The following is a 57,671-nucleotide window of genomic DNA, read 5'->3' as shown; positions in this document are numbered from 1 at the left end:
TTATGGTCAATGGTACGGATGACGATATTAACCGTGCCGAGAGAATTTTACGAGATAACGGGGTCGAAGAGTACGGCGTATACGATGCTAACGATATAGACGACAATTCTTATAACCGCACCGCTGGCATCGATCGCTCTGGAGTAGTTGAAACTAATGCCGCTATGAGCAATACTATGGGTGGTTCTACAGTAGCTGGAGAACCTCTAATAACTTCAAACGATCGCATAGGAATTAACGAACCAGCAATTACCAGCGATCGCCTAGAAGCTACAGAACCAAGAACTACCAGCGATCGCAACGTTACTACAGGTAATAATCCAGATGTAATTGTGATCGAAACGCGAGACAATACATCACGAGACAAGATCTAATCTCAATAATTCTCTCGCGTTTGTTAGCAAAATATTTCTAGTTAGTTGAATTTGCTACCTCAACCAAAAATAACTAGAACTACAGACTGAAAATATAGCAGCAATTGCATTTTATTTAACTGTTATCAAAATAAAATCAACAGTTGCTGCTAGTTACTTGAATCTCTAGCACCGACTTGCTCAATCGAAGCATCAACACATTAAGTTCTGCAACTGAATATCGCTCTCTACGCCGAAAAATCAGTTCCGAAAATTCAATTGGTTTAGCTATTTTACGTTGGACAACTTTCTCGATAATTAAATTCGAGCCAGAAAAAAGCCTGGTCATAGCAAATTTACAAGTAATACTAAACACACTTCTACCACACCTTTAAAACTAAAATAATTATGAAAGCTGTATGTTGGCATAGCGCACACGATGTCCGAGTCGAAACTGTACCAGATCCAAAAATTCTCAATCCCCGTGATGCAATTATTAAAATAACCTCTACTGCTATTTGCGGTTCGGATTTGCACCTATATGAAGGCAATATCCCCACCATGGAATCAGGAGACATTTTAGGTCACGAATTTATGGGGGAAGTAGTCGAAACTGGCAAGGAAGTAAAAAATATCAAAAAAGGCGATCGCGTAGTTGTTCCCTTTACAATTGCCTGCGGTGGCTGTTTCTTTTGTCAAAAAGATTTGTGGTCACTATGCGACAACTCTAATCCTAATGCTTGGATGGCAGAAAAATTATACGGACACTCTCCCTCTGGTCTTTTTGGCTATTCTCATCTACTTGGAGGTTATGCAGGTGGACAGGCGGAATATGCCCGTGTCCCCTATGCTGATGTCGGTCCGTTAAAAATACCTGATGGTTTAGAAGACGACAAGGTTTTATTTCTAACTGACATTTTTCCCACTGGCTATATGGCAGCCGAAAATGCCGATATCGAACCAGGAGATACTGTCGCAGTCTGGGGATGTGGTCCTGTCGGTCAGTTTGCGATTAGAAGTGCTTATATGTTGGGTGCAGCCAGAGTAATTGCGATCGATCGCTTCCCCGAAAGGTTAAAGATGGCAAAAGAACAGGGAAACGCCGAAGTGATCAACTACGAAGAAATAGATCCAGGAGAAGCCCTAAAAGAAATGACGGGGGGAAGAGGGCCAGATCGCTGTATTGATGCGGTAGGTATGGAAGCCCACGGCACAGACGCGATGGCAGTCTACGACCAGGTAAAACAGGGATTAAAGCTAGAAACAGGAAAACCTACAGTTTTAAGACAGGCAATTGTCGCTTGTCGTAAAGGAGGAACAGTCTCTATTCCTGGGGTGTATGGCGGCTTTGTCGATAAAATACCTTTGGGGGCAGTTGTTAATAAAGCTCTAACCTTGCGCTCGGGACAAACCCATGTTCAGAAGTATCTCCAGCCTCTACTTGAGCGCATCCAACTGGGAGAAATCGATCCTTCTTTTGTTATTTCCCATCATATGAGTATCGACGATGCACCCAAAGGCTACAAAATGTTTCGCAACAAAGAAGATAACTGCACCAAAGTAGTTCTTAAACCTTAAATAAGTAGGGAGGCAGAGACACTATCAATCTAAACTTGCGAAAAAATACCTCAAAAGTCTGAGGCTAGATCTAACTGTTAGCCGAGACATTAATTTAAGCGATTTGCCAAGCTAAGAACACAGGCTAATAAATCCCCAAATTAATCTAAGGAGAATTGCAATGGGAATAGATGATATGTTCAGAGGTGTTAAACGCGATTTAGAAAGAAGAGTTCGTGGCGATCGCGACTACGATGAACGCCGTGACCGCGATCGCGACTACGATAATGAGCGCCGTAGTTATCGCGATGACGATGATGAGCGCCGTAGTTACCGCGATGACGATGATGAGCGCCGTAGTTACCGCGATGACGATGATGAGCGCCGTAGTTACCGCGATGACGATGATGAGCGCCGTAGTTACCGCGATGACGATGATGAGCGCCGTAGTTATCGCGATGACGATGATGATGAGCGCCGTAGTTACCGCGATGGCGATTACAATGATGAGCGCCGTAGTTATCGCGATGACGATGATGAATAAAAGCTGGAATAAATCTTCTTGAAGCGGTTTAATGGCGTTAGTTTAATCGCCAACGCCATTACCTCAAAATTCTTAATTTATCAGCGCCGTTTTTGCTCAACTGAATCGCGATCGCGATCGATTAGTAATTAGTCAACCATCATATTTAATTAGAGCCAACTCAATTTTAGTTAACTATCCTTTTTAGTTTGGCAAGAGCAGCATCTGATCAATGTTCAATGTAAAAAGTGTTTTTCTTGCCAAACTTGGGAGGATAGCAGTCTGGACAACCACTATCTCCTACCCAAGCTAACTCGCGCGTTCACGGTTCAACCGCACCAAGGCCTTTGCGCCGTCGCAAGGCGCAGGGTCGCTCGTCAAGATACTCAATCTCACAAGAATTATATGTTTTATCACAAAAAAAGGCTACAGTATTTCACCAAACCAGAAAAATCCGATCCAATTTTGGCAAAAAAAATGCAGGAATTAATCGGTGGTCCTTTTGGAGAAATGACTGTTATGATGCAGTATTTCTTCCAAGGCTGGAACTGTCGTGGTCCTGCTAAATACAAAGACATGATGCTCGATATTGCTACCGAAGAAATCGGACATATCGAAATGTTAGCAACTACCATGGCTTACTTGTTAGAAAAAGCGCCTGTCGAACAAAAAGATGCAGCAGTCAAAGATCCAATCATGCAGGGTGTTATGGGGGGAATGAAAGCCGAAGATATTATTATGTCTAGCATGAATCCCCAACACGCTACCGTTACAGGTGGTGGTGCGCTACCTGCCGATAGTGTGGGCTATCCTTGGAATGGTCGTTATGTCATTGCTTCGGGTAACCTAATGGCTGATTTCTTTTCTAACGTTCAGGCAGAAGCCCAAGGACGATTACAGGCAGTCAGAATATACGAAATGACAAACGATCCTGGAGTAAAAGATACTTTGTCATATATGATTGCCCGCGATACCATGCACCAAAATCAATGGTTAGCAGCGATCGAAGAGTTGAAAGCTGATGGATTAGAAGATTTGCCTATTCCTAGTTCTTTTCCTCAAGAGCAAGAAAAACAAGACGCTTCTTACCAATTCTGGAACTTATCTGAAGGAACAGAAAGTAAGGAAGGACGCTGGGCAAAAGGAAGAGCTCCCGATGGTAAAGGCGAGTTTGAATATCTGGAAAATCCGCAAGGCGAGTCAGAAATGCCCGATCCTCCAGCACCCGATCCCAGATTTCACAGTACAGGAAAACAGTAAAAAAGCTTTTAGTTTTTAGCTAATAGCTTTGCTGAATCGATCATTGGGGCGACTTGACTAATCCAAGAAAGTCGCTGACCAATTGAAAATCAAACAAACAAATTAACAACAAATACAAAAGAGGTATACATTATGCAACGTAATTGCGCTTTAGCTTTAGGGGTTATTTTTCTCCTTTTAGGCATAGCTGGCTTTGTTCCAGGCTTTATTTCTCTGCCACCTGAAGGCTTTGATGCTGGTGGTGTTAGTTTGAATGCAGATAGCTTTTATGCCAAAGGATTTGGCTTTCTATTCGGCGCATTTCCAACTAATTTGATGCACAATATCGTTCATCTTTTGGTGGGGATTTTGGGGATTGTCGCAGCCAGCACTGGCAGTGCAAAGCTTTATAATCGTGGCTTTGCTATTAGCTATGTTTTAATCGCTGTTATGGGTTTAATACCATTAGCTCAAACCACTTTTGGCTTGATGCCCATCTTTGGTAACAACGTTTGGTTTAATGGTTTATCAGCTGCGATCGCAGGTTACTATGGCTTTCTTACCGATAAACCAGCAACTTCAACAGATAAAATTAATGCCTAAGAACAGTAATTAGTAATTTAGTAATCAGTAATTATTAAAAATAATTACTGATTATTGCTGTTAGCGCGATCGCCTTTGTTGGTTTTTAACTCTTTAGACAGAAGCAATAACACAACCTATACAGGGACAATTCAATTAGCTTCAATTATCAAATAAGGAGAAGGGATTATTACTAGCCAGCTTTTACCCGTAGTAGCATCAACTCAGAGATCACCAGAAGCGATCGCGAAGTTAGTCGAAGGCATTGCGCTTGAGACACATAAAATTGCTGATTTTGCAACAGCCAATGCCTCATCACTCGATCGACAGGGAATTTTTCCCGTCGAAGAATTTCAACAGATTGCTGCTGCTGGTTTATTAACTGCACCCTTAAGTCGCCATCTAGGCGGATTGGGTTTGGGTTTTGAAACGGGTCACACTGAAAAGTTATTAATGCTTCTCCAAGAAATTGGACGTGGCAATTTAGTTGTTGGGCGTATTTATGAAGGTCACGTCAATGCTTTGCAACTGATACAAACCTTTGGTACACCAGAACAAATAGAAACCTATGCTGCCGATGCTAGACAGCATAAAATATTTGGGGTTTGGAATGCCGAAGCAGAAGACGGAGTAAAGATTATTCCTCATGCTGGCAAGTATCGATTAGAAGGTAGTAAAACTTTTTGTACTGGCTGTGGTTATGTAGAACGCCCTTTTGTTAACGGTAAGTTACCCGATGGCGGTTGGCAAATGTGTATTGTGCCGATGGATCGAGTTGAAACAGTAGTACACTCGGACTGGTGGCAACCATCGGGAATGCGGGCTACAGTTAGCTATAAGGTAGATTTTACCGGGGTAGAAGTAGAACCGAACTCTTTACTTGCTCAAGCTGGAGACTATTTTCGTCAGCCTTGGTTGAGCGGTGGCGTAATTCGCTTTGCTGCGGTACAGCTTGGCGGTGCTGAAGCTCTGTTTAACGCTACTCGCCAATATTTACAGAAGCTAAACCGCTGCGAACATTTACATCAACAAGAACGTTTGGGCAAAATGGCGATCGCCATCGAAAATGGTAGGCTTTGGCTAAAAGGCGCAGCACAAGTAGTCGATAATTACGCTCCCGTATTTGGTGGTTATCCTGAAGCTAGTCAGGAACAAGCTGCTAATTTGGTAGCATACGCCAATATGGTGCGAACGGCGATCGAACAAATATGTTTGGATACAATTCAGTTAAGTCAACGCTCTATTGGTACTTTAGGCTTATTACCACCCGAACCAATGGAACGCCTAATTAGAGATTTGAGTTTGTATCTGCGTCAACCCGCTTTTGATGCAGCTATTACTGATGTCGGAAATTATGTTCTTACAGAAACGGCAAATGCTAGTCAACTTTGGTAAGGGTAAGGGCAATTCTCAAACTACCCCTACGAGCGCTTGCTTTTTTAATACTCCAGAGTCTTTAGCACTTTTAGACATTAAAACTTTAGTCACTCGATCTGCCCATCAATCTATTTTAATAGTCGCTCCCCATCCCGATGATGAAACTCTCGGCTGTGGTGGAGCGATCGCTTTATTACGTCAATTAAATGTATCTGTAAAAGTATTAATTGTTAGCGATGGCACGAAATCTCATCCTAACTCTCTCACTTATCCACCTCCAGCACTTAAAGAACTAAGAGAACGAGAAAGTCTGGCTGCTTTAGCTATTTTAGGAGTTGCATCCGAAGCGGTTACTTTTTTAGGTATGCCTGATGGCGCAGTACCGATAGTGGAGACTGACGCGGTGACGGGGGGACACGGTGACGAAAAGAGCGACAAAATAGAAGAATATCAACAAGCGATGCAGCGCGGTCTTGGGGAGGGGCTGTCGCCTGTGGTCTCCCAGGCGTTTAAAAGCCCCGTTGGTCTCCCTCATGAGCGATATCCGAAGGTGTCTGCTAAAGCATATGCGAAGCGGTATCCTAAAGGACTAGCTTCGCGTCGTCCTTTAGGACTGCATCAAGAAGCGATCGCGCTGATCTACCAACACTTGACTTATTTAGCACCGTCAATTATTTTTTTACCTTGGCGTAGAGATCCTCACCCAGATCATCGCGCTAGCCGGCAACTATTTACAGCCGCTATTAAGAACTTAGCTACTTCCCCACGTATGATTGAATATCCAATTTGGGACTGGGATAGTCAGCAAAGAGGTGATTTTGCCGACTCTATTAATGCTTGGCGATTAGATATTAGTAGCGTCTTAGAATTAAAACGACAGGCGATCGCTCAATATCGTTCTCAAATTAGTGATTTGATTAAAGACGATCCTCAAGGATTTCGCCTCACCCCCCAAATGCTGCAAAATTTTACTCAACCTTGGGAAATATATTTAGAAGTTAAATCATGAACCAGCCTAAAGATTCGCTTCAGCCAAGTTATTTTGAAGATATGTATCGAGATAATCCCGATCCTTGGGATTTTGAAACCAGCGAATATGAAGCCCAAAAATACCAAACAACTATTGCTGCTTTACCAAAGCCTAGTTACACTAACGCTTTAGAAATAGGCGGTTCGATTGGGGTACTTACGGCTTTATTAGCACAACGCTGTGATTCTTTGCTGTCGCTCGATGTTTCGGAAACAGCGCAAAAAAAGGCGATCGCTCGTTGTCAAGATTTGCCTCACGTACGCTTTAAAATTGCTCAAGTACCTCAAGCCTATCCTGAGGAAATGTTCGATTTGACTCTATTGTCAGAGGTAGGATATTACTTAAGTTGGTCCGATCTAAAAAAGACTCAACAATTAATTCTCGAACACCTGGAGAAAGGGGGACATCTGCTACTAGTTCACTGGACACTATATGCCAAAGATTATCCCCTAACGGGTGATGAAGTTCACGATTCTTTTTTACAACTCCCCGATACCGAGCTAAAACATTTACAAGGGTTGCGGCACGAGCGATATCGGCTTGATTTGTTTGAACGTACCTAAAGATAAACTTTGAGATTGTTCTAGCATTGAACGATTACCAAGATGAGAAATACGGTTAATCGTGTTGCGTAAGTCGGCATTGGCTTGTTGGATCGTTACTTTCTGACAAGCGAGATCGAGATTGTTATTGTCTTGCTGATATTGTCCAATTTCCTCTACCACTAAGCCAAAAGTAGGCGATCGCCAGAGCGTTTCTGTCAATAAATCGCTGTTTATGTTCAGCTTTTGCGCAATAATTGCCAACTCGATTAGAAAATTACTTTGTGGCATATGTTGCCTATTTTGCCATAGATAGCGTAACCAACGACGCAGACAAAAACGTATTGCAACCAATTCGGCAGATTCAACTAGTATTGACTGGTGTTTTTGAGCCATCACGTTTAACTGAGATAATCGATTAGAAAGTCCTGCTTCAACTCTTCCTATTGCTCTAGCACTGGTAATTACTCTTACCATCGGACTATGGCGAAAACGAGCATCAGCTCGCTTTAACGCATCATAAAGAGCAACATCTTCTGAAGAGCGCAAAGGTGGCAATCCTCCTACTTGAGCGTACATCTGTGCGGTTACAGCCAAGCTAGCAGCGTAATGATGGTGATGCCGAGGAAGTGACTCAAAATCAGGATCTAAATAAGACTCTAGCTGTGAAGTTAAATAGCCATAACGTAAATGGCGTAGATAATATAATCTAGTATTTTTATTTAGCTTGCTTCTTTCTTGATTATTAGTAATAATACGACCACCAACAGCATCTGCACCATTTTTTATTTCAGCTAAAGTAGCAGCAATCCAGGTAGAAGCAACTCGTGTATCTCCATCGGTAGATGCGATTACACCAAAATTGCGTCCGATGGCTTTAAATCTTCTGTAGGCTTCATCCATCAAAATCTTGCGTACCCAACCAATATGAGCGCGATCGTTATTTAAAGTCATCTCGACCACATGAAGCACTAAATTTGGCTGAGTTTGAGCAAAACGTCTGGCAACTTCTGCTGAATTATCTGTACAGTTATTAGCCAAAATAATAATTTCGTAACGATTTTTGTCTAGCTCTTTACCTTCTAGATTGATTTGATTGGTTAAAGCTAAAAGCGTTGCTTCTAAATTGAACGCTTCATTACGCACAGGAACAATTACACAAACTTCACAGCTTGTCAGGGGCAATTGGCTGACTAACGGGTTTAAATGAGCATCATAGTTGATTTGCTTTACTTTTTCCGCAGGTCGATTTACCGAAATAATTGGCAACATTAAATTGTTTGAAAATGTAAATATGTAGTGATAGATCTATATCTTTACCAATTTATCTATGAAATTCTATCTTCACAAAGATGGAATTTAAGATTTTGATTGATGTCAAAACACTATGTAAATAAGTAGATGTTTTTTCAATCTTTTTAGGTGTATTTCTCAAAAGTCAATAAGTCTGATGTCTGTCACGATTTAAACCAATTTATGTTTAATCTTTTATTTTAATTAACGTATCTTAGCGTTAAGTTTTTTAGTCAAAAATAATAAAAAATAATTAAACCAAAGTTACTTTATAGTTATGATAGTTCTTCAATAACGATCGCGATTTGACTATAAGTAATCAGATCCTTTACCATAACTTGAATTATAACTGGCTTCATTAATATTACTCTGCTTAATTAATATAACAGAAACTAATATGTCAACCTCTACAATAAAAAAAACTCAAACCCTTGTCAAATCTGGCCGCGGACGACCTAGAGCGCCTGAAACCAGAGAAAAAATTCTCAAAGCAGCCTATGAAATGCTTAGCGAAGTTGGATTTATGGATTTGACGATCGAAGGAATTGCAGCCAAAGCTAAAGTAGGTAAACCAACTATTTATCGTCGCTGGAAAAGTAAAGCAGCACTAGCGATGGATGCTTTTTTGGCAGTGGTCAACACAGAAATAGTTTTTCCCGACACTGGTACGGCTAAAGAGGATTTTAGAGAGCAAATGCAGAAGATAGTTAAACTGATGAATAGTTCAAAAGGAGAAGTCTTGGCTAGCGTAATGGGCTGTGGGCAGTCTAACGATGAATTAATCGCTGCGTTTCGCGAAAATTGGCTTACTCCTAGAAGAGAAGATGCCAAAAGAATATTTCAACGGGGCGTAGAAAGAGGCGAGTTAAAAGAAGGTATAGATGCTGAAGTTGCGATCGACGCTTTGTACAGCCCATTATTTTATCGTTTATTACTCAAACATCAACTACTGACAGATGAATTTGTTGACGAATTAGTTGATGTTGTTATAAAAGGATTAGAAAAATGACAATGATTGAGTTACCATCAGGCAGAAAAATACCAATACTCGGACAGGGAACATGGCGCATGGGTGAAAAAGCCAGCCAAAAACAGGCAGAAATTGAAGCGTTACGTTTGGGAATAGAATTAGGGATGACGCTAATTGATACTGCCGAGATGTATGGGGAAGGTGGTGCAGAAAAGATAGTTGCAGAGGCTATTTTTGGTCGTCGAGAAGAAATATATTTAGTAAGTAAGTTTTATCCCTACAATGCTAGTTACGATGGCTTGATTGCTGCTTGCGATCGCTCTTTATCCAGACTTAAAACAGATTATCTGGATTTATATTTACTTCACTGGCGCGGATCTGTTCCATTATCGGAAACCTTGTCAGGATTGCAGTATCTCAAACAAGCAGGGAAGATTTTAGATTACGGCGTAAGTAACTTCGACACAGATGATATGGAAGAGGCGGAGTCTTTACCTGGAGGGAAAGAAATAGTTACCAATCAGGTGCTTTATAATTTGCTGCGACGCGGTATTGAATGGGACTTGTTACCCTGGTGTAGACAGCGTAAAATTCCGATTATGGCTTATTCACCCGTAGAACAACAGGCTTTTGTCAATGATTCTAAGTTGGGAGATATTGCAGCTAAATATAATGCGACATCAACACAAATTGCTCTAAGTTGGTTATTGCATCAAGACAGTGTTGTTTCTATTCCCAAAGCTACTAATCCCGATCACGTCAAGGAAAATCGTGCTGCTTTGGAAATTAAACTGGCAAATGAAGATTTACAAGCATTAGATCTTGCCTTTAAACCCCCAAAACGTAAAATGTCTCTGGCGATGAGATAATTTAAACTGCTGACAGTTAATTAAAATATAATGCCCGAAGGCCCTGAAATTAGGATTGCTGCTGATAAAATAGCTAAAGCGATCGCGCTTAAACCAATAACAAAAATTTTCTTCGCTTTTGAGCATCTCAAGCCATACGAGGAGATATTGGCAAAGCAGCTAGTTACGACGGTGGATACTAAAGGGAAAGCGATGTTGATTCGCTTTGATAACGGCTTGAGTATTTACTCTCATAATCAACTTTATGGTAAGTGGATGATTTGTCAGGCTGATAATTATCCTCAAATTAAACGCCAGTTAAGATTAGCAATTCATAATGAACAGAAGTCAGCTTTACTTTATAGTGCTTCGGATATAGAGGTGTTGGATGAAGCTGCGATCGCTATTCATCCTTTTCTGAGTCGTCTTGGCTTGGATATTTTAGATAGCAAAACAACTACGAGGAAAGTTAAAGCCAGGTTACTTAACAAATCTTTTTATCGCCGACGCTTTACTAGTTTGTTTCTGGATCAAGGTTTTTTGGCGGGCTTGGGTAATTATCTTCGTAGCGAAATACTGTTTGTTGCGAGAGTGCATCCGACACTACGTCCTGTTGACTGTAGCCAGGAACAGATATTTGCTTTGGCGCAAGCTACGATTAAAGTTCCTCAGCAATCTTATCAAACAAAAGGCATTACTAACGATTTGCAGTTAGTACAGCGGCTAAAGCAACAGGGATACAGATATCAAGATTATCGTCATTGGGTATTTAATCGAGAGGAACGACCATGTTATGTCTGCAATAATTCTATTATCAAAGAAATTTCGGCAAGTCGCAGATATTATTTTTGTCCTCACTGTCAAAAAATTAGAGATTTAGTCGTGGGCTGATCTGTCTGAGATCTTGCTGTATAAAAGTCTTCTAAAGGATATACCTGCGGATATACCGCTTCGCGTCCTAAAGGATACCGCTTCGCATATCGCAAGTAATGAACGCAGATGATTTATCGATTATGGTTTGTTAGTTTTAGTAAATCCTCGAAGCCGCGCAATTAAATACTTCTGATGTTATCCCCTTGTGGCTTGTCCTCGAATGAGGGGACTTCTGACTTTATGCCCTAAAGGGCGACGCGTAGCGCTACTAGGTTTTTGATTCGGATTCTTAAAATGCGCTAAAAGATACAATTTAGAATAATAAGCTGTTAATTTCCTCTAACGAAAGTCTGGTTTTAAATATTAGATTTTAGGTAAATATCTACGGCTAACTATAGGTGTCTTAATCGGACATTTTGTTCATGATAAACATATGAATAGGGAGCTAGTTACGATTTTTTGCAACTAAAACCTAATCTAAACAACAAATAATAGAGATATTTTATGAGCAAAGTAGCAGAAGAAAAAATCAATCAGCTTCATTCTTTATCAGATGACGATCAATTAGCTGTCTTGTGGTTTTTGTATAAAGATATTGCCAAAGAGCAAATTACACCCGAACCAGAACGAGAAGGAGAAAATTTAGACCAAGCTAATAGTCTAATCAACAGCATTAAAGAAATGTCTAAAGACGATCAGCTACAGGTACAAAAAGATATTTTATCTGGTAGCGCTCGCGAAGAATTTAATACCTATAAATCTTATTCTTCTAACCAAAAGCTATTTTTCTGGTATCAATTGGCAGCCGAAATGGAACAAGGTTCTGTTGTGGAATTTCCTAGCGATTATCAGCTATCTTCTGAAGGAAAAGAGTTGTTAAAATCGTTAGAAACAATTGGTTTTGATCAACAGTTAGCCTTCATGCGAAATGCAGTAGGCTATAGTTCTGATGAGAGTTTGAACTAAGAAATTTAATTTGATTAAATCTGATTAATTTAGCTCGTTCGAGGGGTTTGGCATCGCTAAACTCCAGTGATAATGTGCTAATATTATTTAGCAAATAAAATAAGCTCTTGTTGCCTTTTTTTCACCAATCGCTCCAGTTCGATTAAAATTTCATCTTCAATTCCCGCTGCTAACAAACCCTGTACAGTATGGCTCAAATATTCGGCAGATGAACCTAAGCTGCCTTTAGCAGTAGCCAATGATTCAATAATCTTTTCAGGCGATAAATTATTGACGTACACGGGATGTTGACAGTTAACTGTAAACGCTAAAACTTCAATACTAGAATTACTATTTTTACCAGTAATCCAAGTAGGAAAATAAGAACCAACTACCATTTCTCTGCGCCACAGCAGTAACAATTCCGACTCTAGGTTTTCATCGATCGGTAAACGATAAGCAATTCCCTGGCAACGATCTCCTGGTTCTAAACCTAAAACTAAACCTGGGTTATCAATTGTACCCCTACCAACAGGTGCTAAAAGACAAAATTGTCTTTGCCAGCCTTCAACTACAACCGAACAGCGATCGCTATAATTAAATAATGGATTCCAAATTAGCGAACCATAGGCAAAGATCCACAGTTCTTTGGTCGACTGTTGCTGTAGAGTTGCTTTAATAGATTGCAGTAGTTCTTCGTCACTCCAGATTTTAAGATCTAATTTGGGATGAGCTAACAACTGTTGTAGCAGTTTCGATTCTAAAGCTTGGCGATTTAAGACCATTATCTATTGGTAATTAGATTTTAAATTACTAGTTTAACAATACCTTTCTAGATAGATAGATTCCGAGCAATTTTTAACTAAAATTTTAAAAACACGCAGAGCGTAATCGCAGTAAAATTAGCTACACTACACCATTAATTTAAAATTTATATGTCTCAGTCTCACCCCTCATACTTTTTTCTTACTCGCGTCTTGCTCGATTTTGAAGCTGAAAGAGAAAAAATCATCAGCGACATTTCCGCCGCGGCTTTTAGTCCTGATGGTAGTTTGTGGGTTGGTTCAGACGAAATGATTGGGATTGAAAGGCTTTCCCCTCTTGGCTGTCATCACTACGGCGAACATCAGAGTTTTTTACTGCAAGATTACATTGATTTGTTTAATACTGATGATGAAATGGACATCGAGGGAATGGATTTTTCTGATGGCTATCTCTGGCTTACGGGTTCACACAGTACTAAACGTAAAAAACCAAAAAAAGATGATTTGGCAACGAACCTAGAACGGATGGCAACTATTACAACGGATCTCAATCGCTTTATTTTAGCGAGAATTCCAGTGATTAACGGTAAGTTAATTAAGTCTTTTGTTCCTCAAGAGGGTAACAGCTTGAGTGCAGCCTGTTTGCAAACTACAGCCGAACGAAATATTTTATTTGAGGCTCTAACTGAAGATCCACATCTCAAACCATTTCTTGAAATGGGCATTCCTTCTAAAGATAATGGTTTAGACATTGAAGGATTGGCGGTTAAAGATGGACGTTTATTACTCGGTTTAAGAGGTCCTGTATTACGCGGTTGGGCAATTGTTTTAGAAATTGAACCAATAGAGAAGGAAGCGGGAATATTAGAACTTAAACAGATTGGTGATGATGGAGCAAAATATAAGAAATATTTTTTAAATTTAAACGGTTTGGGGGTGCGTGAGCTATGTTGGCAAGGTGACGATTTGCTGATTCTAGCTGGTCCAACAATGGCTCTTGAAGGAGAAATGCAGGTTTTTCGGTGGCGTAAGGCAGCGCAAAGCGAAGGGGATATGATTCAAGAACAAGATGAGTCTGAACTATTCCCTTTATTTGATTTACCCTTTACTATCGGTTCAGATCACGCCGAAGGTTTAGCTTTGTATTCTTGTTGGGAAGCAGAAGATGGATTGATGATGTTTTATGATTCTCCCAATCAGCTGCGACTTAAAGGAGATAAGCAAATATTTGTTGATGTTTTTCGTATTTAAATCTTCATTTAACGTGAGTTCGACCAAAAATTTTATTGGCAAATAAGCTAATTAATAATTTTGAAGTCTAATTATCTGAATTGGCAATAAAATAACGTATTCGGAGTAAAATGCCTAAAGTAATTTGTTTCATCACCCAATAAAATATTGTTAAAATAATAAAAGTAATGACTATTACTAATAAAGGTTTTTGAGTAGTTAAATCATTTATGGTTGAAGTAAATACAATATTAGGTTGAGTAACTAAATCCCAACTATTAAAGCGACGAAACCTGCCCAAATAAATACCGATCGCCGATAAAGCATGAGTTATCAGTTCGCTAGCTAGAATAAATTTTTTAGCTCCTTGTTGCTTAAGATAACGACTTTGATTGATCAAAGAAATTACATAAGCCTCCCAACCCATCAAAATCGCAAATAGGTGTAGAGGAATAAAGATTAACGTAGTAATCCAAATTGAATAACCCGCACGAATTGCCTCAATTAAATGTATTATGTCGGTTAACAAATAAGGGGCATTGGGTAAAAAGGCAATAAAAACGAGCCAACCTATCCACCAAAGTAGCGATCGCCGTTGCGCAAGTCTTTCGGACTCAGCCATTGGGCGACGTCGCTTTTTAGTACGTCTGGTAAATAACCAAAAGCTGAGAACTAGAGGAATAAAAGCCAAGAATAAATTCCAGACGATCCAACCGCTATATTTATTAAATGAGCTAAAAGCTTGATCTAGTATTGATTCCATTGGTTTACCTTAGTAGAAAAAATAAGATTTCTAAAATTTGTTTAGTCGATCGCTGACCAAACATCTATTTTAAAAAGCAAAGATTTAATTCTACAGACTAAACCTCAAAAGTGACTACAAAATGATTTTTTTTAATTGTTTTTGCGAGCGACTGATTTTTATTCTCATGATGGAGTGGTTTATCGTAATTGCATATAAGAAGTAAGTCACAAGTCCCCTCATTCGAGGACAAGCCACAAGGGGATAACATCAGAAGTCAGGGGAATTTTGGCTATTTTACTCCAAGAGTGCTTCATAAATCTAATAAAAAATCGAAGAAAACAACGAGCGCCATTTTTTTCGCGATCGCTAAATACATTCTTTTTTTACTTAAATCAATCAAAAGTGTAACTACTACATATTCCAATCTCGATCTAAATAAAATCTGTTAGCGACTTCTTCTGTTTTTGCTCTAATTCTATATATTTCTTCTTCGCTAAGTCTATGTTGCCAATTGAAAATATTTGCTTTACTATCTCGTTTTAAATTACCATTAGTAAGCCACAAAAAGGCATTTTCATTTTTAAATGTTTCGCTAGGATTTTGAGGATTACTATATTCTTCAATTGTTTGCTTAATTTCGGCTGAAAAATTTAAGTTTAGATGATTAAAAATTGCTTGAAAACCAGCTAGAGGATTTAAGGAAATATCCTCATGCTTGATAAACATCCAATTTTTATGATGATCGCGATACTTGGCGACGACATGATAAATTAGCTTCCACAATAATGATGCTCGATCCACAGGATCATATTCTTTTATAGTAGATTCTCTTATTTCTTTTTCAAAAAGATATAGGTGTTTCTCCATTAGTAAAGGCTGCTTTAAAAGATGCTCAAAATCAAAGTACCAATTTTTCTTTATATAACTACTAACGAAAGCAGCAGGATGTCTAATTAATACCACCACGTCCATTTCAAATTTTTCTGCCAACCATTCTGTCGAAAATACTGCTATTGGATCTTTAAAAAGAGGTCGAGCATTTGAGATACGATATTGATAAAAATTGCTATAGTCTCTTAAAAGTCGTAATGTATCTTTTAAAGATTTTATTGCTTTAATTTCTTCTTGAAAATTATACAAAAAGTGAATTGTTTTGTCGATATCATCGATAAAATAAGACTCATTTTCCTGTGAAATATATGTAAACCAATGCTCAAATTTAGCACTACAGATACCAGGACGATGCTCTAAATTGAATGGTTCTTTAATATAACCTACCATAGGAGATAGACCAATCATCTTACCCACCCAGGTTGAACCAGAACGATGTGAACCTGTCACAAGTATTGGTTTTCTTGAACTCATAATTATTACTTGATCGACTTTACTAATATTGTTAATTTGTTAAATATTTATATTTTACTTGTTAGCTATTAAAGTAAAATTTAAAGTCTTTTAAAGCAATTATTAGCGCCAGGCTCAGACGATAAGGAATATTTCTCCATCGCTTCAGACGCTCCAAGATAGTTTTAGACTCCATGCTATGGCTTGTGATATGTAGATGCTGACGAATTTTTTTTAATTCTTCTAAGTTTTTGCCACTTCTAACCGTTAATCCAGCCTTAGTAGCAGCCAATCCCATTGAATTTTCTTCAGCATAATGAAGATTTTTTAATTCAAAATATCTGCCAATTTTATCCCAAGTTTTAAAAAACTCAATTTCTTTTCCATCTTCTTTTGATATGGCAAATATGTTTCCTGGAATTAAGTTAGTGACTTTTAAATCAATATTCAGCTTATCTGCTATTTGCTGCGTTATCTCTGCTCTATATTTGTTTCTTTGGTTGACCTTACATTTAAGAATATTATCAATTCTATGTACTGTAATTCCTGGTTGAATAGTCATATTATTATCTATAGGAGCTATAATTTTGCTATCTGCATCAAAAAATATAGCAGCATTAAATATTGACAAAGCCTTTTCGATAACCAATCTTTTGTCATTCATACAGCTATGCACACCTTTTTGATAATGTTTAAAAGCTAAAACATTACTACAGCTTTCAAATTGCCTTGGCTGGTCTGTATATACTATTAGCATTTTTTCGGGAGCATACTTAGCCAAATCCGCCGCCAATTCTTTTGCTAAAAGACAGTATCTATGGCTGATTGCTAGCGTACAAAAGCAAAAATCTTTATTCATATTACTTAGATCTTACTTAATAATTTGCGTCAAAAATATGATTATTTATTTTAATAAAAACAAAATTAAAATTTAGAATTTATAGGAAACTACTAATTTAATCATCAAAGTTATTTTCAGCTTTATTTTTGCTATATTTATTAGTATTTTTCTAAATTTATTTATAAGAAAGTTTTAAGACGAATTATGCTGTTTTTTGCCATTTTTTTGCTCTTGTTGAACCAAAATGTCAGTATAAAGAGACGCATAATTGCGTGCCTGTAATTCCTGAGCAAACTCTTGTTCGGCTTTTTGACGAGCGCGATCGCTTAATTTATGATGCCGTTCTTTGTTTTCTAATACCCAAGCAATTCCTCTAGCTAAATCTTCTACTTCAAAGGGTTGAGCTAGATAACCATTTTGCTGATGCTCGATTATTTCTGGCATCCCGCCAATTTTAAAAGCAGTACAGGGAGTTCCACAGGCGATCGCTTCTACTACCGTGTTAGGCAGGTTATCTTGCAGCGACGGTGCGACAAAGATATCGGCGGCAGCATAAACTTGTGCCAAAGAGATATCATCGCTCAATTTCCCGAGATAATGAGTTTTAAAGCCCAAATCCGTCTGTTTGTCTGACTGTGACGCACCAACAACAACTAACTCTATTTTTTCCCGCCATCCTGACTGACATAAGCTTTGCAAAGCTGCCTGAAGCAAGTGAAATCCCTTACGGCGATCGCTGGTGGCTTTAATCGCTCCAAATAGTACCAGTTGTTTGTCTTGAGGCAGATTGAGTAGCGATCGCACTATTTGACTATTGACTGGCTTATATTTTTTTAGATCGAGACCATTGGGAATCACCTCAACTCTTAGATTTCTAAACAGAGAACTAGAACGAGCGCATTTAGCTAACCACTCACTCGGAGCAACAATAGTCAAGGGAATATTTTGCCAAGCTTGAGATTTTCGCTGCCAAATCCAACGGGACAAATCCCAGTTGCGATCGCTTTTAAGTTGAGGGCAAGCACCACACGACTCAACGTATCGACCACACTCTCGATCGTAATGACATCCTCCAGTAAAAGCCCACATATCGTGGAGAGTCCAAACAATTGGTCGCCCTAACTTAGCCATTGTTTCAATACGCACATGGCTGTTTTTAATCCAATGTAGATTAATCAAATCAGGATCGAGTTGAGTAACTTTAGAACAAATTGCATCAGGCAGCCATTGAGTTGAGAATGAAATTTGAGTATCCCGACGATAAATCCGTGGCGGGATTGTATCTAAAATGCCTCCCAGCGTGGCAATGCTCTTTTCGATAATGGTTTGGGGGGCAATTACTGTTGGATCGTCGCTGACTTTGATTTGTACCAGCATTTGAGAATTAACGTTGAGGCTTTCAAGTCCCTGATGTAATCGATAGGCAGCACGAGCAGCTCCTCCCTCAACATCTTTAGTGCTGATATGTAGTATTTTCATATTGAAGATTCTTTAATTTGTTACCAGTCTTCAAAATTCTCTTTAAGTGAATGGCAGTCGAGCAGGCGGATGATACATATAAAACCCAATATAAAGAGCGATAAGCCAGAAATTCCCCCGCATTATTGGCAATATTGCCCAAAGCCATAAAAATTAACAGCTGAAGCATCCAAAAATACTCTATTTGTCTAGTTAGACCTAACAGCAAGACCACTCTAAACAGTAGAGTCATAAAACTAAGCGTCACTAGCGACACGCCTACCCAACCTAGTTGCAAAAACAAATCGATGTAGGCACTGTGAGCGTGAGCTTTTGTAATACCATCTGCTATAGTTGACATCCACGGTACATTGAGAGCCACCAGTAAAGTCTCCTGGGGATTAGTCCAAAATGCACCATATCCATAACCTAGCCAAGATTTCTCCATCCCTCTTTGGATTAAATAATTCCACAAAGGGATACGTCCAGTTAATTCCACATCTTTGCCCAGAAGCTCGACCGTGATGAACTCTAAATTGAGCAAAGTAGCTACAATCAGAACTAAAGCGATCGCGAAGGCAAAAACACTAAGAAAAGTTCTCAACCGATACTCCTGTTTGGCAAGTTTATAAAGTAACAACAGAGGAAGCAAGGCAATGAATACCGCCAGACCACCTTTTCCCTTAGAAAGCACAATTAAGATAAAGGAAATTCCCGCTCCCAAAGAGACAATCCTTCGATATTTATAGCCATAAAGAGCGAGATCCAAAAAAAGCGTAGCAGCTAAACCCATGGCAGCTGATAAGGCATTTTTATGACCAGCAATTCCTTGCCAAGACAATCCCTCAGTATTAATATCCGTCCCGTAAGATGGCAAAATTAACGAAGCTACTAAACTAAGCAACATATAACTGCCGAACAGCCAAACCATTAAGCGCATTTGCTCTTTTGGCGTGTAGCGCGTTGCCAGATAGATGCCGAACGCAGTCGAAAATGTCAAGGCTCTACTGTGAGCCAAGGTTTCCTCTGGATTGGTAGACCATAGCACCGAAAACACAGCAATTGCTACCGCCAGGATCAGCGGTATATCTCTAGTTGCAACATAAATGAATTTTTTCCATTGCCGAATGATCAAAAGAGGAATGATTAAAAAACTTAGTAGAGCTAAAGCACTAGGAATTGGGTTAGGAAGATCAATTCCAAGGTAAAATGCAGACAAGCACAAAGTAATTCCTAATTCTATATTTTTCGATAAATGCTGGTTCAATGTTTTTTTCTCTTACATTTATTTATCAGCTTGTTGTCAAAAAATGCTTGGTATCTCTAATACTAATACGCTTTCATCTAGCAGATAAATAACTTAGTTAAGCCATATTTTATGACCGCCATAATTGTTTAAAGTTAAAGAGCGAAAATTTACTATACAATCGGTTAAAGCTAAAACTTTATTCAGAATAATCTTCATAGCTTTTTCTACGCATATCCATAGTAATTTCTTCACCTCTTAATTTATTAAAGAAGTAAATTGCATACTGTTTGACATTCCATCCATATACTCTCAAATTGTTTCTTCTGATCAAAATATGAGGATTAGCCGAACGTTTTAACCAAGGGGTTTGAGCATCTAGGCGTTCCAAATGTGAGGGATAAAAGTGAGCTGTAAAAGATTTACGGCTGAATTGAGGATTTTTATTCTGGTAAGCACCATGAATAGTATAAGGATGCCAAAATAAAACATCTCCTTTGTTCAAAGGAAAAGCTTTGTATTCACAGTTCTTTTCTTGAATTAGCTTGATTATTTTTTTCCTCATATCTTCATGATCGGGAATTAGGGCTTTGAGTCCCCCTTTTGTTGACGATGTATTCTCGCGACTGAAGACCTGCGCTTTATGGCTACCTGGAATTACGAAAAAGCAGCCAGAATCTGGATGAATATCTTCTAGGGCATACCAGACACCAATCAGATTTCCTGGAGGATTAGTATCTAAATAATAGTGGTCTTGATGCTCTACAGTTCCTGTTGACTTGTCAAAAAACATATTTTGCCACATTGTATGACTAGAGGAGCCAGATAATATGCCCAGTATCTCAGAAATTGGCTGAGCGATTAAGCACTTTAAGGTAGCTTGCGAAAAACCAGGAAAAAATTTTAAATCTTGAACTCTTTCTATAGACTCTTCAATAAAACCTTCATTAGTAATTTTAGGTCGCAAAGGCAAGTGCAAACTTTGGCTGTAATAAATAAAAAACTTGTTGCGCTTTATTTTTTCGTACTGTTTAATAAAATGCTCTATCTTGGCACGATCTAAAAGTGTTTTGATTACCACATATCCATAAGATTCATAATAGTCTTTAATTCCCGTTACATCATCTATGGCAAATTTCGTTATTGATGCAGTCATTTAATTACCCTCTGAGTGCGAATACAATCAAAAAAAATTAACTATGATCCCAAAATCATTCAGATTAACAAACTTATTAACCAAATAATTATTGGCTATTTAATTTTGCCTGCTGATACTTACTAAGTGCTGGGATAAGCTAAATATTTAGATTTGACAACATTTCTAATCTTTCTTGCTGGTATTCCTGCCCAGACTTCATTGGCTGGAATGCTTTTGGTAACCACACTACCTGCTCCAACCACCGAATTTTTGCCGATCGCACAACCAGGAAGAACAGTTACCCCCGCCCCAATCCAGACATTTTCCTCGATTGAAACTCCCACTTTTGATTCATCCCAAGGTAGATCTCGATAAGGTTTTTCTCCAGAAATTAGATGATTAGATGCAATCAATGATACTTGCTGAGCGAGCATGGAGTTGCCAGCGATCGATATTTCCCCTCCCGCAGCCCGAATATTTGCTCCTGAGCCAATAATTACTTTTTCGCCAATAATTAGACGACCTGGAATACTAGTTAATGGCGAGCTAACTTCGACAACGATCTGAGAAAATGGTTCGATCAGCGTCTGGCTACCAATGCTAATCGCCTCAATATCATCATATTTCCAAACTATAGGAGCAGATAGATTGGCATCGGGGTTGTTGTATTGCACATAAAGATTTCTGAACGAGTGAACTACTGGTTTTCTGACGAGCCAAAATAGTTTTTGCCAGCGTTTTTTTATGGTCATAGGACATTTTTCTAACTGTTTAGGGAAAAACTCGATTTAGATTTTTGAGCATTGCTGAATTGGGATATGAAATTGAAATAATTATTTTAGTAATCTATTAGATTGGATTTAGTAAAAAGCTAAAAGCTACGAATTGTAATATTTTATATTAGCAACGCCGATTTTTGTTAGTGCCTCTTTTAAGTCCTGTTCGTGTTTAATTCTACCAGGGGCATAATCTTGAGCAAAAAATTTACTAGTAATTTTATTGCCAAAACCAATAAAAGAATGAATATTAAACAGTAATTTTAATGATAAACAAGCAGAGCTAAAGGCAAATACTCTAACTTGATTAGTTAACTTTAAATTCTCATCCAAAAAAGCTGCTGTAAAAAAAGCTTCAAAAGGCAGAAAAAAGAAGCTCGTTTCTGAAAGAATAATAATTTGCTCAAAAAGCTCTTTCAGGGTCTTGCTCAACGCTACCATTTTTTGCAGGCTATCTCTCGGATGCGGTTTAATAATTAAAACCGAGCCTTGAGAAACATCAATACTATCGAAAAACTCTCGATAAGCCTCTATTTCTTGTTGTAATGTCATTCTCCCAGCCTCAGAAAAATTTGAGGTCAAAAGAATTGATACGGGCGCATCCCCTATTTGCTGCCGTAATTGGCTGATATAATCGCGATCTAACAGACTTTTTAATTGTTTGAATATTTTGAGCAGACTTGTCTTGTCAGTTATGGTAACTGGCATCGGCGGGTTTTCGCCTAATATGTATGGAAGACAAAAATAGCCTCGGTCGAAGTCGATCGCCCGCAAAACTGGATAACCCAAAATTAATTTAGTGCGATTAATCGACTCGATCAGCAGCTTACTTAATAGTTGTTTGGGTAAACTTTGAGGCAGAAAAAATGCCTTAGAGTCTGACCCAAAGTAAATGCCGATACTATCACCATAGCAAATCTTTTCGGCTAACTGATAGGCATTAGTAAAAAGCTGATTGCCAAATTGCCAGTTTCGGGATAAGTAAATTTCATCAGCAGAATCTGTTTCAACTAGCTCATGCACTCTCTGAAAATAGGTTAAAGAATTGGTTGAGCTACTTTTACTAGCCATTGCCTGCATCTGTTCGGGAAGAATATATACTATTTTTTTCCAGTCACAGATTAGTTGCGCCATTTTTTTGATGAAGGCAGCAAAGGCATCGATTTGTCCTGGAGGAGAATTGAGATCGTAAATAACCAGGTAATTTTCGTATTGGTAGTCTATTTGCTCTTGCTCTCGATAGTTAAGAACTGATAAAGCGGTAACTAGCTGAATACTACCTTGACAAGTAACGATCCTTTTAACGAGCTTGCTACTTTTCATTTTTCAATCAAAAATTTTGCTTTTATGGTGAGAAATTATCTCGTTCCCGCTTGACGAGACTCTGCCGTTAGACAATGAAGATTGTAACTTGCGTTGGTGTACTTGCCATAAAAGATTGCAGATTTCGCGAACGCATCCTTGCCCTCCTTTTAACTCAGTTACATATACGGCATGAGCTTGATTTTCTGGTATGGCATCAGCTACCGTTAAGGGACAACCAACAGACTGTAAAATTGGTAAATCGTTAAGATCGTCACCAACATAAGCGACTTGAGCCAGAGATAAATTTAGTTCGGCACAAATTTGTTGGAGAGTAGCTAACTTGTTGTCAATGCCAACAAAAGCACGCTGAATACCTAGCTTTTTTGCTCGATAAAGGGTTGCAGCAGAATTATTGGCACTAATAATGGCTACTTCAATTCCCGCCTGCATGACCAACTTGATTCCCTGTCCATCTTTGACATTAAATTTTTTTAGCTCTTCTCCGGTATTACTGTAGTAAAGACCACCATCAGTCAAGACACCGTCTACATCTAGTGCCAGTAGCTTAACCTCAGACAAACGAGTCTGTAAAGCGTTTAAATTTCTACTCATGACACGCCTACAGGGATAGTTAGTTCTAAACTATTATTATGGATACTGGCTACCTGTCTAAGAATTTTTTCTAAATTGGCTAAAGGTATCATATTAGGACCATCACTAGGAGCAACATCTGGAGTCTCGTGGACTTCCATAAACAAGGCATCAATACCTACTGCTGCTGCTGCTTTGGCTAAGTAGGGGACAAACTCTCGCTGTCCGCCTGTTTGGTCTCCTTTGCCTCCTGGCATCTGAACGCTGTGGGTCGCATCAAAAACTACTGGATAACCTAGTTCTCGCATCTGCGGTAAAGAACGAAAATCTACCACGAGATTGTTGTAGCCAAAAGAAGTACCCCGCTCAGTCAAAAGAATATTTTTAGCCCCACCGTGTTCTAGTTTTTTGACCACATTTTTCATGTCCCAAGGGGCGAGAAACTGACCTTTCTTGACATTAATCGCTTTTCCCGTAGCAGCAGCAGCCAAGAGCAAATCAGTCTGACGACAAAGGAAGGCAGGAATTTGCAGAACATCTGCTACTTGGGCTACAGTAGCAGCCTGATTGCTTTCGTGAATATCGGTAAGAACGGGTATGCCCAGCCGATCTTTGATTTTTTGTAAGATGTTTAGCCCTCTGTCCAAGGGGTGACCGCGAAAGGAATTAATTGAAGTCCGATTAGCTTTGTCAAAAGAAGATTTAAAAATGAAAGATATGTTTAGGCGATCGCATATCTGGTAAATTTCCTCGGCCATTTTTAACGTGAAATCTTCTGATTCTATGACGCAAGGGCCACCAATTAAAGTTAAAGGTTGGCGATCGCCAATCGAAAGCCTACTTGTGATTTGAGTCTGATGCATAAGTTACAAATTATATTTATTGGTGTGCGACTTTTATTGGTTTTATCATTTCATAACCAAGCTGCTGCATGGTAGAACCATGTATATTCTGCAAAAGTTGTCTTTGCTGGTCAGTGTAATATTCTTCCCAACCTCTAGCTTGACCAGCACGAAAATGTTTGGGATCTTGTTGATTCAACTCTTCAAATGAGGTCATTTTATTAGCTGAATTATATCCAAGTCCAATCGCGGCTGATATTCGCTCGCAGCTTTGCAGAGGATTTAAGAGTGAATCTTCAAAGCGAATACGGATTAATCTGCCGTTCACCAGAGGAATGGCTTTACTCCAAAGCTGATGATAATTACTCCATGAACTTCCCCTAATCTCTTGCGATAAAGAAATTGTCGTATTGCCATTAGCCTTTTTTAAATTAAAATAAGACCAAAGAACCGCCCCAGGATGACGAATGGGCTGGATTACATATTCACCTTCAAAATACTTTTTAAACGGAAGTCGATGAGTTTTAATAAAGAAGTAGCAATCTTCACCTGCTAACTGCTGACGATGTTTTGGAGTCAGCACTCTCGAACAGTCAGGAAGTAGGTAGCGACAGTTTTTCGTATAGGGCGGTACATTTAAGTCGTACCAAGCAATCCACCGATTGAGATTGTTGTTCAAAGTTCGTGCTTGTAATTTATCCCATCGTGATGGCGAATGAGAATTTTCATTTGGCCAACGCCAGTTGGTGATAAAAGATACTGTGCCACTAGCATAGGTCTTGGCTTTTTGGCTTCCTCTACCTCTGCTTCCTCGATCATCTGTAGTTATGGGTCGCTCGAAAAAAGTCTGAATTATTTTCTGAGTTAATGAATTTCCCGAACGTGGATATGAGGCAAGATAAATAATCATGTCTATAAATATTGTGCTGAAAAAGATGAAGAGATGCCCGATAATAATCTTATTGCTCTTGGCTCTTAGCTAAAATGGATTGGCATTTATTAGATTACCTTTATATTTAAATAAAATTTCAGCTGCTGATTTACTAACGCCCTTTTAGTTATAGTTACTTAAAGCTTGTTGGAAACCATAGTAGGCAGGCTTTGGCTCCATATAACCTTCAAATAAAAGAGCAAACTCATCTTCGCGATAATCACCCATTTGTCCATCATTTAATCCCCACAGGTGAATCTGATCGACACCCCCTTCTCTAGCCGCTTTGACCACGTTATAATAATATTGTTTCTGTTTTTTTCTTCCCTGTTTGCTACCGTCATTGCCAACATCCAATTCGGTAATGTAAACCTCTAACCCTAAATCTTTATACCTTCTAATATTGTTTTTCAAGCCCTCCCAATCATAAGTGTCATCTGTGCTTAGATGTGTTTGAAAACCGACGGCATCCAACGGTACTCCTTGATTGAGTAGATGCTTTACCAACTGATAAAACATTTGATATTCATCGTTATCTGGAAATTCAATCCCGTTATCTCGTAACTCTAGCTTGTTGTTGGTATATTTTCGAGCAATTTCCAATGCTTTACGAATGTAGACGGGGTGATGAGTCAGTACTTTGTCCGCTCCTGTCAGTCCCGATCGATCCTCTTCCGTTCCTAATTGATTCCAGATCGTTCCTGTATAAGGAGCTCCGCCTTCGAGCCAAAGAGTTTCATTAACCACATTCCAGATATCAATTTTGCTGCCATTATTGTTGCTGTGCATCACCTCGCGAATATAATCTTCCATAATGTCTTCTAATTGCGCGTTCGTGTAAGACTTATCCAGAAACCATTGAGGATAATATTGATTTGGACCAACTAGTAAATGAGCCATTTGCACGAGTCCGCTATCCTCAAACCAGTTAACTGTAGTATTAAACTGCGAAAAATCATACTGTTTGAAACCTGTCCAAAGGGTTTTGGGATAACACAAGACTGTTCCCGCGCTCATCTCGCGCTTAAATAAAGTTCTATACTTTTGCTGGCTTTTGCCGTCTTCTGGGAAAAGAGTATTATATGTCCCCACACTGCCAATTTTGGTATCAGATGTTGCCAAATCTTTTAATCTACTACCGCTTGGTAATACCTGAGCCGATAATTGGATCACCAAGAAAATTAATAACCCAATTATGATGGCAAGACTGATTATTGTCTGCTTATTTTTGCGGAAATATCGGTAATATCTGGATTTCACTGGTTATTTTCGTTGGTAAAAATTATTTGGTCACAAGTTCAAACTCTTTGGTAACTTGTTTGGTGATTTCTCTGATTTGGTCAATTTCGTGGTCAGTCAAAATTGAACGAGCTTTACCTGCTTCTGCCTTGAGTGATTCACCTCTGCCTTCTTTCATCGCTAAAATTGACCAGATTTTTTCATTTGAATACGAAACGCCCAGCCATTTTAGGGTTGACTCGGCAATACTGGGATCGGCAATTAAATTTTCGTAGACAACCAGCAAACTTGTGGGGCTATTTTTTGCTTTGAAGTCTCTAAAATAAGTATTTTGCTTTCTCCATGCCTCGGCTTCCCTGGCAATTGAAAATTCGCAGTTCTCTTTAAGATTTTTTGCCTGTGAAATTGTTAAGCGATCGCCCAAACCTGATTGTTTTTTCAAGTATTTGAAGAAATATGCTGCAATTACATCTACTGGATCGCGAATTATAAAAATGAACTTGGCATCAGGATATAAATCTGCAAGCATTTCTAAAGTTCGGCAACCTTGACCGTATTTAATTTCTTTAAATCCCCAAGACACATTTTTAGTAACATTAGGGGGCTTAAAAAAGTTTTTGATCAAAGAGCGAAAAATATCTTTGACTTCTTTCTGGCTATACCAGTTACACCATGCTGGCCATAGTTTAGAATTTTTTAGTTGTTGAGCTTTAGCTTGAGGAGTATCAAAAGGGTTATTTCGCAGAGGAATGTTGTGAAGTATTGTTTTATCTTCAAAATTTAAAAAATAAGCCTCGGCAATTTGGCTTAGAAAACCGCCATGTTCACCCCAAATGACTACATTTTCCGCACTATTAATAATTCTTTGCAAAAGTGTAGTGCCACTTCTGCCTGTTCCTAATATAAATACAGGTGGTTGCTGATGGTTGTTGGCTAAGAATTTGTTGAGCATAAGTTTGAATTATCTATTTAGAAATAGCCGTCATTATGATGCGCTGTAGAAAACCGTGTCAATAAAATAGATATGTAGTTGCGTTCAATAAGAGAAATTCTAAGCATAGTCTTCAAATATTGAGCTGCATAATATTTGATATATTTTAAGCAAGCCCAAATAGAGAATCTTGACAGAGTATACAGAGTTTCCAATATGGGGGAATAAAGATCTTTGTTTTACTTAAAAATAAATTCAGTACTTACATACTTGCTAAGGATAACGTCTATTTATGGCAATCCTATGAAGGATGTTATGTTAATAGCTTGATTTTACACATGAAAGCATATTTAGCTATTATTTGTCAATTAACTGCATAATTCGTGGTATCAGAAAACACTAAAAGTCAAACTGGAAACACTTTTAGCCAAAAGCGATCGCTATATTTTCTGGCAGGCGTTACAAAAATAAGTAATGCCTTGAGGTGATAGTCTGTTAACAATTGTTCCACAATAGTTTAAACAGAGATAATGCTGAAATCCTGGCTCGATTACTTGATTTTGCTGGTTATAGATTGCTCAATGCTTGAAAAAATAATTTTCATGTTTAGAGATATTTTTACATGATGTTGAAAAAATATTGAATTTGAGTATACTATTGAATTTGAATATTTAAATACATGACTTGCTCATAGCAATCAGATTTTACAAGAAGTTTATCTATATAAGCTTTATTGGTAAAAGATATATAGCTGCATTAATAATTAGAGACGTAACTGATCAAATCATAAATTAATTCAGTTATAGCTTACAACATCAGGATTTAGTCAATCAAATAGCTTGAAGCAGAAAAAAATAAAAATACTAATTAGTATTTTTATTACGCACCGTTCTTTAGTTTTTTTAACGGTTTTGTATCTTGCTTTAAGAACCAAAATCCGTAGATCCGCAAAGATTTTAGTCAAGACTCAAAAACACTATATAATTAAACTACGATGGATCGAACGTACCCAAAGATATCAATCGTTACACCCTCTTTTAATCAGGGGAAATTTATCGACTCAGCTATCCAAAGCGTACTCCAACAAAATTATTCTAATTTTGAGCATATAATTTTAGACAATTGTTCTACAGATCGAACAGTTGAAATTTTGCAACAGTATCCTCATCTAATTTGGCAGTCTAAACCAGATCGAGGTCAAAGCGATGCGCTAAATCAAGGATTTCGGATGGCAACAGGTGACATAATTGGTTGGCTTAATGCCGACGATTTATATTTACCTGAATGCTTTAACAAGATTGCGGCATCTTTCGCTAGTTTCCCGGAAAGCGATATTGCCTATGGAGACTATCGTTGGATAGATGAACAGGGCAGTATCATCCAATTTAGAAAAGAACTCGACTTTGATTTTTTTATTCTCAAATATCTTCATGTTTTGTACATACCCAGTACATCCACATTTTTTAAGCGCAGGATATTTGAAGAGGAAAACTTTTTGGATAATTCACTCAAATATTCAATGGACTATGAATTCTTTTTACGTCTGGCTCGAAAAAAATATCGGTTCGTTCACATTGCTTCTTATTTGGCGGACTTTAGATGGCATAAAGAAAATAAATCGCTCATTGCTTATGAGGAACAAAACGCAGAGAAAAAAATCGCTTTATTACGACACGATCATTTCTTACAAAAAACTCCGCTGCATATTCAATCAGCTGTCAGAAAGCTACTCGAATTATTGGCGCGGGGAAAACGCTATTTATTAAAAGGTTCTAAAGGCTATTACTTTGAGCAATGGCAGAAGAAATCTAGTTAAACCAAAAGCATTGCTTTGAGTGTTTCAGACTTGCCCTAAAGGATTCACTAAAGTACTAGCTTCGCGTCGCCCGTGCATGGTATATGCGTAGCGGTATGCTAAAGCACTAACTACGTGTCGTCCGTTCAGGGAAACCTTCGGACGATGCCCGTGCATGACTAGCGGCGGCTTTTGGGACAGAATCTTCTGACCCAAAACGCGCCTTAGCTTCGCGTGACGCGAACTTCTAATCCTTTAGGGCTTTAGTATAAGCTTCGCGTCCTCCGCGACACGGTTGCGGCTAGGACAAGCCCCGCCTCGAAAGGCGGGGAAAGCTCCTTACAATTTACCTTCTTGTGAACAAGTAAATACGATGAAAATTTTAATTACGGGAGGCAGAGGGTACGTAGGACGTGCTTTGACTCGGCTTCTGATGCAAGACCATTCAATCTGTGTAGTTGACAATCATCGATATGGATTATCTCGGTTTAATCGAGAAGAGTTGCCCTATTTTCAACTAGAAAATATAGATATTCGCGATCTTGAAAAACTGGCTCAAGTTGTTAATGATTTTCAGCCAGAAATTATAATTCATCTAGCAGCAATTCACTATATCCCAGAATGTGAAATGCATCCTGGTCTTACGATATCGACAAACATTGAAGGAACAGTCAATTTATTGTCTTTGTGTCCACTAAATTGCCGATTTGTATTTGCTAGTAGTGGAGCAATTTACAGTCCTCAGGATCTTCCCCACAGCGAAGCCAATTCTCCCACCGAACCAATGGATATCTATGGCTTTACCAAACTTCAAGGCGAACATTATGTTAAATATTTTGCTAAAAGGCGAGGCTTTGCTGCCATCATTGTTCGTTTATTTAATGTAGTTGGTTCAGGTGAAACTAACCCCCATTTATTACCAGAAATTTTTGCTCAACTAAAGTCATCGCAACGCACGATTAAATTAGGCAATTTATCTCCTAAACGCGATTATATTGACGTTCGCGACGCTGCCAGAGGTTTCTGGGCCGTAGCATCTCGTGGAGAAGTATCAAATAAATCTGTTATTACCGTCAATCTAGGAACTATGAAGCAATATTCGGTCACTGAATTACTTAATAAAATAAGACGTCTTAGCGGAATTGAATTTAAGATTGAACAAGATGTTAAACGCCTGCGTAAAGTAGACCGACCTTATCTTCATGCTGATATTTCCCAAATTGAAGCTTTATTTGGCTGGAAACCAAAATTTAATATTAATGACACCATCCAAGAAATGATTCATGAGCCAGATCTTCCTGCTCATCTAGTTGAAAAATATTCTTTATCGACTGCTACATTCGCCAAGCCTGAGTTGTATGCCAATTGATGACTATCAAATTTTATTTACTGTATTGTGTTGTCGACCTAGTCAAAAATACTCACAAATCTTAGCTGACTATTAATACCTATGAAAATTTTAGCTGCGGTTATTATTCCTCCCCATTTAAGTGCCAGTGGTGCTGCTAATGCAGCCAAGCATTTAAGCGCTTCGTTAGCCGACTATTGCGATATAGATATTGCTATCCTTTCGTTTGAGGAAATAAATAGTAGTTTTGGCAAGGCAAAGTTATTGGCACGAAAATCGTCTAATGTTTTGTCTTTTACCAGAGGATTATTACCCAATAAGTTTCGCACTTTGTTCTACCGATCGGATATTCCCTCTTTAATCCAACATGGAGACTACGATCTGGTTCATCTACATAATGTTATTCCGGCTTTGGAAGCCAAACGTGTAGCTCAAGCTTGCGTAAACCAAAAAATTCCTTATGTTATTTCAACTCATGGTTTTTGTGAAATAACCTCTGGTGGAAAAGCTTATTCACTAAAATATTTACATGAGAAATTGGCTTGGAAGTTCTGTATTGAAAAGCCTATAGATTATATAGTTCAACACGCACAAAGAATATTTGCTCTTTCTCCCCTGGAATATCCGATGTTGGCAGCCCTGGGCATCGAGAAGGAGAAAATACGCATTGTTACTAATGGTGTAGATGAAGCATTCTATTCTAGAAGTTCCCCACAACAAGTCCAGTCAATTACTAATAAATTTAATTTACCGAAATTGTCAGAAAAAAATGTGCCAGTGGGTATCTTTTTAGGAAATCACACTAAAAACAAAGGAGTTGATCTTCTTTTAGAAGCATTTAGCCAAGTTAAAACATCTTTTACTTTAATTGTCTGCGGTCAAAAAAGAACTGGTATTGACTACGATGCGGTTTCTCGCCAACTAGGCGATCGCCAAAAAATTATTTTTACGGACTGGATACCAGATCAAGATGTTATTTCTCTGTTTCAATATGCCGATCTGTTTGTGTACCCAACATTATCAGATACCTTGCCCCTCGTGATTTTGGAAGCAATGGCATCTGGTCTGCCAGTAATTTCAACTAAAGTAGGAGGAATTCCCTATCAGATCGACAAAAATTGTGGCATTTTGGTAGAGCCAGGAAATCCTCAAGCTATACAAGAGGCATTTGAGCAGCTAACTGAAAATAAGCAACGACTGGCGCAGATGGGTCATACTGCTTATCAAACTGTCAAAACTAAATTTAATTGGCGGCGCTCGGCTCAAACAGCTTTTACATCTTATCAAGAAATACTAGTCTCTGAAACCAAAAAGCTTAGTTATCCGTCTGCTGCTGCCAATTTGCTTACTGCCCCTGGAAGTGTCTTTGACAATCCCTAAGATTAGCTTGACTTAACTCTTCAAGCACTGCTGTTTCTGTCAACGACTTTACAGTTTCTCAAGTGGTGAAATTAGCTTCGGCGTTAATTTGGATTTGGCGATCGCCTTTTGACAGCGTTCTAGGATGGGATCCCCTGCTACAATAATTCTGCCTAGTTTATGGGCTGAATCAATCATGTTCTCATCTGGTAGCCAAGGAAAAAGTACTGTGCCGTCTGGTTCGCAAAGCAGTGAAATTAATGTAGAGAGAGATTTTGTTGACCAAGATGACTCTTTTAACAAAAGCAAATTTTCTACTTTATCAACTAACCAATCATGATCCCAATCACTAGAGGTAATCGCTATTGCGAGATCGGCTTCTGGTATATTTTGGTAGAATTGAGGGGACGCAGTGTCACCGTAAAAGAGAAAGTGCTGTTCTCCTAAACTATACCATCCTTGGGAGCGAAGTTCTGGCTCAACCGAGTCGCTCAAATCGTCTGAGTCTTGAGATTGTTCGGCTAATATTTTAATTGCCTTAGTAGCTTGAGGAATAATCGAAATAATTTGCTGTTGAGAAGTAGCCGTTTTTTCTGTGGTAACAGTAGCATTTAAGGCAAGTGACGGTTTTTCTTGCTTGGCAGCTAAACGAATATCTTTACGAGTGATCTTTTCTCCATCTTTTGCTTTTTGGATAAATTCCTCTCGCACTTGTTTGGGAGTAGATGGTGAAGATAATTGATAGAGAGCAGATGCTGCTATACTAACTTGTGCAACAGTTGCACGTTCGGGAAAAGCTTCGTAAACTTTAACAAAATTATACGCTGTGCGGCGACTCCAGCCAAATTCAGCTTTTAACCAGCTGTCGAATTGACCATACGCCAGTTCAGAACGCACTTCAAAAAGTTTTTGACCTATTTCCCATATATCTTGAGCCGAGCGTTTCAAACGCTCTTTAATTTCTTCTGTTCGTTGTTTGACAATCGAACGTTGCTCTAATTCCAAAACATTATAATCAAAGCTGTTGGAAATTTGGTTATTTTTTAGTTTTTTTTTCATTTTTTTAAATAATGTTACATAGAGCTATATGAATGAATTGATATAACTTTTAAAGATCTACTCAACATTTGTAATCCAGTTTACACTATGGCAGAAACCATTTTTCGTCTCAAGCAAAAATTATTGTTTTTTACAAGTCCTAGAGCGCATCCTGTTGTTTCAATAAGAATAGATTTATGATATTTTTGAGAAAATCTAGAAAAATTACATTTAATATAAGCGTAATTTTGCTATCAATAAAAAACCAGAGCAAAATTGCTTAAATTCTTGTTCTTTTAATTGTAAAGTGGAACGTGTCTCAGTATTATTGCTGATATTTTTGACTACAAAATTTAACAAGTACAAGTAATTGCTTGATGCTGCTTTACCTTGAAAAGTGGAGCGTATGCCATCTTAAACAAGCTGATATTAAGCGTGTAATTAATTTGTAATAAACACCATCAATAAGAAATAATCATTGGTATTGTCGAAAATGTAGCCAAAAACAATTGCTGCTGACAACCTTGGTCAAACTCTAGTTTTAGTTTTGGATAATTTTCTTGCTTTATATCGATCAAATCTAAAGTAGAAATTAAAGAAACAGTTTTAGTTAAGGGTTTAAAAGTATTAAGCGTAATTTGGATATTTGTTAGCTTGCTGGTTTTTGACTGAAGTGCCAGCAATCTTTGTTTGATCGCAGAGGCATTATCGAGCAAATTTTCCCAGGTGAGTGATTTAGAAACTATATAACAAGCTGGTTCCTGTAATTCTTGTAAATTTTTACTGGAGAAATTTATTTGTGAGTATGTTTGAATGCTGTTGATTTTTTGTCCATCAGCATTGTCACAACGACGTCTCGATCTAGGTTGCTGGCTGGTTACATAACGTAAAACAAACCCAAACGGAAGAGCTTGATTTCTGCGCCACTGAGTGCGCGTCATAATATCCATATTTGTTTGTGTCGAGTATCTGGTAGCTAGAGCTAAATTCTCTATTCTGATTAGCTCCAGAGCCATGTTTCCCAAAAAAAAGATGTTGGATATAGTTCCTTGTTCTAAATTGCGGTAGGTAAATTCAAAATGGTAGAAATTTAATTCCCGAAAAGCTTCTATTTCCGAGATGGTTTCGACAAAAATTAAAATGCGATCAATTTCGATTTCAAAGCAATTAGCAACTACTAGCTTCTTATATTTAATTTTATTTAGCATAATTCAAGACAATTAATTATGGTGTGCTATAGTTTGAGTTAAATCCAACATTATTTTATTTTCACCTCATTAAATATAGGTAAAGTAATATTTGCTACCAAATTTATCGCTTGATTTTTTTACTATTTAGCTAAGTATCGTAAGTTTACTCTGTATTACACGTTTTTGGATTATTGAGTAAAGTTTATACATAATCAACTTGGATAAAAAAATATAGAATTCTACAACAGTTTCCTCGAGAAAATATATTATTAATTAAACTGCGGTGTAGCCAATGCCACCAAAAAACTTGAAGCCGAGAAAACAGAAAATGTTTTGGCAGACATTATACGGTCAAAAGTTTATCGTTTTGTTAAAGCAATATTTGTCTGTGTCTGCATTTTACGGTTATTTGAGATCTGCACTGAGTAAAATACTCAAGACAGAGCGCTCTTTATTTGTTAGCCCGTTGCTAGATAATGCTTCTGAAATATTAATGGATATTCGCAATCCAACAGTTGTCAAGATTAGCGGCTGGAAAGCCTTATTTTTGCTGCAAATCTTTCCGATCGCTTTGTTTGATGGCATGGCGATCGCCTTTGCCTGGATAATAGCTCAAAAAGTCGGTACTCCTGTTAATAGCTATTTTATTTGGCGACCAAATCAAGAAGAACTTGGTTTTTTGTGGTTGATTGTTCCGATAAATTTATGTATGATGATTGCCTCGGGGATTTATGGAAGCGATCGCAAAAATCGCAGCTATTTAAATCTGTTTAAAGCTATTTGTTTGGCACAAGTTACTGTTTTGTTGGTTATCTTTTTGCTACAGCCTGGATTATGGATATCTCGTTCAGTCTTTGTCTTGGCTTGGGGGTTAACTTTAATCGTAATTAATAGCCAGAGAATATTGTTAAAGATAGCTGTTGTAAGTATTAAAACCAAATTTGATTGTTTTAGACATAAAGTGTTGCTTTTAGGAACTTTGGAGGATACTACAAAAGTTAAGCAATTAATCAACTCCACTAAAACATTTAAAATTCAAGGCGCTGTTGATTTGTCTATTTGTCAAGATCGTCAGAAATGGAAAAGGATTTTGAACCAATCTAGCAAGTATAAATTTGATGAAATTTTCCTTTGTTCGTGGGAGAAAGTCGAAAATCCGATCTTATTATCTTGGGAGTTAAAAACGGCGGGGATTGACTGGAGAATTTTAGCTGTCGATCTCAAGTTGCCCGAACAATGCTCTGAAATGGTAATGCTCGGAGGAATGCCTACGATTCGGTTTTGCTCTGCTGCGATTGTCGGAGTTGATTTTTGGTGTAAACGTATTTTCGATCTGCTAATTTCATCCTTGTTATTAACAGTACTTGCTTTTCCCCTATTGCTCATTGCTACGATGGTTAAGCTCGATTCTCCAGGAGCAATTTTTTATAAACAAAATCGTGTTGGACTTAAAGGTCGCTATTTCAAAGTGTGGAAATTTCGCACGATGGCAGAAAACGCCCATGAATTACAAGCAGAGTTAGAAGCTCAAAACGAAGTAAAAGGAGGAATTTTGTTTAAAATTAAAGAAGATCCGCGCATTACCAGAGTTGGCAGATTACTCCGTCGCTATAGTTTGGACGAACTACCACAATTGATTAATGTTTTGCGAGGAGAAATGAGTTTGGTCGGTCCGCGCCCTTTACCACTCCGCGATGTTGCCAAACTAGCTCCCTATCAGCTTTTGCGTCATGAAGTTTTACCAGGAATTACTGGTCTATGGCAGGTCAGCGGTCGTTCTGATACCGATTCGGAAGAGATTTTTAATTTAGACTTCGTTTACATCCAAAATTGGTCTTTAATTTTAGACTGGCAAATACTGCTGAAAACAATTCAGGTCGTGACCAGCAGTAAAGGAGCGTACTAAACTATTTGATTTGGTTCAAAAATAGTTGAAGAACATTAACAACCAGGTGAAAATATGATTCCAACAGTAGTTTCTAATACCTATGAAGAACAAATTGATTTTCAAAAATATTGGCTAGTTTTAAAGCGTCGTTGGCTACCAGCAACTGCAATTTTTCTCGGTGTAACTAGTGTTTTCTTGCTGTCAGCACTATCAAAACAACCTACTTATCAAGCCGAAGCTCAACTTTTAATTAGGACAGATAAATCCTCGAGGCTAGTCGGATTAGAAGACGAACGAGGACAGGTTGAAGTTCTGGGGAAAGATAGCAATCCAGTTGTAACCGAAGCCGAAATTTTAAAATCCAGACCGATTGTCGAAAAAGCAATTAAACAACTTAATTTAACAAACGACCAGGGTGAGTTTCTCAGCTATCAAGAAGTAGCCAGCAATCTCGAGGTCAAGCCTATTGTCGGCACAGATGTCTTGCAGGTTTTTTACCAAGATTCCGATCCAGCATTAGCAGCATTGATAGTTAACAAAGTAATCGACCTCTATGTACAAGAAGACACTTTGAGTAACCGCTCTGCTGCCGCTTCAGCTCGACAATTTATTAAAGCGCAATTACCTAAGGTCGAATCAACCGTTGCCGAAGCCGAAGCAGATTTACGTCGATTTAAGACTAAAAATAAGATTGCTAATCTATCACAAGAAGCCGCTAGCAATATAGATACAATTAAATCTTTAGAGCGTGAGATTGAGGGAGTAACGACTAACCTCGAAGATATTGATGGTCGATTTGAACAATTGCGTAGCCAACTAAATATTAATTGGCAAGAAGCCGTAGCTATTGGAGCTTTGAGTCAATCGGCTATGCCAGAGTTAATTTCCGAACTGCAAAAAGTAAGAATAGATTTAGTCAATCAGCGCGATCGCTTTTCCGAAAATGCTCCGCAGGTTAGGAGCCTAAAAGAACGCGAGCTAGAGCTGGAAACTCTTTTAGACAAGCAAATCAGACAAATTCAGGGCGATAATCAGGCAAATTTATTAAAAAACAAAATTTTAAGCATTAGTGCTAATAATTCCGACCAAACAATGATTAACGAATTGGCTACTATGGGAGTCGAGCGTCCGGGTTTAGTTAATAAATTGGCAGCACTTAAAAGTAATTTACAAGTTCGGCAACGAAATTTAGAAAATTTGCCTCTATTGGAAGAAGAACAGAGGGAACTAGAACGCCGAGTACAAGCAACACAATCTACTTATCAAACACTTTTAAGTCAATTGCAAGAAACTCAGGTAGCTGAAAATCAAAATGTGGGTAACGTTCGGATCATTGCTAATGCGGTTGAACCAGAAAAGCCAACTGGTTCGTCGAAAAAAAGGTTGGTTGTCGTCGTTGGCAGTGCGATGGGTGCTTTACTTGGCGCAGCATTTGCCTTTTTATTAGACTTTCAAGATCGCTCGATCAAAAATAGTAAAGAAGCAGAGGAAATATTCGGCTATCCCTTGCAGGGAGTAATTCCTGACCTAAATCAATTAAGAGAAGCTAAAGATGACAGCGTAGGTATCTCTGGAGCAAGCGATAATTCTTTAGTTCCCGTTCGAGAACCAGAATTTGCTACTCTAAGAACCAGAGAAGCCTATCAGATGCTACAGGCTAATCTCAAATTTCTCAGCACCGATTGGGACAAACAAGCGATCGCCATCACTAGCTGTGTACCTCAAGAAGGTAAATCTCAAGTAGCTAGCAATTTTGCCAGCTCCATGGCTCAGCTAGGAAAAAAAGTGTTGTTGATTGATGCAGATATGAGAAGACCGAGTCAGCATAAAATTTTAGGGCTGTCCAACACAGTCGGCTTAAGCAATCTTTTACTTCATCAAAGGAAATGGAACGAGGTAGTACAAAAAGTAATGCCGAATCTTGATGTATTAACCGCTGGACCAACGCCAGATAATTCAATATTATTACTGAACTCGCAAAGGATGAAAGTTTTGACTGAAACTCTTTTAGATAGATACGATTGCATTATCTTAGATACTCCCCCTTTAATCGGTATTGCAGATACAGTAATTCTGGGGAATATGGTTGATGGTCTTTTACTGGTAGTTCGTCCTGGAGTGGTAGATTACGAAAGCGCGATCGCTGCGAAAAAGCTGTTGCTCAATACCCAACAGCGTGTGTTTGGCATTGTCGCCAACGGGGTAAATATTAAAAATGAACCCTATACCAAAAGCTATTTAGAGCATTAATCAGCAAAAAACAACTTTACTAAAATTAATTTTGGCAATATGCTTGCATACTTCTCCAAAGTATTGTATGTCTTAGAAGGAAAGAGAAAAGGGCTTTTATTTCTTTTGTTTATATTCGCTTTAACATCTGTGTTAGAAGCCTTAGGTATTGGACTGATCGGACCCTTTCTGAACGTGGCTAGCAGTCCAGAATCCATCCACAAAATTCCCATACTCGATTGGGTTTATCGACAGCTAGAGTTGCAGGATAGCATCCAAGTAGTTCCGATCTTAGGCATTGGAATTGCGATTATATTTTGCCTTAAATCATTATTATACTTTTTGTCCTGGGCCAATATATATCAATATTCTTCTGAACTAAACCAATCACTAATTACTAAGTTATTAAATGCTTATTTGGCAGTTCCATATGCTTTTCATCTCAACCGAAATACTGCTAGCCTGATCAAAAACATTTTGATTGAAACTAGTACGTTTACCGGAGCTTGTATACTGCCACTTTTAAGAGCAACCGTTAATTTTATTGTTTTATTGTTTCTATTTTTACTACTTGCCAAAACCAATCTATTGCTACTAGCGATGATTATGGCAATTTTGCTACCTATATTTATCTTGTTTAATCTGCTGGGGAATAAGTTTAAAAAATGGGGCAGAATCAAGTCTGAATCCAAACAGGAAATGGTTCGGATTCTCAATCATGGTTTAGGCGGCTTAAAAGAGACGCGAGTTATCGGCTGTGAATCTTACTTTGAAAAACAGATGGCACAAAAAGCGCAACAATTTGCCCAAGCGGACAGTTTATTTAGTACCTCGCAGATACTCCCTCGCATTCTCATTGAGACAGCTTTAATTGTCTTTATTATGCTGTTCATATCTCTATCCATAATTTTATTAAAGCAAGATATGCAAGAAATAACTGGTACTATGGGGGTTTTTGCTGTGGCTTCAATGCGTTTGATTCCAGCATCTAGTGAGCTGTTTGGAGCGATCAACCAATTAAGAAACTCCAACTATGCTGTGAATATGCTTTATTTAGATCTTAAAGAGATAGACGCACAAGGAATAAACAAGCTCACTAAACTTAAACCCAGTTCTCAAATAAGTAGTGCGGTCGATTTTAAACGAGATAGAAAAGCGATCGCTTTTGGCAATCAGATTGACCTTGACCATATTACCTATAGCTATAACAATAGTTCCCAGTTGGCAGTTGAAAATGTCTCTTTAAGGATCAAAAAAGGTCAATCGATCGCCTTAATCGGTAAATCTGGCTCGGGAAAGACAACGCTAGTAGATATAATTTTGGGTCTTTTAGAGCCGAAAGCGGGAGATATCCTGATAGATGGTAAATCGGTATACAACAATCTCCGTTCTTGGCAGAATATGATCGGCTACATCCCTCAATCAATTTTTTTAACTGATGAAACGATTGAGAGAAATATTGCTTTTGGAGTTCCCGATCGCTTAATCGATCCTCAAAGAATCAAGAAGGCGATCGAAGCCGCCCAACTTGAGGAACTAATTACTCAATTACCAAAAGGAATTAAAACGGAGGTAGGAGAAAGAGGAATTCGTTTGTCTGGCGGACAAAGGCAACGTATCGGAATCGCCCGGGCGCTATACCATGAAAGACAAATTTTAGTTCTCGATGAGGCTACTTCTGCCCTAGACAATGAAACAGAGCGTTTAGTTAGCGAGGCAATTAAATCTTTAGCTGGAGCAAAAACTCTAATTATTATTGCTCATCGTCTTTCCACGGTAGAGCATTGCGATCGGGTTTACCTGCTAGACAAAGGTCGCATAGTTAAGTCGGGTAGTTACCAGGAAGTGGTTGTCGAAACTATGAATGTTTAGGAGTATAAATGTATACAATTGTCACTATTTCTCTCAAACAGTTTCAAACTAAAATTATTTCCAGCCAAAGAAAGTTGAGAGATTCTTTGAAGAAGATTTTCCCAGCTTCGATTATCAATATTAAACATCTCGCTAAACGAATTGTCAGTAAAAAATGTCAAACAATATACTGAGCCAGACAGCAATTAGGTTGTAATTCATTAAACGTCTTCCTAATCACAGAAAAAATAATTTATATTTTCAGCAATAATTATCATGCTCGACATAATTCAGCCAAAAATTAGGAAAATAGTCAGAAAACTAAAGCAAACCAACGACAATAACTTTATTGGGTTTGATAAATATGCCAAAAAGGGAGCCTATCATTGGGAAGAGTTAGCCAACGACGAATATTACCGAACCAAAGTAGAAATAGTCCGCTCCTATTTATCAAGGGAACACAATTGCCTTGATATTGGCTGTGGAGATGGAGCATACGCTGCTTTTTTAGCAAATAAATGCAGATATATTTTGGGGATAGATGCCGACTACGAAGCAGTTCGTTTAGCAAAATCAAAAGCCTCCCAGGCGAAAATTACCAACTGCGAGTTTATGCAAGCTCCAATTAGCAAAATAAACCTTAAAAACCTTGGTGTTCGAGAAAAATTCGATTTAATTTACTCTATGGATGTCATAGAACATTTACCCCAGCCAGAGGAATTACTTCAGGCTACGGTAAATATAGTCAAACCGACAGGTTTAGTTTTGATGGGAACTCCTTTATTTATTAGTCCTGAACTAGTATCTCAGTATCATGTCAAAGAATTTACCATTGAAGAAATTCGAGATTTAGTCTCATCCTATCTATTTGTCCAAAAAGAAATTTTACTGCCAATACCTAGAAAAGACGGACAAGTTCACAATGACAATTTTTATATATCAGTAGGAACTCCCAAAACTTGAGCAAAATTTAATCTGTATAGAACAATGAAACCAACTGTTTTTATTCACACTAATGCCCAACAGTATGTGGGGGCTAAAGTAGCAGAATACGCGCTCAAAAAAATGTCGCCTAATCGTGACAAATTCGAGGTTAAAATCCTGCACCTGGAGGACTATCCTTGCTTGTATGAGCGCGAAGGTCAACCTCATTTGCGTGGGGCTGGAAAGCCAGTGTGGCATAACTGGGATCTTCAGTCTTTCACTCCTCTGCGCTTTCTTCCTCCTCAACTAATGAATTATCAAGGAAGAGCCATTGTGATCGATCCTGATATCTTTGCCTTGACTGATATCTACGAATTGTTGACTCGCGATATGGAAGGGAAAGCCATCTTTTGTCGCCAAATCTGTCCAGAAGATCCTGCTACAGCTCCATTTTATGGCACTAGCGTGATGCTGCTTGACTGTAGCAAATTGACTCATTGGCAATGGGAAAAACAAATTGAAGAAATGTTTAACTTCGAGCGTGACTATCAACTTTGGACACGTTTATGTATGGAGCCAGAAGATAGCATCGGACTCTTAGAAGAAGAATGGAATCACCTTGATACTCTCAATGAGAAAACCAAACTACTACACAATACAAGACGCGAGACTCAGCCGTGGAAAACTGGATTACCAATTGACTTTAATCAACCAAATCGAAAATCGACCATTCCTAAAAAATGGGGCTTGATACCAGTGCCATGGATTAGAAGAACCAAAGCTTTGATTCAGGGCAAAGAATATTATCCTTCTCACATATACTTTAAGCATCCAGACTCCAATCAGGAAAAACTTTTTTTCTCATTATTACGTGAGTGTTTAGCTGAAGGTATCTTCACCGAAGAGTTACTGGTTTCAGAGATGGAAAACAACCATATACGCAAAGATACTCTACAAATGCTGCAATACTCCTAAAAATAAAGCAGTAAACAGCATTAATTAACTTAATATTTAATTCAAATTGACGAATGAATTATGAAATTTGTCTCTGAACTTTACGACAAGTACCCAGGTAGCGATATTTATGTTATTGGCACTGGAGCTAGTTTACGGGTTTTTCCTTTATCTTTTCTGGAGGGCAAGATCGTTATTGGCTTGAATATGGCATGGAAAGTTGCTCCTGTGCAGTATAGTATCACTACTCATCCTGACCTAAATATTCCTGAATTTATGCCCAGCGAGGAAGCACATCCAGAGATTACTTGGATCTCAGGCTATTTTAAAACTGAAGCTGGAATTGCTTTAAAAGGAGTCACATCTCCCGAACTGATTGAGTATGCTAAAAATAATTTCTATTTTTTCGACTATCTCCAGCCTGGTAAGATTAATACTCAGCCTCCTAATCTACCATGCGATCGCGGTAGAGTAATCGATTGGGTAAGAACACCCACCGAAAATTATTTATACTTCTGGGGTTCTGTATCCAATGCTGGGGTATGCTTAGCCGCAAATATGGGAGCTAAAAATATTATCTTAATCGGCTGTGATAACTGTTCGTTACTTGCTAATCATCATGCCCATAATCAGCACGTTAGATGGAAAGGAGTTGACCCCAATCAGCGATATAGACAATACTACGAAGGTTTATCCGAAGTACGAACTGCGCTGAGAGAACGTGGCGTTAATCTTGTGAGTCTAACCCCTTTTATGACTCTAACTAATCCTGAAGAAGATTTTGAACATCTTTGTCAGGAACTTAATCAGCCTCAGTTCATTGAAAATAATCTTGATGTTTCTTTAAAGACAAGTTGGCGAAGCTACTCTAAATATTATCTAAGTCAGTTGCAAAAAACTGTTAAGGAAAAGGGAAAAAAAGTAGTTCGTCTTTAATCTTAGCTCTTATTGCACCATCGGTAAGAGCAGAATGAGCGACGAAAAGAACCTAACTGAGTCTTAATCAAATAGAGTATTGAGAAAATGAATAAGTATATGATTGCCTGGAAATCACCTGGAGGTATTAAGTCAGCTAGTTTTCGATATCGCGCTTTTTTACCATGCAAGTATCTAAGACAAAAAGGATGGTCGTGCGAGATATTCAACTACAAAAATCTAGAAAAGTATCAAATAGTAGTCTTTCAAAAGCTATACGATCGCGAAAATTTAGAGCTGGTAAAAATACTCAAAAGTAAGGGTGTAATAACCATATTTGATTTGTGTGACAACCATTTTTATTATCGACTGGAAGATGCCTTAGCTCTTGCCGAAAGAACAGAAAGATTACAAACAATGCTTGAGCTTGTAGATGTAGTTTCTGTATCCACACCAGAATTAAAAAACTTAATTGGTGGCAAAACTGACAAGATACCAGTGGTAATTGATGATGCGATCGAACTACCTAGACTTAATATTTTAAGTAAAGAGTATTTAAAGTTAAGGCAGAAAATTACTAAAATTAAAAATAACTGCCTTAACATAATTTGGTATGGTAATGCTGGCACGACTAATCCTCCCTACGGAATGATTGATTTGGTAAAAGTATTACCTTCTCTCGAAAAACTAAACCAAAATATACCGCTCAGCTTAACAGTAATTAGTAACTCAAAAACTAGTTTTAAACAATATGTTTCTTCGGCTAAAATTCCTGTAAAATATCATCCTTGGCAACTCTCAAGTTTTCCTTATATTTTTAGCCAAAATGATGTTTGTATTATCCCAATCAGTCTAAATCAACTAACCCGATGTAAAACTAACAATCGTTTAGTCTTATCTCTTCTTTTGGGTGTTCCAGTTGTTGCCGACAAAATTCCTAGTTATGAAGAGTTTAGCGAGTTCGTTTTATTCTCCAATTGGGAAAAAAATCTGCATCGATATGCACTTAATTCGATGCTCCGCCAGCAGCATATCGAGCAAGGCAAAGAATACATTGTGGCCAAATATAATCGAAATAGAGTTGTCTCCCAATGGTCTGCTTTATTTCAAACATTACTTGCTTAAATTAAATACATTAGCATAAATAGTCTTTATTTAAAATGAAAAACTTGCTGAATAAAATGCTTACCCAAAAACAATACCAAGATTTAGCCAATACTAAAAAAGAAGGATTTAGGTTAACAAAAAGTCTTCTTTTGTCGCCAGTCAAGGCATTATCACCTACCTTAAAATTAAACTTAAATTCAGAAATTAATGTAGTTGAAAAAATGGATTATGAACGCTATGATATTTGGCTCAATATTGACTCGCAAACCGAATACAAAGTTAGACTTAATTCATGCAAAAAAGAACCTGATACAGTCGAGTGGCTCGAAAGCTTTTTACAAGAGGGAGACGTTTTTTATGATATCGGTGCTAACGTGGGAGTTTATTCTTTTGTTGCTTCAAAATATTTTGCCGAAAAGGTAAAAATATATGCTTTTGAACCCGCATTTATGAACTTTGGTCAACTTTGTAAAAATATTTATCTTAATAAGTGTCAAGATAATATTATTCCTTTACAAATTGCTTTATCCGATCAAACTATTCTGGATAGCTTTAATTACAGCAGTTTGACCATCGGAGGAGCGCAAAATACATTAGGAGAAGCTATTGATGAAAAAGGTCAAGCTTTTGCTCGTGTGTTTAAACAATATATTTTAAGTTATAAAATTGATGACTTAATTGAAAACTTTGGATTGCCAGTTCCTAATCACCTTAAAATTGATGTAGATGGAATTGAATTTCTAGTTTTAAAAGGAGCTGACCAAACTCTGGCTAATTCTTTAGTACGCAGCCTAATAGTTGAGTTATCCGAAGGAGAAAGAGAACAAGAGGTGATTAACTATTTATTAAATAAAGGGTTTCAATTACATTCTAAATATCCAAGAGCAACACCAGGTTTATTCAACTATATTTTCCAACGTGTAACTGCCAATTTTTCTGACTAATATCTAACTAATACTATTTACTAAATGGATGATGTTTGAGAAATAAATATCATGAAAAACAAAAGTTTTATTAATTACGAGCTATTAAAGTCTTTTGAGACGAAACATTTTATTCACAATCGACCTTTTCCCTGGTATAATTTTCATAACTTGCTAACATTAGAAGGTTTTGAACAGCTATTAAAAGACTTTCCTTCATTAGAACTATTTGAAAAACACCAAGGGCTAGAAAGAGTTTATAGTCAAAGACCTCACGATCGCTATTATCTTGCTTACGAAACATCTATCTATCGTCAAGTAGAGCGTAAAGACAAGGGAATTATCAACAAGAAAGACTTGCCCACAAGCTGGCAAATGTTTGTGCATGAATTAGAAACCAGTCAAATTTATCATAATTTTATTAAATCTCTGTTTGAGGTGGCAGATTTCCAAATTCGCTATGCTTGGCACGTGGGAGTTACTAATTCTGAGGTTTCTCCTCACAAAGATGCCGAACAAAAAGCTGGCACTCATATTTTTTATTTTAATACCAGCGATGATTGGGATACATCCTGGGACGGTTCGACTTTGGTGCTGGGAAACAAGCTTAAAGATGTCATGAATCCAGATTTTAACGATTTCACTACGGCGATACCAACTCAGTTTACTAATAACCATAGCTTTTTGTTTAAAAATACCCCTAATGCTTGGCACGGCGTAAAACCTTTAACCTGTCCACAAGGCAAATACCGCCGATTATTTAACGTTATTTTTGAGTTTCCGCAGATTAATCACCCTTTATCTTTATCCAAAAAATTACTGCAAAAAACTTTATCGGGTTTACGCAACTAACATCAACAAATTGCGATCGCGTAACGCGACGCGAAGCTAAGGCGCGTTTTGAGTGGGAAGATTCCCTCTCATTTGCCCTAAAGGATAAGCTTCGAGAGCGAAGGGCGGAGTGCGGTTTATCCGTGAATCCTTTAGGAAAAGCCGCCGCTAGTCATGCGCGGGTAATCGCCTGAAACAAGATTGTAAAGTAGGAGCAGCCAATGAATGATCGAGAGCGCGTACCCGTATTTATCGGTTCTGGAGAAGCTAGTCTTTTAGAACGAAAAGTAGCGATTTATTCTCTGCACAAACATACTAAAAGAAAGCTAGATATTTATGTATTTAACGGCACGCACAACGCCATTGAACTAAACGATCGAGAACCTTTCCCCGCACCGCTATCGCTAAAACTCAAGTACCACAACATTACCGAGTTTAGCCTTTACCGATATTTAATCCCTCAGCTATGCAACTATCAAGGCAAAGCTATTTATCTAGACTCAGACACCATTTGCCTAACTGATATTGGCGAACTGTTGGATACTGCCCTTAACGGCGGCGATTTTGGGGCAAAAAAAGATGCTTATCGCTCTATGGAGTCAAATCTCTGGGCTTTGAGCGTAATGCTAATCGATTGCGCTCGATGTCATTTTGAATTAGCAACTTACTACGAAGAAATCGCGCAAGGATTATATAGCCAGAAAGACTTCGCCTGCATGAGTCCTTCCTTTCTTAAGCATCATCCTTATAAAATCAGCCAACTCGATCCTAGCTGGAATGTATTAGACTACGCCGATCGCAGTACTAAATTAATTCACTATACTAACCTCCATACTCAACCTTGGAAGCATCGCGATCATCCCTATGGAAAACTTTGGTTTACCTACTTTCATGAAGCGATCGCCGCAGGCTATGTCACGCAACAAGATATTGATTTAAGTTTGGCTCGCTCCTACGTCAGACGGGACATCATGAAAGGTAACTCGCCTTCACCATTAAGACTGGACTATCTCAAAAGGTATATCGGCGTTGCCAAAAAATCGGTGCGCCGACTTTACCAGCCAGAACCAGCATGATGTTGAACCCATTCCGAGATCAAAGCGAGCGAGATAATTTTTAGATAATTAATCAGGAGCGTGATGTATCTATCCAAAGGCTTTATTCGAGTCAATAAATTTGCCGATATTCTTAAACTAGAAGCTCGCGCTATCGATCGAGCAGCGCAACAAATGCAGCTAGATCAAGTAGAACAAGCACTGACTTTACTGTCAGATTGTCAGGGCAAAGTAATTTTGGCGGGGGTTGGTAAATCGGGAATTGTCGCCCAGAAAATAGCTGCTACCTTAAACAGTATTGGTACTTTAGCCGTCTCTCTGCATCCGTGCGATGCCTTGCATGGAGACATAGGAATTGTCACTACTGCTGACGTGGCAGTAGTTCTCAGCAATAGTGGAGAAACCGAAGAATTAGTCACTTTAATTCCCGCCCTCAAACATCGGCGAGTACCAATTATTGCCATTGTCGGTAACATTAGCTCTACTTTAGCCCAAAGAGCGGACGTTTTTCTGGACGCTACTGTTGATCGAGAAGCCTGTCCTTTGAATTTAGCACCTACTACCAGCACGACGGTTGCTTTAGCGATTGGAGATGCTTTAGCCATGACTTTGATGCAGATGCGCGGTATTACGGCAGAATCCTTTGCGATTAACCATCCCGCAGGACGCTTAGGTAAACGTTTAACAATCAAGGTAGGCGATTTAATGCATTGTGGCGATCGCAATCCGACTCTCTTTGCCGAAGCCGCTTGGATTGAAGTGGCAAGTGCGATTAGCTGTGGTGGTTTAGGAGCGGTAAATATTGTCGATCGAGCTGGAAATCTGCTGGGCTTAATTACCGACGGAGATTTGCGTCGCTGGATTGGCAAAATTAAACCAACTGAGCTAGAAACTTTAGAAGCTGAAAAAATTATGACCAATAATCCGACAGTTGTCACGCCAGACGTTCTGGCTTATGATGCCCTCAAGCTGATGGAAGAGCGAACTTCTCAAATTGATGTATTACCAGTGGTGAATCATCAAGGTTGCTGTCTGGGTTTAATTCGGCTTCACGATATTGTCGGGAGTGGTCTGCAATGAAAATCTTAGCTGTTATTCCCGCTAGATATGGCTCACAACGTCTTCCAGGCAAAGTAATGTCCCAAATTGGCGATCGCCCTATGATTCAGTGGGTTTACGAAGCCGCCAAAAATTGTGCTGATTTTGAGCAAGTGGTTGTGGCAACTGACAATCAAATCGTAGCCGACTGCGTGCGACAATTTGGCGGCGAGGTTGAAATGACTAGAGCCAACCACATTACAGGTACGGATCGCGTAGCAGAAGTAGCCGAGCGCTATCCTGAAATGACCGCAATTGCCAACGTTCAGGGAGATCAACCCTTTGTTACTCCAGAAATACTTTCTCAGCTAGTCAGTCCTTATCTTAAAGGAGAATCACCTGAGATGACTACCGTTGCCTGTCCGTTGGAGATGAACGCGGGTTATCAAGACCCCAATACGGTTAAAGTATTATGCGATCGCTATAATCGCGCCATTTATTTTTCTCGTGCTTCAATTCCTTACTTTCGTAACACGGTTGACGTTCCCGTCTTCCATCATTTAGGACTTTATGCTTTCCGCCAGGATTTTTTGAGCATATATGCCAGTTTAGAACCGACACCAATCGAATTAGCCGAAGGGTTAGAGCAACTAAGAGCGATCGAACACGGATTTGCGATTCAGGTTTGTCCGATTAAACAAGCCCTATTAGAAGTTAATACATTTGATGAACTTCTAAAAGCTCGGTCTTTAGCAACAAAAATAGATTGATCTCCAATAATAGCATTACCCTTTACTAGATTATCTAAAAGCTGCACTTTAACTAAAAAAAATGAAAACTGCTTATATTCACATTGGTACACATAAAACTGGTTCAACTTCCATTCAATTTTTTTTGTTCAAAAATAGAAAAAAGTTAATTGACCGAGGCTTTTTATATCCCTTATCTAGAATACCTAGAAAAAAGCTTTTTGGTCAGCATCATTTGGCTGCTGCTTTTTTGGAAAAGCTGAAGCTTAATACCTATAATCCTCATGCTGGTGGATGGGAACAAGTTATAATTGAGGCTAATTCTTTTCAGGAGCGAAATCTTATAATTAGTTCGGAAAATTTTTGTTTACCAAGATTCGATCTAGAGCAAATTTATAAGCTCAAAGAATACTTGTCACAGTATGCAGTAAAGATAGTAATTTATTTAAGAAAACAAGATGATTATTTAATTTTTCCATACTGCCAGTTTATAAGATCTGATAAATATTTTGATAGTTTTAAGCAATTCATTATCGAGCGAAAATTATTAATTAATTATTATCAAATTTTTAAACCTTGGCAAAAAGTCTTCGCAATCAAAAATATTATTGTCAAAGTTTTTGAACCAGAACAATTTAAAAGCAATTTAATTGATGACTTTTTGGATACCATAAATTACCCTCAAAATCGTAGTGATTTTATCAAAACATCAAAGCAAACTGTTTCTCCTTCAATCAAACAAACAAATTTTAAACTATATTGCAATCAAATTGCTAAACAATACTTTTTTCTTGCTCCTGAACAATATCGAGATAATTATTTAACCAAGCTGAATAATAAACTGAAAAAACCGTTAATAATTGACAAAATAATTAACATCATACCAGATTTTATTGTCAGTAGCCAATTAATATCAGTTGAAGAAAAAATTGAATTAATGAAAGAATTTGAAGAATCCAATCAAAAAGTAGCAAGGGAATATTTAGCTCGAACTAATGGTCAATTGTTTTACTCATAACCGATTAGTTACAAAAGCCGAAAATATTATAATCAAAATATACTAATTTTCATAGTCGTGAGGCATAGTTTTCCCTTTTATCTTATTCTTTAAGTCTTAATTCACCATACTTTAAACAGTTTTTTAAATACAAGGAAAAACACATAAGGGTTTGAGATGCTTTAGTTCATTGTGTTTATGAGGAGAAATCAAGGCTTTTGCTCTTTAGATTAAAAAGTGTCGCAACTGTTGTATTCAGCAACGTCAGAAATTAACCACCAAGTAACAATATCCTCACAAATTCTTCCATGTAGGCAATTGAGGTAGAAGTTAAATTAGGATTGATGATTGTAACAGCAGATAGTGACAGAAAAATTCTGCAAGATAAAGAACAAGCTTTTGTTCTCTGGTTTGAGGATGTGGGAATGTCAGATGTTGCTCTTCTAGGGGGTAAAAATGCCTCATTAGGAGATAGGTTGGCGGGGTACAAGTCGCTTTACGATCCGAAATATCGCGCAGCCTTTGCCTTAGAATGTCAGGCATTTAAACAAGTCCGCGATAATATGGGTTTAACCAATGTAGTCCCGATGATTCCCTTTTGCCGTACCCCCACTAGCAGAAATGGCTAAACAGGGATTAGTTCAAAGCGAAAACGGTTTGCAAGTATACGTTATGTGCGAAGTTCCTAGTAACGTCTTGCTAGCTGCTGAATTTAGCCAAGTATTTGATGGTTTTTCCGGTTCAAACGATTATATTACTTGTTCTCTAGGTTAAATAAAAACGAGCTAAATAATCGCGATCGCCAGTCACAAATCTATCTTTTAATCTGCTTCACAACTTCTTCAAATTATTAGCTTAATCTCAAAATACAGACGAGTATTGGAGATAACTTATGACTATCAGAGAAAAACACCCAACAAAAATCAGCTTTCCTTTTGATCTGTATTTTAAACAACTATTTTCTACTGATACCTACGTCAGATTGATTAATCCCTTTAGCTTTTGGCATAAATACAGAAATAACCATTTAGAAACCTGTTGTCAACTAGATATAGTAGAATATTTAGAACGCTGTCACCAAATAGAATGGCGACGGGCAAAATTACTCGCTCATCAAGAGACTAAAAACTTTACCGAAACGTCTACCCTCAGTTGCTTTCCTTTTAGGCAAATAAAGCCAAATATGGTTTTTATTTTTCAACCTAGTATTAAGCTTAAATATCGTGGCGTCATATATCAAACCCAAGAAATTTTAGGGATCAATATTAATCACGTTAAAATCGATCCTGGTTTAGTCAACATAAATAGCGTCGAACAACCTCTAAACGCTGACAACATCAATACTCCAGAAAAATCTGGTAGCAATTAACCAACTAATAGCATCAACATCTAGCCATCTTCACAAATTCTTCAAAGTTTAGCTCTATTCTAAAATCATCAAAGAAAAAGCAACAGAAGGTGAACGCAATGAACGAGGAAGAAAAAACTTGGTGTCCAGCTATTGAATTTAATGAAACCGACAGGGAGTTAATTCTTAAGGCAGAAGTTCCTGGAGTTGAGATTAAAGATCTCAACATTAGTGCCGAACCAGAATCAATCTCAATTTCGGGAATTCATAACCACCACAAGTTATCAACTGAAACAGAACTAATTCCTTCTCAGCTTCACTATGGACAGCTTAACTGTAATGTTTCCCTGCCAGTAGAAATTCAAGTGAATCATATTGAAGCCGAACTCATTGATGGAGTGTTAACTGTAATTATGCCCAAAATTAATGTAGCAACTAAGCTGAATCTCTAACAATTGAGCTAATCAATAACGGCAGAGTTTTAGCTCTAAATTTGAGAGAAAGAAGCATGGATGTACGCAATAAATCACCTAACTCAACACCAATAATAGTTGGTTTTTCGTTGTTATTGATTGGAATAGGCGAAATGACCGCTCTTTGGGCATTGACCAAAGCAATCCTGCCAATTGTTACAGAATCATCTTCTGTGGTAGAAGTACAGCCAGCCAAGTTTAGTCCTCAGCTGTATCAGTTGGAAATAGTTGATAGTCGTATTCGGTTGATCCCAAAAACCATCGACACCGCTGCTACTTCAACTCAAATGGCATTAGAACACGCTTTAGACGAGTTACTTACTCCATCTCTAGCTTTCGATCCAACGACTACAATTCCTCGGGGAACTCGTTTACTTAATTTGCGAACCAGCAAAAACGGTGTATATGTGGATTTATCTCAAGAGTTTACTCAAGGCGGTGGTAGTAGTTCAATGATTTATCGCGTAGCTCAAGTTCTTTATACCGCAACGAGCATCGATGAGCAAGCACCAATGTTCTTGTCTATTGAAGGAAGACCTCTAAACGAAGATTATCCTCTCGGAGGCGAAGGATTACTTCTCGAATATCCTCTGACAAGACAACAATTTAACCAAGATTTCCTTTGGCAATAATAATTTAAGAGGTAAAAAATATGAAAGTTTCTACATGGATACAAGATACAGTTCAATATCTTTGGAACGGAGTCTCAAGACTTTTCAAACCTACTGATGATGATTATCCCAAAACTGGAGTTCAGCCTTACAAGGGCGATCCATGTGACGATCCTAATAAATATTCTTGATTTCGATTTCGCGATCGCTAGTGGGTAGTAGTGAGACAGTTGCCTTGAAGAAGTTCATTCATGCTTTTTGACCGCGGAAGGCGGTGAACGTTACTCTGCCTTTTCAAGGCAGAGTAACGTTCACTTCAGGGCGTTGGTGATTGGATTAAGATATGACAAGATTAAAAATCATATCCCGATTCACCAACGCCATTTTTTTCATCACAAACCCAATCCTCAACTGCATAAAAAAATAGACCAGTCGTAACTAGTAAATGTAAGCAAAACACACACACTAAATCTTACTTTTACGAGGTCTAAAATGAAAAAAACTACATTATCCATTCTTACTGCTGTTATCGCTTTCGCTCCTCTAACTGCTTTCGCTCAAGACGCTCAGACTAGCATTCAAAACAACGCTAATTCGGCTGCTGCTGTCGGTACTAGTAACCTCATCCACCAGAACACCGACCAAAGTAGTTACCAAAACCAATTAGACTTAGGTGGCTACGGTTATACCACTCCCGATGCTCAAACTTCAGTCCAATTAAACGCTAACGAAGCTGCTGCTATTGGTACTGGTAACGCAATCGTTCAAGATGCGAATCAAACTAATGTTCAAGACCAAGTTGATGTAAATCAATACCTTCCTCACGGCTACTAATACCATTTCTCAAAAGTAATCACAAACTTGGTAGTAGAACGTCTAGATTAATTTGTTGGGTATTGAAAATTAGTTTGAGCCCCCTAATCCTTAAGGTTGGGGGAATTAGCCCAGCATTTTAGCCTAGACGCGCTAGTAGAACGATAGTAAAACCCAACAAAATCTTTTAATCGTTGGGTTTCGTGCCTCAAACGCCAGTTGGCGATCGCGTCGCGCCGCGCGATCGCAGTCGAGAATTTTAGACATTTTATTTTACGAAATTGGCTTGATACATTCAGGAGTGTTATTTTTAGGACTGTTAACCTTCTTGCTAACTGGATACAGTTCCAAATCTACTTCAGGTAAAGTATCAAGCAATTGTTTTCTCTCATCTAATTCACCCAACCATGAATCATAATCTTTGGGCTGAATGATGACTGGCATTCGATGATGAATTTTAGCTGCTTCAGTATTTGCTTTAGTCGTGATAATCGTACAAGTAACAAGCTCATCGCGATCGCTACGCCAAGATTCCCAGAGTCCAGCTAGGGCAAATAATTGACCGTCTTTCTGCTGGAAATAATAAGGTTGTTTATCTTTAGACCACTCATAAAATCCCGATATGGGAATCAAACAAGGACGATGCTTGAATGCGCTTCTAAAGCTCGGCTTTTCTGCAACTGTCTCGACACGAGCATTAATTAAATTGCTTTTCCAACTGTCCAAGCTTTTCACCCAGCTTGGAACTAAACCCCATTTCATCTTTTCGAGAGAGCGTTTGCTTGCCTCATCTTTTTTAATTGCTAATATTGATTGTGATGGAGCAATATTATATTGAGAAGAAATAGATTCATTAATCTCTACTTCAAACTGTCGGGCAATCTCATTGGCTGTTGTATCTAAAGTAAATCGTCCACACATAGCTGATAAAAAGTAAATAAGGGCAGGAATCTTATTCAGTATAAAAATACTATTTACTTAATAAATCTAGCAAAATGACATTGAAGCATCAACGGGATTAAATTTGCTCTCAAATTTACCAGACGAGTTTGAGAAAAAAGTTGAGTAGAACTTATTACTTAGACAAATCAATGTAGTCTAGCCAATCAAAAACGGTACTACCAAATTCATCGGTGATCGCGTTTTAAATCGTAGATAACTTTCTCTGCTAACCAGTTAGGAGAACGATCGGCGTGACTTAACATCGTTCCAGTTAATAATCGGTTTGCAGTTTCGCGATTGTGTACCAATTGCAATAATGTTTTACGTAGTTTTGGACTAAGGCGATCGAGTAATAAAGTATTAGTATTGCCGTAAGGCAAATTAGTTGAAGCAGGTTGATAAGCACGATATAAACGATAAGCAATAAATCCCGTACCAACACCTAAGCCAGTAAGACCAATAATTCGATTAAGGTCATCAGTTGGGCTATCACGAGCAGTATTTAACCAGGTGCGATCGCCAAGCCCTAAAGGATATGCGGAGCGGTATGCTTTAGCATTAGCGCCTGGAGGCGCGTCCGTGGGCTGCGCCCAATCGCCCAAATCAAAGCTTGCAGCCAAATTTGTTGTCTGCTCGTCAAGATTATAAGTTTCTGCTGTGTCAATTACAGATACTTTTTCTCGCTGGCTCGGAACAGCTTTGGTTGGTATAGCCATTAACCCCGTAGCAATAACAGCGGTTAAAAAAGCGGGAAAAGAAATAAATTTTTGCATAGTTTGAAAAGTTAAAGATTACTGCGGAAACAAATCTAAATATTGCCTCGATCTTCAGTAAATATTCTCTAGATCGACTTAATTTCTTGTGTGTTTGTTTTATATATTCATTTTGACAATTAAAAATGACAATTAGATGTCAAAAAAATGATGATTAGATGTCAACATCTCGATTGCGAGACAGTGCGATCTTGGCGGTTTACGTCGAGAAGCAACTGTCGAGGGTGGATATGCGCTGGGAACCCGCGCGATGCCGAGCGAGTCCTAAAGGATAAGCTTCGCAAATGCTAAAGCATACCGCTTCGCATATCCTTTAGGGCATCCCTCTCGGTCAAAAACAACCCCATTTTTGCTGAGGGTAATTTAATTTGTGTTTAATCTAGAGCTGATGATCTGCTGGCAATAATTTGCTTAATTCTGCTCAAAACCAATAAGACTCAAATAAGTAGGATTGGCAATTAACTGCCTCGATACCAGCAAACCCGCCAACGTCCAGGTTTGATATTTTCTTGCTTCTTTACCAATCAAGCGACCACATTTACCGTCATAGTATTCTGGCCATTCATCTTTAACTAAACGAGCTTGGGCTATTTCAATGGCAGAGTAAGCCAGTTCGATCCGTCCTGTTTTTTGTGCTGCTGCGACCAACAACCAGAGCAACATCGGCCAATTACCGCCATTATGATAAGACCAGGGAATATTCTTGGGATCTGCACCCGTAACCACTCGCCATTCTTCCCCTTCTACCGCAGGAAAACAGATTTTCATGGGCATATTACCAACTAAATCTTGCCAGCGTTGCTCGATTAAGTTCATAATGCTTTGGGATTCAGCTTCACTAGCTAAAGAAGTGATAATTGCTAGCAAATTACCCAAGACGAAAAATCGAAAATCCATGCGTCCTGGTCCGAGATTGCCTGCAAGATAACCTCCTGTGTCTGGTAGCCATTCAGTTAACCATTTCGGAATCGAACCAGAATAAATATTGAACCGATTGGCTACTTCTTTGCCAAACTCATCTTCTTGGAAGCGATAAATTTCATTTAAACGTTGAAGATCGAGCCAGTAATATTCCCGCACGTGGTAAGTAAGAATTTTTAGACGACGATTGACGTTATTCAAGCAAATTTGATTGCACTCATCGGGCAATAACAGTTCCTTGGCAGCTCGTAAAGCAGCGTAAAACAACACCTGAATTTCTAGTGGATGTTCGTAAACTCCCATCCGTCGGTCAATCATGAATGCCCCGTCAGGAACTAACATAGTCGGATACATGGCAAAGCGATGCACCAAACACATATCTAAGATTAATTTAATTCCCTCCTGAAATTTAGGTTGACGAGCCAAAGCCAAATCTCCAGTGGTTCTAACATAGGTTCGCAGCAGCAAGATCCACCACAGACAAGAATCTACAGGAGGCACTCTGGCGATCGCACTTTCGCCAAAATCGGCAGTTAAATATTCTTTGCCGTCTTGTAATTCGACTTTAAAACTCGCTGGCATCAATCCAGGACCAGGCTTAAAGGAGTCCATCTGGGGTTCGTGACTCTGGAGAGCTAATGTTTCGGTCAAAAAGTTGCGGACGATCTCTGTTTCTCCTGCCATCAAAAACGCCAATGCTGAAGGCACAAAATCACGGACAAAACACTGGTCGTAGTTAACTGCTTCCATTGATGAATCTTGAGCAGCTACCGTACCAATCGGACGACCTTGGTAATAGACAATTGAATTTTTAAGCTGTTGCCAAGCTTCGGCAAATAGATCGTTGTCAAATAAATGATTAACTGAATCGTGTTTAACTAGCATAATTTTTCTCTAACCCTGATTGAACCATTACTCATTACTCATTACTTCGGGCTTGGTAAAAGTTATTTGATACTTTGCTTTCTATTTCTGTAGAGGGAATTTCGCGGTTTTGCAGCCAGGCAAACAAAGCAGCCGTACCGACGAGAATCAAAGTAATAATTCCTACTACTTGAAGCATGATGCTATAGCGCATATTTTTTAGTTAAACGAGATTATAGTGTTCCATGTGAACGTTAGTAACGGGGACTTCTAAGTCATGTAAAGCAGCTTCTACTGCATCCATCATGACAGGAGCAGCACAGATAAAATAATGACGACTGCCTCGATGTCGGGGTATATATTTGGCTAACAGTTCGCGATCGACATAGCCTGTTTCTCCCTGCCAGTCTTCGGGTGGTTCTTTGATAACGTGAACAATAGTTAAGTCTAGCTGGGTTCTAAGTTCTTCTAGTTCTTCGCGAAAAGTTACATCTGACCAAGTTTTGCTGGCATAAATTAATAAAAAAGGTCGATCATCTTGACGTTCGGCAGCAGTAACCAGGATACTCATTATCGGCGTAACGCCAATCCCGCCAGCAATTAAAACAAATCCCGCCGAGTCCCCATAGCGATCGCTGGTAAATACGCCATAAGGGCCGTCGAGATAAGCTTTTGTCCCTGGCTTAACGTCTTTGATCTCGTTGGTGAAGTCGCCTAAAGCTTTGATACTAAACTCCAAACGGTCGAAATTAACTGCGCTAGAAGACATCGAAAAAGGATGTTCCCGCATCCGAAAAGGGGAGATATCTAAAGTAATCCAGGCAAATTGACCAGGTTGGAAGTGCATTCCTTCATGTCCTCGCGATCGCAATGCCAATGTCCAGACATTACCCCGTTGGGGAATGACTTCTTCCACTAAATAGGGCTTCTTGGTCATAAACCAAGGTTTGATCAGGCGGACATAAATCAACAGCCACAGAGCAAACAGAGCGATCGCACTCCAGAGAACGCTTTTCCAAAACAAACTTAGATAGTAACTTACTCCTAAAGCGTGAGCTAGTCCTAAAGCAACAATTGCCACCGCTAAAATCCCGTGCAGAATTCGCCAAGGTTCATAGGGGATTTTCAAAGGCTGGCGCCAGATCGAAGTAACCACCAAGAGAATTAATGCCGTAGTTGATGCCACAGCAAATCTCGCCCGCCAGGGAGCTTGGAGTATATT

61 protein-coding genes (2 of these 61 cut by a window edge) are annotated in these 57,671 nt (G+C 38.5%); 36 read left to right on the top strand and 25 right to left on the bottom strand.

All coding sequences use genetic code 11. The annotated features are described in order from the left end of the window. Positions 1–374, top strand: partial view of a general stress protein gene (locus V6C71_06560; protein ID HEY9768159.1) — the final stretch only. It extends 445 nt beyond the left edge of the window; 374 of the gene's 819 nt are visible here — the last part of the coding sequence; its start codon lies off the left edge, out of view; it ends in the stop codon at positions 372–374. Positions 375–510: 136 nt separating this feature from the next. Here the strand turns inward: V6C71_06560 and V6C71_06555 are convergent, their stop codons facing one another. Continuing rightward, positions 511–702, bottom strand: coding sequence for a hypothetical protein (locus V6C71_06555; protein ID HEY9768158.1), 192 nt, complete (start codon positions 700–702; stop codon positions 511–513). 59 nt (positions 703–761) lie between these two features. Here V6C71_06555 and V6C71_06550 point away from each other — a divergent pair, with 59 nt between their 5' ends. The 4 genes from V6C71_06550 to V6C71_06535 all read left to right on the top strand — a co-directional run bounded on the left by V6C71_06550 (position 762) and on the right by V6C71_06535 (position 4,275). Continuing rightward, positions 762–1,931 (top strand): zinc-dependent alcohol dehydrogenase, encoded by a 1,170-nt coding sequence (locus tag V6C71_06550; GenBank protein ID HEY9768157.1) that lies wholly within the window; start codon positions 762–764, stop codon positions 1,929–1,931. Positions 1,932–2,091: 160 nt separating this feature from the next. After that, positions 2,092–2,454: a hypothetical protein gene (locus V6C71_06545; GenBank protein HEY9768156.1), complete on the top strand. Its 363-nt coding sequence runs from the start codon at positions 2,092–2,094 to the stop codon at positions 2,452–2,454. 384 nt (positions 2,455–2,838) lie between these two features. After that, a complete protein-coding gene (locus tag V6C71_06540) occupies positions 2,839–3,693 on the top strand; it encodes a manganese catalase family protein (GenBank protein HEY9768155.1) in 855 nt (284 codons plus the stop codon). Positions 3,694–3,825: 132 nt separating this feature from the next. Further along, entirely contained in the window at positions 3,826–4,275 is a 450-nt protein-coding gene (locus tag V6C71_06535) for a DUF4383 domain-containing protein (GenBank protein ID HEY9768154.1), read from the top strand. Positions 4,276–4,447: 172 nt separating this feature from the next. On the opposite strand, the gene V6C71_06530 is transcribed toward V6C71_06535, so the two are convergent. Beyond that, entirely contained in the window at positions 4,448–4,642 is a 195-nt protein-coding gene (locus V6C71_06530; protein ID HEY9768153.1) for a hypothetical protein, read from the bottom strand. Between V6C71_06530 and V6C71_06525 the strand changes: the two genes are divergently transcribed. The 3 genes from V6C71_06525 to V6C71_06515 are packed head-to-tail and all read left to right on the top strand — an operon-like array spanning position 4,588 to position 7,224. Beyond that, entirely contained in the window at positions 4,588–5,649 is a 1,062-nt protein-coding gene (locus tag V6C71_06525) for an acyl-CoA dehydrogenase family protein (GenBank protein ID HEY9768152.1), read from the top strand. The genes V6C71_06530 and V6C71_06525 overlap by 55 nt on opposite strands. After that, positions 5,597–6,640 (top strand): PIG-L family deacetylase, encoded by a 1,044-nt coding sequence (locus V6C71_06520; protein HEY9768151.1) that lies wholly within the window; start codon positions 5,597–5,599, stop codon positions 6,638–6,640. The genes V6C71_06525 and V6C71_06520 overlap by 53 nt, the downstream gene beginning before the upstream one ends. After that, complete coding sequence (locus V6C71_06515) at positions 6,637–7,224, top strand: SAM-dependent methyltransferase (protein ID HEY9768150.1); 588 nt, start codon at positions 6,637–6,639, stop codon at positions 7,222–7,224. The genes V6C71_06520 and V6C71_06515 overlap by 4 nt, the downstream gene beginning before the upstream one ends. Here the strand turns inward: V6C71_06515 and V6C71_06510 are convergent. Further along, positions 7,171–8,475 (bottom strand): glycosyltransferase, encoded by a 1,305-nt coding sequence (locus V6C71_06510; GenBank protein ID HEY9768149.1) that lies wholly within the window; start codon positions 8,473–8,475, stop codon positions 7,171–7,173. The two genes, V6C71_06515 and V6C71_06510, sit on opposite strands and share 54 nt — an antisense overlap. A 418-nt stretch (positions 8,476–8,893) precedes the next feature. On the opposite strand from V6C71_06510, the gene V6C71_06505 reads away from it, so the two are divergent. The 4 genes from V6C71_06505 (at position 8,894) to V6C71_06490 (ending at position 12,153) form a co-directional block, all read left to right on the top strand. Then, positions 8,894–9,505 carry a TetR/AcrR family transcriptional regulator gene (locus V6C71_06505; protein ID HEY9768148.1) on the top strand — a complete coding sequence of 204 codons (612 nt, stop codon included), beginning with the start codon at positions 8,894–8,896 and terminating at the stop codon, positions 9,503–9,505. Beyond that, positions 9,502–10,335 (top strand): aldo/keto reductase, encoded by an 834-nt coding sequence (locus tag V6C71_06500; GenBank protein ID HEY9768147.1) that lies wholly within the window; start codon positions 9,502–9,504, stop codon positions 10,333–10,335. The genes V6C71_06505 and V6C71_06500 overlap by 4 nt, the downstream gene beginning before the upstream one ends. 30 nt (positions 10,336–10,365) lie before the next feature. Further along, positions 10,366–11,205: an endonuclease VIII gene (gene nei / locus V6C71_06495; GenBank protein HEY9768146.1), complete on the top strand. Its 840-nt coding sequence runs from the start codon at positions 10,366–10,368 to the stop codon at positions 11,203–11,205. 486 nt (positions 11,206–11,691) lie between these two features. After that, positions 11,692–12,153 carry an orange carotenoid protein N-terminal domain-containing protein gene (locus V6C71_06490; GenBank protein HEY9768145.1) on the top strand — a complete coding sequence of 154 codons (462 nt, stop codon included), beginning with the start codon at positions 11,692–11,694 and terminating at the stop codon, positions 12,151–12,153. 83 nt (positions 12,154–12,236) lie between these two features. On the opposite strand, the gene V6C71_06485 is transcribed toward V6C71_06490, so the two are convergent. Next, the gene (locus tag V6C71_06485; GenBank protein HEY9768144.1) at positions 12,237–12,917 is read right to left on the bottom strand and encodes a gamma-glutamylcyclotransferase; all 681 of its coding nucleotides are present in this window, start codon (positions 12,915–12,917) and stop codon (positions 12,237–12,239) included. Positions 12,918–13,067: 150 nt separating this feature from the next. On the opposite strand from V6C71_06485, the gene V6C71_06480 reads away from it, so the two are divergent. Beyond that, positions 13,068–14,147 (top strand): DUF3616 domain-containing protein, encoded by a 1,080-nt coding sequence (locus V6C71_06480; protein ID HEY9768143.1) that lies wholly within the window; start codon positions 13,068–13,070, stop codon positions 14,145–14,147. A 67-nt stretch (positions 14,148–14,214) separates the two neighbouring features. On the opposite strand, the gene V6C71_06475 is transcribed toward V6C71_06480, so the two are convergent. From V6C71_06475 to V6C71_06415, 13 genes are all read right to left on the bottom strand, one after another. Continuing rightward, positions 14,215–14,889: a DUF1361 domain-containing protein gene (locus V6C71_06475; protein ID HEY9768142.1), complete on the bottom strand. Its 675-nt coding sequence runs from the start codon at positions 14,887–14,889 to the stop codon at positions 14,215–14,217. 393 nt (positions 14,890–15,282) lie between these two features. Then, the gene (locus tag V6C71_06470) at positions 15,283–16,236 is read right to left on the bottom strand and encodes a sulfotransferase (protein HEY9768141.1); all 954 of its coding nucleotides are present in this window, start codon (positions 16,234–16,236) and stop codon (positions 15,283–15,285) included. Positions 16,237–16,297: 61 nt separating this feature from the next. Further along, entirely contained in the window at positions 16,298–17,074 is a 777-nt protein-coding gene (locus tag V6C71_06465) for a hypothetical protein (GenBank protein HEY9768140.1), read from the bottom strand. Between the two features lie 174 nt (positions 17,075–17,248). After that, a complete protein-coding gene (locus V6C71_06460; GenBank protein ID HEY9768139.1) occupies positions 17,249–18,535 on the bottom strand; it encodes a glycosyltransferase family 4 protein in 1,287 nt (428 codons plus the stop codon). Further along, positions 18,510–19,781, bottom strand: a complete 1,272-nt coding sequence (locus V6C71_06455; GenBank protein ID HEY9768138.1) for an O-antigen ligase family protein — start codon at positions 19,779–19,781, stop codon at positions 18,510–18,512. The genes V6C71_06460 and V6C71_06455 overlap by 26 nt, the downstream gene beginning before the upstream one ends. 178 nt (positions 19,782–19,959) lie before the next feature. Beyond that, the gene (locus V6C71_06450) at positions 19,960–20,916 is read right to left on the bottom strand and encodes a phytanoyl-CoA dioxygenase family protein (GenBank protein HEY9768137.1); all 957 of its coding nucleotides are present in this window, start codon (positions 20,914–20,916) and stop codon (positions 19,960–19,962) included. 122 nt (positions 20,917–21,038) lie between these two features. Continuing rightward, a complete protein-coding gene (locus tag V6C71_06445; GenBank protein ID HEY9768136.1) occupies positions 21,039–21,650 on the bottom strand; it encodes an acyltransferase in 612 nt (203 codons plus the stop codon). A 126-nt stretch (positions 21,651–21,776) separates the two neighbouring features. Beyond that, positions 21,777–22,997: a polysialyltransferase family glycosyltransferase gene (locus V6C71_06440; GenBank protein HEY9768135.1), complete on the bottom strand. Its 1,221-nt coding sequence runs from the start codon at positions 22,995–22,997 to the stop codon at positions 21,777–21,779. A 3-nt stretch (positions 22,998–23,000) separates the two neighbouring features. Beyond that, a complete protein-coding gene (locus tag V6C71_06435) occupies positions 23,001–23,591 on the bottom strand; it encodes an HAD-IIIA family hydrolase (protein ID HEY9768134.1) in 591 nt (196 codons plus the stop codon). Then, positions 23,588–24,433 (bottom strand): 3-deoxy-8-phosphooctulonate synthase, encoded by an 846-nt coding sequence (gene kdsA / locus V6C71_06430; protein ID HEY9768133.1) that lies wholly within the window; start codon positions 24,431–24,433, stop codon positions 23,588–23,590. The genes V6C71_06435 and kdsA overlap by 4 nt, the downstream gene beginning before the upstream one ends. Before the next feature lie 16 nt (positions 24,434–24,449). Then, entirely contained in the window at positions 24,450–25,322 is an 873-nt protein-coding gene (locus V6C71_06425) for a sulfotransferase domain-containing protein (GenBank protein ID HEY9768132.1), read from the bottom strand. 144 nt (positions 25,323–25,466) lie between these two features. After that, complete coding sequence (locus V6C71_06420; protein ID HEY9768131.1) at positions 25,467–26,516, bottom strand: endo-1,4-beta-xylanase; 1,050 nt, start codon at positions 26,514–26,516, stop codon at positions 25,467–25,469. Between the two features lie 109 nt (positions 26,517–26,625). Continuing rightward, on the bottom strand, positions 26,626–27,534 hold the full coding sequence (locus tag V6C71_06415; GenBank protein HEY9768130.1) for a sulfotransferase: 909 nt from the start codon (positions 27,532–27,534) through the stop codon (positions 26,626–26,628). Between the two features lie 973 nt (positions 27,535–28,507). Between V6C71_06415 and V6C71_06410 the strand changes: the two genes are divergently transcribed. Continuing rightward, positions 28,508–29,329: a glycosyltransferase family 2 protein gene (locus V6C71_06410; GenBank protein ID HEY9768129.1), complete on the top strand. Its 822-nt coding sequence runs from the start codon at positions 28,508–28,510 to the stop codon at positions 29,327–29,329. A gap of 24 nt (positions 29,330–29,353) precedes the next feature. On the opposite strand, the gene V6C71_06405 is transcribed toward V6C71_06410, so the two are convergent. Next, positions 29,354–29,485 (bottom strand): hypothetical protein, encoded by a 132-nt coding sequence (locus V6C71_06405; protein HEY9768128.1) that lies wholly within the window; start codon positions 29,483–29,485, stop codon positions 29,354–29,356. Between the two features lie 196 nt (positions 29,486–29,681). On the opposite strand from V6C71_06405, the gene V6C71_06400 reads away from it, so the two are divergent. Both V6C71_06400 and V6C71_06395 read left to right on the top strand, forming a co-directional pair. Beyond that, the gene (locus tag V6C71_06400) at positions 29,682–30,677 is read left to right on the top strand and encodes an NAD(P)-dependent oxidoreductase (GenBank protein ID HEY9768127.1); all 996 of its coding nucleotides are present in this window, start codon (positions 29,682–29,684) and stop codon (positions 30,675–30,677) included. 81 nt (positions 30,678–30,758) lie between these two features. Further along, positions 30,759–32,036 (top strand): glycosyltransferase family 4 protein, encoded by a 1,278-nt coding sequence (locus tag V6C71_06395; protein HEY9768126.1) that lies wholly within the window; start codon positions 30,759–30,761, stop codon positions 32,034–32,036. Positions 32,037–32,084: 48 nt separating this feature from the next. Here V6C71_06395 and V6C71_06390 read toward each other — a convergent pair whose 3' ends face one another. Next, positions 32,085–33,074: a DUF3102 domain-containing protein gene (locus V6C71_06390; GenBank protein HEY9768125.1), complete on the bottom strand. Its 990-nt coding sequence runs from the start codon at positions 33,072–33,074 to the stop codon at positions 32,085–32,087. Positions 33,075–33,514: 440 nt separating this feature from the next. Then, positions 33,515–34,261, bottom strand: a complete 747-nt coding sequence (locus V6C71_06385) for a hypothetical protein (protein ID HEY9768124.1) — start codon at positions 34,259–34,261, stop codon at positions 33,515–33,517. Between the two features lie 274 nt (positions 34,262–34,535). Between V6C71_06385 and V6C71_06380 the strand changes: the two genes are divergently transcribed. From V6C71_06380 to V6C71_06285, 20 genes are all read left to right on the top strand, one after another. Next, the gene (locus V6C71_06380; GenBank protein ID HEY9768123.1) at positions 34,536–36,149 is read left to right on the top strand and encodes a sugar transferase; all 1,614 of its coding nucleotides are present in this window, start codon (positions 34,536–34,538) and stop codon (positions 36,147–36,149) included. A 54-nt stretch (positions 36,150–36,203) separates the two neighbouring features. Further along, positions 36,204–38,381, top strand: a complete 2,178-nt coding sequence (locus tag V6C71_06375; GenBank protein HEY9768122.1) for a polysaccharide biosynthesis tyrosine autokinase — start codon at positions 36,204–36,206, stop codon at positions 38,379–38,381. 129 nt (positions 38,382–38,510) lie between these two features. Next, entirely contained in the window at positions 38,511–40,232 is a 1,722-nt protein-coding gene (locus V6C71_06370; protein HEY9768121.1) for an ATP-binding cassette domain-containing protein, read from the top strand. A gap of 255 nt (positions 40,233–40,487) precedes the next feature. Further along, a complete protein-coding gene (locus V6C71_06365) occupies positions 40,488–41,174 on the top strand; it encodes a class I SAM-dependent methyltransferase (GenBank protein HEY9768120.1) in 687 nt (228 codons plus the stop codon). Between the two features lie 24 nt (positions 41,175–41,198). Further along, positions 41,199–42,110, top strand: coding sequence for a hypothetical protein (locus tag V6C71_06360; GenBank protein HEY9768119.1), 912 nt, complete (start codon positions 41,199–41,201; stop codon positions 42,108–42,110). Positions 42,111–42,170: 60 nt separating this feature from the next. Next, the gene (locus V6C71_06355; protein HEY9768118.1) at positions 42,171–43,025 is read left to right on the top strand and encodes a hypothetical protein; all 855 of its coding nucleotides are present in this window, start codon (positions 42,171–42,173) and stop codon (positions 43,023–43,025) included. An 87-nt stretch (positions 43,026–43,112) separates the two neighbouring features. Further along, a complete protein-coding gene (locus V6C71_06350; protein HEY9768117.1) occupies positions 43,113–44,129 on the top strand; it encodes a hypothetical protein in 1,017 nt (338 codons plus the stop codon). Between the two features lie 35 nt (positions 44,130–44,164). Continuing rightward, positions 44,165–45,055: an FkbM family methyltransferase gene (locus V6C71_06345; GenBank protein ID HEY9768116.1), complete on the top strand. Its 891-nt coding sequence runs from the start codon at positions 44,165–44,167 to the stop codon at positions 45,053–45,055. Between the two features lie 51 nt (positions 45,056–45,106). Next, positions 45,107–45,886: a hypothetical protein gene (locus tag V6C71_06340; GenBank protein HEY9768115.1), complete on the top strand. Its 780-nt coding sequence runs from the start codon at positions 45,107–45,109 to the stop codon at positions 45,884–45,886. Between the two features lie 200 nt (positions 45,887–46,086). Next, entirely contained in the window at positions 46,087–46,941 is an 855-nt protein-coding gene (locus V6C71_06335; protein HEY9768114.1) for a glycosyltransferase, read from the top strand. 63 nt (positions 46,942–47,004) lie between these two features. Further along, positions 47,005–48,000, top strand: coding sequence for a KpsF/GutQ family sugar-phosphate isomerase (locus V6C71_06330; protein HEY9768113.1), 996 nt, complete (start codon positions 47,005–47,007; stop codon positions 47,998–48,000). Next, a complete protein-coding gene (kdsB, locus tag V6C71_06325) occupies positions 47,997–48,728 on the top strand; it encodes a 3-deoxy-manno-octulosonate cytidylyltransferase (GenBank protein ID HEY9768112.1) in 732 nt (243 codons plus the stop codon). Before V6C71_06330 ends, kdsB begins: the two co-directional genes overlap by 4 nt. Before the next feature lie 61 nt (positions 48,729–48,789). Further along, positions 48,790–49,725, top strand: coding sequence for a hypothetical protein (locus V6C71_06320; protein ID HEY9768111.1), 936 nt, complete (start codon positions 48,790–48,792; stop codon positions 49,723–49,725). Between the two features lie 323 nt (positions 49,726–50,048). Next, positions 50,049–50,333 carry a hypothetical protein gene (locus tag V6C71_06315; GenBank protein HEY9768110.1) on the top strand — a complete coding sequence of 95 codons (285 nt, stop codon included), beginning with the start codon at positions 50,049–50,051 and terminating at the stop codon, positions 50,331–50,333. Further along, positions 50,326–50,478, top strand: a complete 153-nt coding sequence (locus V6C71_06310) for a putative PEP-binding protein (protein HEY9768109.1) — start codon at positions 50,326–50,328, stop codon at positions 50,476–50,478. The genes V6C71_06315 and V6C71_06310 overlap by 8 nt, the downstream gene beginning before the upstream one ends. A 118-nt stretch (positions 50,479–50,596) precedes the next feature. Continuing rightward, positions 50,597–51,073, top strand: a complete 477-nt coding sequence (locus V6C71_06305; GenBank protein ID HEY9768108.1) for a hypothetical protein — start codon at positions 50,597–50,599, stop codon at positions 51,071–51,073. Positions 51,074–51,171: 98 nt separating this feature from the next. Then, positions 51,172–51,504 carry an Hsp20/alpha crystallin family protein gene (locus tag V6C71_06300; protein HEY9768107.1) on the top strand — a complete coding sequence of 111 codons (333 nt, stop codon included), beginning with the start codon at positions 51,172–51,174 and terminating at the stop codon, positions 51,502–51,504. A gap of 56 nt (positions 51,505–51,560) precedes the next feature. Continuing rightward, positions 51,561–52,157, top strand: a complete 597-nt coding sequence (locus V6C71_06295; protein ID HEY9768106.1) for a GerMN domain-containing protein — start codon at positions 51,561–51,563, stop codon at positions 52,155–52,157. A gap of 20 nt (positions 52,158–52,177) precedes the next feature. Next, on the top strand, positions 52,178–52,327 hold the full coding sequence (locus V6C71_06290) for an isochorismate synthase (GenBank protein ID HEY9768105.1): 150 nt from the start codon (positions 52,178–52,180) through the stop codon (positions 52,325–52,327). A gap of 301 nt (positions 52,328–52,628) precedes the next feature. Further along, a complete protein-coding gene (locus V6C71_06285) occupies positions 52,629–52,970 on the top strand; it encodes a hypothetical protein (protein HEY9768104.1) in 342 nt (113 codons plus the stop codon). Positions 52,971–53,222: 252 nt separating this feature from the next. Here the strand turns inward: V6C71_06285 and V6C71_06280 are convergent, their stop codons facing one another. From V6C71_06280 to V6C71_06260, 5 genes are all read right to left on the bottom strand, one after another. After that, positions 53,223–53,870 carry an SOS response-associated peptidase gene (locus V6C71_06280; protein ID HEY9768103.1) on the bottom strand — a complete coding sequence of 216 codons (648 nt, stop codon included), beginning with the start codon at positions 53,868–53,870 and terminating at the stop codon, positions 53,223–53,225. Between the two features lie 206 nt (positions 53,871–54,076). Then, on the bottom strand, positions 54,077–54,664 hold the full coding sequence (locus tag V6C71_06275; protein ID HEY9768102.1) for a hypothetical protein: 588 nt from the start codon (positions 54,662–54,664) through the stop codon (positions 54,077–54,079). Between the two features lie 411 nt (positions 54,665–55,075). Further along, positions 55,076–56,470 carry a glycoside hydrolase 100 family protein gene (locus V6C71_06270; protein HEY9768101.1) on the bottom strand — a complete coding sequence of 465 codons (1,395 nt, stop codon included), beginning with the start codon at positions 56,468–56,470 and terminating at the stop codon, positions 55,076–55,078. A 34-nt stretch (positions 56,471–56,504) separates the two neighbouring features. Then, positions 56,505–56,648, bottom strand: coding sequence for a hypothetical protein (locus V6C71_06265; GenBank protein ID HEY9768100.1), 144 nt, complete (start codon positions 56,646–56,648; stop codon positions 56,505–56,507). A gap of 24 nt (positions 56,649–56,672) precedes the next feature. Then, on the bottom strand, positions 56,673–57,671 hold the 3' portion of the coding sequence (locus V6C71_06260) for a ferric reductase-like transmembrane domain-containing protein (protein HEY9768099.1). 339 nt of this gene lie beyond the right edge of the window; the window shows 999 of its 1,338 coding nt (coding positions 340–1,338); its start codon lies beyond the right edge, outside the window; its stop codon occupies positions 56,673–56,675.

This window comes from Coleofasciculaceae cyanobacterium, assembly GCA_036703275.1.
Taxonomy (GTDB): domain Bacteria; phylum Cyanobacteriota; class Cyanobacteriia; order Cyanobacteriales; family Xenococcaceae; genus Waterburya.
The sequence above is the reverse complement of the archived record's forward strand: the minus strand, read 5'-3'. Positions and strand labels throughout refer to the sequence as shown.

Coding starts and splice junctions, on each gene's coding strand:
- V6C71_06555 (HEY9768158.1), bottom strand. CDS start 702: ATGACCAGGCTTTTTTCTGGCTCGAATTTAATTATCGAGAAAGTTGTC.
- V6C71_06550 (HEY9768157.1), top strand. CDS start 762: ATGAAAGCTGTATGTTGGCATAGCGCACACGATGTCCGAGTCGAAACT.
- V6C71_06545 (HEY9768156.1), top strand. CDS start 2,092: ATGGGAATAGATGATATGTTCAGAGGTGTTAAACGCGATTTAGAAAGA.
- V6C71_06540 (HEY9768155.1), top strand. CDS start 2,839: ATGTTTTATCACAAAAAAAGGCTACAGTATTTCACCAAACCAGAAAAA.
- V6C71_06535 (HEY9768154.1), top strand. CDS start 3,826: ATGCAACGTAATTGCGCTTTAGCTTTAGGGGTTATTTTTCTCCTTTTA.
- V6C71_06520 (HEY9768151.1), top strand. CDS start 5,597: ATGTCGGAAATTATGTTCTTACAGAAACGGCAAATGCTAGTCAACTTT.
- V6C71_06515 (HEY9768150.1), top strand. CDS start 6,637: ATGAACCAGCCTAAAGATTCGCTTCAGCCAAGTTATTTTGAAGATATG.
- V6C71_06510 (HEY9768149.1), bottom strand. CDS start 8,475: ATGTTGCCAATTATTTCGGTAAATCGACCTGCGGAAAAAGTAAAGCAA.
- V6C71_06505 (HEY9768148.1), top strand. CDS start 8,894: ATGTCAACCTCTACAATAAAAAAAACTCAAACCCTTGTCAAATCTGGC.
- V6C71_06500 (HEY9768147.1), top strand. CDS start 9,502: ATGACAATGATTGAGTTACCATCAGGCAGAAAAATACCAATACTCGGA.
- nei (HEY9768146.1), top strand. CDS start 10,366: ATGCCCGAAGGCCCTGAAATTAGGATTGCTGCTGATAAAATAGCTAAA.
- V6C71_06490 (HEY9768145.1), top strand. CDS start 11,692: ATGAGCAAAGTAGCAGAAGAAAAAATCAATCAGCTTCATTCTTTATCA.
- V6C71_06485 (HEY9768144.1), bottom strand. CDS start 12,917: ATGGTCTTAAATCGCCAAGCTTTAGAATCGAAACTGCTACAACAGTTG.
- V6C71_06480 (HEY9768143.1), top strand. CDS start 13,068: ATGTCTCAGTCTCACCCCTCATACTTTTTTCTTACTCGCGTCTTGCTC.
- V6C71_06475 (HEY9768142.1), bottom strand. CDS start 14,889: ATGGAATCAATACTAGATCAAGCTTTTAGCTCATTTAATAAATATAGC.
- V6C71_06470 (HEY9768141.1), bottom strand. CDS start 16,236: ATGAGTTCAAGAAAACCAATACTTGTGACAGGTTCACATCGTTCTGGT.
- V6C71_06465 (HEY9768140.1), bottom strand. CDS start 17,074: ATGAATAAAGATTTTTGCTTTTGTACGCTAGCAATCAGCCATAGATAC.
- V6C71_06460 (HEY9768139.1), bottom strand. CDS start 18,535: ATGAAAATACTACATATCAGCACTAAAGATGTTGAGGGAGGAGCTGCT.
- V6C71_06450 (HEY9768137.1), bottom strand. CDS start 20,916: ATGACTGCATCAATAACGAAATTTGCCATAGATGATGTAACGGGAATT.
- V6C71_06445 (HEY9768136.1), bottom strand. CDS start 21,650: ATGACCATAAAAAAACGCTGGCAAAAACTATTTTGGCTCGTCAGAAAA.
- V6C71_06440 (HEY9768135.1), bottom strand. CDS start 22,997: ATGAAAAGTAGCAAGCTCGTTAAAAGGATCGTTACTTGTCAAGGTAGT.
- V6C71_06435 (HEY9768134.1), bottom strand. CDS start 23,591: ATGAGTAGAAATTTAAACGCTTTACAGACTCGTTTGTCTGAGGTTAAG.
- kdsA (HEY9768133.1), bottom strand. CDS start 24,433: ATGCATCAGACTCAAATCACAAGTAGGCTTTCGATTGGCGATCGCCAA.
- V6C71_06425 (HEY9768132.1), bottom strand. CDS start 25,322: ATGATTATTTATCTTGCCTCATATCCACGTTCGGGAAATTCATTAACT.
- V6C71_06415 (HEY9768130.1), bottom strand. CDS start 27,534: ATGCTCAACAAATTCTTAGCCAACAACCATCAGCAACCACCTGTATTT.
- V6C71_06410 (HEY9768129.1), top strand. CDS start 28,508: ATGGATCGAACGTACCCAAAGATATCAATCGTTACACCCTCTTTTAAT.
- V6C71_06405 (HEY9768128.1), bottom strand. CDS start 29,485: ATGCACGGGCATCGTCCGAAGGTTTCCCTGAACGGACGACACGTAGTT.
- V6C71_06400 (HEY9768127.1), top strand. CDS start 29,682: ATGAAAATTTTAATTACGGGAGGCAGAGGGTACGTAGGACGTGCTTTG.
- V6C71_06395 (HEY9768126.1), top strand. CDS start 30,759: ATGAAAATTTTAGCTGCGGTTATTATTCCTCCCCATTTAAGTGCCAGT.
- V6C71_06390 (HEY9768125.1), bottom strand. CDS start 33,074: ATGAAAAAAAAACTAAAAAATAACCAAATTTCCAACAGCTTTGATTAT.
- V6C71_06385 (HEY9768124.1), bottom strand. CDS start 34,261: ATGCTAAATAAAATTAAATATAAGAAGCTAGTAGTTGCTAATTGCTTT.
- V6C71_06380 (HEY9768123.1), top strand. CDS start 34,536: ATGCCACCAAAAAACTTGAAGCCGAGAAAACAGAAAATGTTTTGGCAG.
- V6C71_06375 (HEY9768122.1), top strand. CDS start 36,204: ATGATTCCAACAGTAGTTTCTAATACCTATGAAGAACAAATTGATTTT.
- V6C71_06365 (HEY9768120.1), top strand. CDS start 40,488: ATGCTCGACATAATTCAGCCAAAAATTAGGAAAATAGTCAGAAAACTA.
- V6C71_06360 (HEY9768119.1), top strand. CDS start 41,199: ATGAAACCAACTGTTTTTATTCACACTAATGCCCAACAGTATGTGGGG.
- V6C71_06355 (HEY9768118.1), top strand. CDS start 42,171: ATGAAATTTGTCTCTGAACTTTACGACAAGTACCCAGGTAGCGATATT.
- V6C71_06350 (HEY9768117.1), top strand. CDS start 43,113: ATGAATAAGTATATGATTGCCTGGAAATCACCTGGAGGTATTAAGTCA.
- V6C71_06345 (HEY9768116.1), top strand. CDS start 44,165: ATGAAAAACTTGCTGAATAAAATGCTTACCCAAAAACAATACCAAGAT.
- V6C71_06340 (HEY9768115.1), top strand. CDS start 45,107: ATGAAAAACAAAAGTTTTATTAATTACGAGCTATTAAAGTCTTTTGAG.
- V6C71_06335 (HEY9768114.1), top strand. CDS start 46,087: ATGAATGATCGAGAGCGCGTACCCGTATTTATCGGTTCTGGAGAAGCT.
- V6C71_06330 (HEY9768113.1), top strand. CDS start 47,005: ATGTATCTATCCAAAGGCTTTATTCGAGTCAATAAATTTGCCGATATT.
- kdsB (HEY9768112.1), top strand. CDS start 47,997: ATGAAAATCTTAGCTGTTATTCCCGCTAGATATGGCTCACAACGTCTT.
- V6C71_06320 (HEY9768111.1), top strand. CDS start 48,790: ATGAAAACTGCTTATATTCACATTGGTACACATAAAACTGGTTCAACT.
- V6C71_06315 (HEY9768110.1), top strand. CDS start 50,049: ATGATTGTAACAGCAGATAGTGACAGAAAAATTCTGCAAGATAAAGAA.
- V6C71_06310 (HEY9768109.1), top strand. CDS start 50,326: ATGGCTAAACAGGGATTAGTTCAAAGCGAAAACGGTTTGCAAGTATAC.
- V6C71_06305 (HEY9768108.1), top strand. CDS start 50,597: ATGACTATCAGAGAAAAACACCCAACAAAAATCAGCTTTCCTTTTGAT.
- V6C71_06300 (HEY9768107.1), top strand. CDS start 51,172: ATGAACGAGGAAGAAAAAACTTGGTGTCCAGCTATTGAATTTAATGAA.
- V6C71_06295 (HEY9768106.1), top strand. CDS start 51,561: ATGGATGTACGCAATAAATCACCTAACTCAACACCAATAATAGTTGGT.
- V6C71_06290 (HEY9768105.1), top strand. CDS start 52,178: ATGAAAGTTTCTACATGGATACAAGATACAGTTCAATATCTTTGGAAC.
- V6C71_06285 (HEY9768104.1), top strand. CDS start 52,629: ATGAAAAAAACTACATTATCCATTCTTACTGCTGTTATCGCTTTCGCT.
- V6C71_06280 (HEY9768103.1), bottom strand. CDS start 53,870: ATGTGTGGACGATTTACTTTAGATACAACAGCCAATGAGATTGCCCGA.
- V6C71_06275 (HEY9768102.1), bottom strand. CDS start 54,664: ATGCAAAAATTTATTTCTTTTCCCGCTTTTTTAACCGCTGTTATTGCT.
- V6C71_06270 (HEY9768101.1), bottom strand. CDS start 56,470: ATGCTAGTTAAACACGATTCAGTTAATCATTTATTTGACAACGATCTA.
- V6C71_06265 (HEY9768100.1), bottom strand. CDS start 56,648: ATGCTTCAAGTAGTAGGAATTATTACTTTGATTCTCGTCGGTACGGCT.